This is a genomic window from Streptomyces sp. NPDC037290 (assembly GCF_055603245.1).
Genome location: NZ_JBVJVZ010000003.1, coordinates 368,729 through 425,238, shown reverse-complemented (window position 1 = coordinate 425,238; position 56,510 = coordinate 368,729). Strand labels below are relative to the sequence as shown.

The window sequence follows — 56,510 nt, the reverse complement described above, 5'->3', positions numbered from 1 at the left end:
GTCACCCGTGCGTGCGACCAGGTGGGAACTCCGTGCACCCCTGGGACGGGTGCGGACCACCCCGGGACGGGCGGCTCAACGACCGGTGGAGCAACACGGGACCGGCCGGGCGGGGCGGCGGAACAGCGCCGTCCAGAGGAACTCCTCGCCGAACAGCGGCGAGTCCGCCGGCTGCCGTCGCATGGCGCGCAGTTCGATCTCCTCCAGTCCGGAGAAGATCCGGCGCAGGGACTCGGGCGTGTAGGCGAGGCCGCCGCGCAGACCGGGCTCGCGGTAGAAGGCCGCGTCGGGAAGTTCGGATCCCATCCGCCCGGCGGCGAAACAGGTGAGCACGAAGTGGCCGCCCGGTGCCAGCACCCGCTCCAGCAGCGCGAGATGGCTGACGCGGCGGTGCGGTGGCAGGTGGTGGAAGCAGCCGGAGTCGTAGACCAGGTCGTACGGGCCACACAGCTCGGCCGTGGCCCCCGTGCTCAGGGAAAAGGCGTCACCGCGGAGGAAGCGCACGGCGCCCCCGGCCCGGGCGTCGCTTCCCACGGTGCCGAGCCCCGCCTCCCGGGCGCGCTCCTCGGCCCATGCGATCGCTGCGGGGGAGAGATCGACGGCGTCCACGCGGAAACCGTGCGCCGCCAGGTGCAGCGCGTTACGGCCGGGACCACAGCCCAGGTCGAGGGCCCGGCCCGGCACGAGCAGACCGCGGTCCAGGTAGGACACAAGGTTCTCGTCAGGCTTCGCCTCGAAGAACGGCACCGGTCTGTCCCGGTCCGCATAGAAGCCGTCCCACCAGGCCGCCGCGCCCTGCGTCCAGCGGTCGGCCTCCGGCGCGAACAGCCCGTCCAGCAGCCGCAGCACGTCCTCCACCGTACGGATGTCCCGGTCCACCCGGCCCCCTTTCCCGATGCGCAGAACCTAGGGGCGAGGACGGCGGAACACCAGGTCGCCGCGTGCGGCCCGAGGGCACCGCAGCGCGCGTGGGGGGACGGGGCAGGGAGGCCGGGCACCCGGTCCCGGAGGCCGGCCGCGAGGCCTTCAGGGCCACACCGCACAGCGACACGCGGCACTCCGCGGCCGAGCCGAGGCCACTTTTCCAACCCGCCTGTACAGGTGCCTCAGACACACGTGCCTCGGACAGGAGCCCGGGGCCGGCTCAGTCCCGCGACGCCGCGGCCGCTTCCTCGCGGCGTGCCTGGACGGGGGCCGGCTGGGCAGCGGGGCGGCGCCGTCGGCGCAGCAGCAGGCGTCTCGCCGGGCGCTCCACCCCCTCGTACAGGATCCACGACAACCCGAGCGACAGGGAGAACGCGACCGCGGTGACCGCCACCCCCGCGAGCAGCCCGAAGTGCGGCTTCGACCCGAGCAACTGGGTTCCGGCACGCAGCACCAGCAGATGGATCATGTAGAAGGCGAAGGACAGTTCACCGAGTCGTACGAGCCGGCGGCGGCGCCACAGCGAGGGCAGCCCCTGGACGTCCGCGACCGCCGCGGCCGGGATGAGCAGCGTGAACCCGGCGATCGTGCAGAGGGTGGCGGGGTAGCCGGGCGTGACCTGCGGGACGAGGAAGTAGCCGATGATCGCCAGGGCGAGCGACGCCTCGAGACCGGGCCCGCGCCACCGCCCGAGGAGTACCAGCCGCGCGGTGACCGCGCCGAGGACGAACTCCGGCAGCCGGGCCGCGGGGAACGAGTAGAGCTCGTACGACCACCAGTGGTGGGCGTCCGCCCAGGCCAGCAGCACGACCGCCGCCACCGACAGCGCGCCCAGCGCGGCCGAACCGCGCGCGCCGAGCCGGCGCAACAGCAGGATCAGCAGGGGGAAGGCGGCATAGAAGAACGCCTCGCAGGCAAGGGACCAGCTGACCGGGTTCAGCGTCTGCCACCAGGGGCGCCACCAGGAGTGGAGCAGCAGCAGGTTGGACAGGGCCTGTTTCGGTGTCGGTCTCGGCTGGTGCGCCAGCGAGTACGCCATGACCATGGCGACCGCCAGCGTGACGAGGTGCACGGGGTAGACACGCGCGATGCGCCGCCGCCAGAAGGCGAGCGCGCGGTCGCAGGGCCGCGCCGACCAGGTCAGGACGAAGCCGGAGAGCACGAAGAAGAACGACACCCCGGTGGCGCCGGCGCCGAATCCCCAGGTCACGAGGTGGCCGCCGGTGCCTCCGAAGTAACCGAAGTTGTTCACGTGCAGCCCGAACACCAGCAGCGCCGCCATCCACCGCAGCCCCGTGAGGGACGGCAGCGAGGGTGTGGCGGCGGCCGGGGAATCCCTGGCGGCCGCGTCGCCGGTACGGGTGGGCGGCGTCGTCCGGAGCTCCCGGGTCGTCGCCGTGGTCATCGAATCACCTGCCGCAGAGGGTTGGCTTGGGGCATGAAGGGGTACCTTGCCCGTTCACCCCTGGTCCATCACTTCACATGGCAAACATCACACTGCTGCCGAACGACGGACCCCGCCTGATGCCACGGACGGGCGGGCCTGGTGCACCCGTACGAGTGAGGCTACTTGCACGGCCTTGATCGCCTCGCCCCGGCCCCCGCGTGCGACCGGGTGACCGTTCCCGCCGGCACCGGGCAGAGCGTACATCGGCGGTGTTCGCTGTTGCGACGACTCGGCCAACTCGGCTCAGCCTCGGACTCGTTGGACCCCACATTCGTCGTGCGGGGCACGAGCGGGCCGCCGCCGGAGTGAATCCGGTGACGGGAAACCGAACCGCACCCAAGCGGCGTATCCGGCAACGGCCTTGACGAGTTGGCCCCGCGTCATCCTGGGCCTGCCGGGCCAGCCTTCATGAGTTCTCGCGGACTTGTCCCAGGTCTCATCCCCCTCGACGTCGCTGCCGCACCGCAACTGGATGTCGCGGGTCAGGACCTTGTTGACGGCATCGGCAGGCTGACAGGACGCGACCATGTCTGTCCATGCCTCAGACCGTCGGGTCCCAGAGTCCGCCCGCCTCGCCGCGGGCAAGGTGTTCGGCGTAGACGCCGACCTTCCAGGCGATGACTGAGCGACACTCCTCCAGCGCCTGGATCTGTGCCTCGACGCGCTGCTGATGTGCATCGAGGAGCTGCAGCCGTTCTGCCTCGTTGCCCGGGCCACGCCGTACCAGTTCGGCGAACCGTTTGAGGTCGGCCAGCGGCATGCCGGATTCGCGCAGTCTGACGCAGATCAGCAGCCAGTCGACATCGGCGGTGGTGTACCGCCGCCGCCCGCCCGCGGTGCGCTGGACCGGTCCGACCAGCAGGCCCTCGCGCTCGTAGAAGCGCAGTGCGTGCACGCTGAGTCCGGTCCGCTCGGCCACCTCGCCGATGCTCAGTGGTTCCGTACGCGTTTCGGCAGTCGCCATGCCGCCCAGCCTAGGACTTGATCTAGACCTCGCTCCAGTTTCTAGCGTCGTCGGCATGACCATCAGTGATCAGCAGCCGCTCGGCTCGCCCTTCTCCGACACCGGCACCGCCGAGGACGTCACCGCCGGCCTCGACCTCTCCGGCGCAACCGCCCTCGTGACCGGGGGCTACTCCGGACTCGGTCTGGAAACCACCCGAGGCCTGGCGGCCGCCGGGGTCCGGGTCGTCGTTCCGGCACGCCGTCCCGGCCTCGCCCGCGTCGCTCTCGCAGATGTGGACGGTTGCGACGTCATCCCCATGGATCTGGCGGACCTCGACAGCGTGCGCGCCGCCGCCGCACACATCAGTGAATCCCTCAGCAGGCTCGATCTCCTTATGGCCGTCGCCGGCGTCATGGCCACCCCTGAGCGACGCGTCGGGCCGGGCTGGGAAGGCCAGCTCGCCGTCAACCACTTCGGACACTTCACCCTCGCCTGCGAGCTCTACCCGCTCCTGGCCGCCACCGGCGGTGCGCGCGTCATCGTCAACAGCTCCGCCGGGCACACCTTGAGCGACATCCGCTGGCACGACCCGCACTTTCGCACCGGCTACGACAAGTGGCTGGCCTACGGCCAGGCCAAGACCGCCAACGCCCTGTTCGCCGTGCAGTTTGACGCCCTCGGGCGCAACGACGGCGTCCGGGCGTTCGCTCTCCACCCAGGCAAGATCATCACCGGCCTCCAGCGGGAGATGACCCTCCAGGAACAGGTCGAACGTGGATGGGTGGACGAGCACGGCAACGTGATCGGCGCCGACTTCAAGACACCCTCCCAAGGCGCTGCCACCGGCCTGTGGGCCGCCACCTCCCCGCTCCTCGACGGCCGCGGCGGGCTCTACCTCGAGAACTGCGACGTCGCGCGCGTCTCCGCCCCCGCCGCGCCCATGGACGACGACGGCGTCCGCGCCTACGCCATCGACCCCGACGCAGCAGCACGGCTGTGGGAGCTGTCCGTCGCGGCGACCGGCGCTGCCCCGGTCAGGCGATGAACCCGTGCTCTGCGTGCGCCGGGCCACGCACCTGTGCGGCACTCGGCGCGGGACGGAAGCCTGGCCTCATCGCGGCCGACCCGGGCCGGCTCACCCGGCGATCCGCTGTCGCCGGAGTCGGAGGGAAGGTACGAATCCAGTGCCGCGTCAGGCAACGTTCGCCATGCCTGCCAGACAGCTCCGGTGATCGTCAGACTTGCGCGGGAGCAGGACTTCCCCGGCCTCCTTGGCTTGGCAGCTCAGGTCGAGCACTGGTTCGGCCCGATGGTGGGGAATCCTGGTTTCGAAAGCGCCGTGGACAAGCACATTCGCCGGTCCACGGCGCTCGTCGCCGTCTCAGGATCGGATGTCCTCGGCGGCCTGCTGTTTGGCAGCAAGGCCCCGACCTACCACGTCCACTAACTCGCCGTCTCGGAGAAGGAACGCGGGAAGGGGGTCGGTCGTGCGTTGATTGCTGACGCGACACGCAGGTTCGTGCGCGGTCCGGGCAGCATTGAGGTGATCACCTTCGGGGCCGACCACCCCGGCGCAGTCGCCAGCGGTGCACGCGTCTTCTACGAGCGCCTCGGTTTCAGTCCGGCCGAGGCCGCCGATCCGGGCCCGGAAGGCGGTTCACGGCAGGTCTATCGCCGGTCCGTCCTCTGATGCAGGCAACGTTCACCCCGTTCGCGACCTCGCGAAGGCGTTCGTCGGCGGCGTGCTTGTTCCGCCGGATGATGTGGCGGCGGATCATCGGGCGGTGCGGGCCGGTGCCCCTCTCGCGCAGGGTGTCGCCGTGGCGGCGCTTGAGGCGGGGCTCCGCATACAGGGACGCGGCCATCGGAAAGGTCTGCTCATAGAAGAGCGCTGCTTCATGAGCGATGTCCTTTTGAACGAAGGCGTTCGAGCAGTGAACCGAGCTTCGGCTTCTGGTCCATGCGCGCTCCAACAGGCTTGACGCGGGAGTGAGTACTCACTCACCATAGGACAGGGGTGAGTGAGTACTCACCCACCTAACGTTCATCCGCCACTACGACGGGGTCCGGCCTCGGTGCCGTGGGACAACCGACAGTGAGAGGAAGTGCCGAAGATGGCCAAGCTGCAGAGCCTGGACCCGAATACGCAGATGTTCGCGCAGTTCAAGGAGAGGACCGGGCCCATCGTCCTGGCCAACACCTTCTTCGTCCCGAAGGAGACGAGTGAAGCTTTCCTGACCCTCTTTCGGAGGCAGGCGGAGTTCATGAAGGCTCAGCCGGGATTCGTCTCCCTGCAGATGCACAAGGGAACGGCGGACAGTCAACTCCTGATGAACGTCGCGGTATGGGAGTCGACGGAGGCGCTCGCCACGGCGTTCGCCAGTCCGGAGTTCCAGCGCATGGCGGCCGAGTTCCCCGACGACATCGTGTCGTACCCGCACATCTTCGAGCAGATCGACGTATGACATCGACGTATGACACGGCAGCCGCAGCGCGGTGAAGAGGAGCCACCATGACCGTGGAACTGAATCACACCATCGTCCCGGCCCGGGACCCGCAAGCCTCGGCGCAGTTCCTTGCAGACATTCTCGGCCTGAGAATCGATCCGCCGGTGGCACATTTCACGCCGGTCACGCTGGCCAACCAGGTCAGCCTGGACTACGACCAGTTGGACGACTTCGAGCCACACCACTACGCGTTCATGGTCGGCGAGCAGGAGTTCGACGCCGCCCTCGCCCGCATCCAGCAGGGCGGAATCACCCACTACGGCGATCCCGCATGCCAGGCAATCGGGCAGATCTACCACAGCAAGCACACCATAGGCCGCAGGGGCACCTACTTCCGTGACCCCGACGGACATCTCATGGAAATCCTCACCCCGGGCGGCGCCGGGTCGTGAGACCGATGGCGGCCCAGCGGGTCATGGCTTCGCTGGTGGAGGGGTCGCGTTCGTGGTCGCGACCGACGTGACGTCACCGGTCGACCTGACGCTGCTGCACGAACAGCTCTCCGGGCAGCCGGCCGGTCCTGGCCGTCGACGTGTCACCGTGGCTGCGCATCGGGCGCGCCAGAGCGGCTCTTCTGCCGCGTCCACGGGCATGACGTGCGCTCCAGCGTGCCCGTGATGCGGGGCCCCGCAGTCAGTCCGTCATGGTCTACCTGCTGACCAGCCGGCGCCCGCGGCCCGGCGGCGCGCGGTCCGTCCGGGCGGCGGCCAGCCGTTCCGCTTCGGCCGCAGTGGTCTCGGCGTGGCGCCGGGCCTGCCGTACGGTGCGGTCGGCCTCCCGGGCCCGGTCGCGTGCCGCCATTTCGTCGGCGCGCGCCCGCCGCTGCTCCTCCTCGGCGCCCCGCAGCTCCGCGCGCAGCTCCCGTACGCGCTGCCGCGCCGCGGTCGCCCGGTCGCCGGCCTCCTCCGCTTCCCGTTCGGCGGCCCGGGCCTCCGCCTCGCGGGCGCGCAGAACCCGTTCGGCGTCGCGGGCGGCTGAGCGGGCCTCGTCGAGACGCCGCCGGTGCGCCAACTCGTCCTCGCGCTCCTCGGTCCTGCCGCGCTTCCTCCCCGCACCGCGCCCGGCGGCCCCCTCCCCTTCGTCAGGCTGTTTCGCTCCGGTCACCGGCGGGACGGCGGGACGACGCGCGAGGACACCCTCGTCGGCCTCCGGAAAACCGAACGTGGAGCTGAGCGGCTTCACGAGCCGCCCCGCCGCCCACTCCCGCGCGGCCCGCGGATCGGCGAGCACGGCGTGCAGGGTCTCCTCGACCTCGCGCTGGACCTCCTCGCCCACCGGACGCCCGGCCTGCGCCGCCAGCCGCCTGGCCTGCCGCCCGAGTGCGCCGATCACCTCGCTCTGCCGACGGGCGAGCCGGCGCAGCTGCGCACCGTCCAGTGCACGGTGGGCCCGGCGCAGCTCCTCGCCGAGGGCCAGCAGCGGCTCCACCTCCTGCCGCTGCCGGTGTACGAGCAGATTGCTGGCCCAGGCGGCCAGGCTGGGCCGCCGCAACGCGCCGATCTTCTTGGCGAGGGCCTGGTCACCGGCCTTGCGGGCGTCCAGGGCACGGCGGTCTCGGGCGGCGACGAACTCGTCCGGCCGCAGCCCGTACAGCTCGTCGGCGACGGCGTCCAGGTCCACCGGCGTCCCTCTCGACGGTCACCTCGGGGTCGAAGTCCGAGTCTCTCATTCTGGGTGGGTCATGTGCCTTCTGTCGCGGTTCATCCGTGTGAAGCCGTGCGGACGACGAGGGGCAGGACCGTCGGCGCCGGAACTTTCGTCGCCGGAACCGCACCCTTCGGCGGATGACGGTCACCCTTGGGCACCGCGCCGTAGACCGTCGGCGGACGGCGCCGGTCCGGGTGGGCCCGGCAGGGTGGACCCTATGCAGAGGACCAAGGGGATCAAGCGTGCGCAGTTCCTGGCCGGCATGGCGTCCGCGGGCCTTGCCGCGACCGTGCTGCCGTCGGGCCGGGCCCGCGCCGCGCAGGGCGGACCGCGCCCGGCACCGGACAGCGGACTGCGTCACCACGGGGTCGTGTACACCGTGGGGGAGGGGGAGACACCGGGTACGGCCTTCAGCGCGGCCCGGATGCGGGAGGACATCCGGGTCATCCGCGACGAGTTGTACGCCGACACCGTCGATGTGACGGGCGACGGAGTCGAACGGCTCACGTCCACCGCCGCGGAGGCGGCCGAACGGGGGCTGCGGGTCTGGCTCCAGCCGACCCTCGGCGACGTCCCGGAGCGGGACATCCTGGAACACCTCGCAGAGACCGGCCGGTTCGCGGAGCGGCTGCGCCGGCACGGCGCGGTCGTGGACCTCAGTGTGGGCTGCGAGTTCTGGCTGTTCGTGCCCGGGATCGTGCCCGGCGACACTGTGTTCGAACGCATCCGGAACCTCCTCGACGGCACGGTGGACCCCGTGGCGATGCAGCGCCGACTGGACCGCTTCACGGCGAAGGCGGCCGCGGTCGGGCGGTCCGTCTTTGGCGGCCGGCTGAGCTACGCCGCCGCCCAGGACGACGAGGTCGACTGGCGCCTGTTCGACATCGTGGGCATCGACTACTACTCGTACTTCCCCCACCGGGCCGACTACGTAAGGGAGTTGAGCCGCTATCTGCGCTGGGGGAAACCGCTGGCCATCACCGAGTTCGGCACCTGCGCCTACGTCGGGGCGCCCAAGACGGCCGGCATGGGCTGGGACATCGTCGACCGCGACAAGAACCCCCCGGAGATCAAGGGCGACCTGGTCCGCAGCGAGCGCACCCAGGCGGCCTACCTGATGCACCTGCTCGACGCCTTCTCCTCGATGGACCTGTACGCGGCCATGGCCTTCGAGTTCGTGACCCCCGGCGCCCCGCACCGCCCGGGCGACCCACGCCACGACCTCGACCTGGCGAGCTACGCCATCACCAAGACCATCAAGGACCGTCCGGACGACCCCGCCTCGGGCTGGCACTGGGCACCGAAGGAGGCTTTCCACGCCCTGGCCCGCCGCTACCGATCCGCCCGGACCGCCGGCGGGCACACCGGCTGACGGCACCTCCGGGGAGTGTGAACCCGCCACCCTCGCACAGGGCGGCGCGGACAGGGGTGGTGGGGGCGCGGATCTCGTCGCCCGTGGACAGGGGCCCGAAGGGCTTGGCCGGTCATCGCCGCGAGGGCGGTTTTCGACACGAGGGCGAACTCCGCTTCCCCGGCCGCGCCGCCCCGACCGCCGCACCGCCCCCGACCGCTCGCCGCCGCCATGCCGTCCTCGACCGCTCGCCGCCGTGCCGCTCCTTGACCGCTCGCCACCGCCGCGCCGCCAAGCGCGGCCAGGGCTGCTCGGGCCGGATCGAGCCTGCGAGGCGGCCGGCCCGGCCCAGGACGCATGTTCTCGGTCGGGCGGGGCGGCGGGGACCGGGGCGCGGTCAGACGGGTGCGGGCGCTCGGGCTCACCCGTTCGGAGGATGGTCCGGCTTGCCGCGCGGTCGTCGTCGGTCCGGGGCCACATGATGCGGGCATGCCCCGGACCGTCCCGCCGAGCCGCGCCGCGACCGACCGCCGTACCCCCGCCCTCACGCCACCGGTCAGGGCGAGGCGGAGTCCGGCGCGACGGCGAACGCGAAGGCATACGCGTGGGCAAACCTCGGGGCGGGTGTCGCACAGGACCGGGGGATGGCCGGCGGGCGACGGCACGCGACCAGAATTGCACTGTTCGTTTTCTTGAACCCTTCGTGTTTATGGGGGTAGGTTCCCCCTCATGCCCGCCTCCCCGCCCCCGACCACCGCCGACGAACTCCGCGGTGCCGGCCTGCGCGTGACGGCGGCCCGTGTCGCGCTGCTGGAGACCGTCCGGGCGGGCGACCACCTCGGCGTCGAGGCGATCGCCTCCGGGGTGCGCGACCGCGTGGGCCACATCTCCCTGCAAGCCGTCTACGAGGCCCTTCACGCACTCACCGCGGCGGGTCTGGTCCGCCGTATCGAGCCGGCCGGTCACCCGGCCCGGTACGAGGGGCGCGTGGGGGACAACCACCACCACCTCGTCTGCCGTTCCTGCGGCGCCGTCGTCGACGTCGACTGCGCGATCGGCGACGCGCCGTGCCTGACCGCCTCCGACGACCGCGGCTTCACCATCGACGAGGCGGAGGTCGTCTATTGGGGCCTGTGCCCCGACTGTTCCACCGGCCGCAGTTCCTGAGCACCGAGTTCCGCACAGTTCGGAAGGATTGCCATGACTGAGAACCACGACGCGATCGTCACAGACGCGAAGGCGGAGGGGGCGAGCGGCGGTTGCCCCGTCGCGCACGACCGGGCCCTGCACCCGACCCAGGGCGGCGGCAACCGCCAGTGGTGGCCGGAGCGGCTCAACCTGAAGATCCTTGCCAAGAACCACCCCGCGACGAACCCCCTCGATGAGGAGTTCGACTACGCCGAGGCGTTCCGGAGCCTTGACCTTCCGGCCGTGAAACAGGACATCGCCGAGGTGCTCACCACCTCGCAGGACTGGTGGCCGGCGGACTTCGGCCACTACGGCCCGCTGATCATCCGTATGGCCTGGCACAGTGCGGGCACCTACCGCATCAGCGACGGCCGCGGCGGTGCCGGCGCCGGCCAGCAGCGCTTCGCGCCGCTGAACAGCTGGCCCGACAACGGCAACCTGGACAAGGCCCGCCGGCTGCTGTGGCCCGTGAAGAAGAAGTACGGCCAGAAGATCTCCTGGGCCGACCTGATGATCCTCGCCGGCAACGTGGCCCTGGAGTCCATGGGCTTCACGACCTTCGGCTTCGGCGGCGGCCGCGAGGACGTCTGGGAGGCGGAGGAGGACGTCTACTGGGGTCCCGAGACGACCTGGCTGGACGACAAGCGCTACACCGGCGACCGCGAGCTGGAGAACCCGCTCGGCGCCGTACAGATGGGCCTGATCTACGTCAACCCCGAGGGCCCGAACGGCAACCCGGACCCGCTGGCCGCGGCCCGCGACATCCGTGAGACCTTCCGCCGTATGGCGATGAACGACGAGGAGACCGTCGCGCTCATCGCCGGCGGCCACACCTTCGGCAAGACCCACGGCGCCGGTCCCGCCGACGCGGTCGGCGCCGACCCCGAGGCCGCCGGCCTGGAGGAGCAGGGCTTCGGCTGGCGGAGCACCTACGGCACGGGCAAGGGCGCTGACGCCATCACCTCCGGCCTCGAGGTGACCTGGACCGCCACCCCGACCCAGTGGGGCAACGGCTTCTTCGACAACCTCTTCGGCTACGAGTGGGAGCTGACCGAGTCCCCGGCCGGCGCCAAGCAGTGGGTCGCCAAGGACGCCGAGGCGATCATCCCCGACCCGCAGGACCCGTCGAAGAAGCGCCTCCCGACGATGCTCACCACGGACCTGTCGCTGCGCTTCGACCCGATCTACGAGCCGATCTCGCGCCGGTTCCACGAGAACCCGCAGGAGTTCGCGGACGCCTTCGCCCGCGCCTGGTACAAGCTCACGCACCGTGACATGGGCCCGAAGTCGCTGTACCTCGGCCCGGAGGTCCCGGCGGAGACGCTGGTCTGGCAGGACCCGCTGCCGGAGCGCGAGGGCGAGCTGATCGACGACGCCGACGTCGCGACCCTGAAGACCAAGCTGCTCGACTCGGGTCTCTCCGTCTCGCAGCTGGTCAGCACCGCCTGGGCGTCCGCCTCCACCTTCCGTGGCAGCGACAAGCGCGGCGGTGCCAACGGCGCCCGTATCCGTCTGGCCCCGCAGCGCGGCTGGGAGGTCAACGAGCCCGACGAGCTGGCCCAGGTGCTGCGCACCCTCGAGGGGATCCAGCAGGACTTCAACGCCTCCTCCGGCGCCAAGCGGGTCTCGCTGGCCGACCTGATCGTCCTCGGTGGTGTCGCCGCCGTGGAGAAGGCCGCCAAGGAGGGCGGCTTCGAGGTCCGGGTGCCCTTCACGGCGGGCCGGGTGGACGCGTCCGAGGAGCACACCGACGCCGAGTCCTTCGAGGCGCTGGAGCCGACCGCGGACGGCTTCCGCAACTACCTCGGCAAGGGCAACCGCCTGCCGGCCGAGTACCTGCTGGTGGACAGGGCGAACCTGCTGACCCTGAGCGCGCCCGAGCTGACGGTGCTCGTCGGCGGTCTGCGCGTCCTGGGAGCCAACTACCAGCAGTCCCAGCTCGGCGTCCTCACCAAGACGCCCGGCGTCCTCACCAACGACTTCTTCGTCAACCTGCTCGACATGGGCACGACCTGGAAGCCGACCTCCGAGGACCAGACCACGTTCGAGGGCCGTGACGCCGCCACGGGCGAGCTGAAGTGGGCCGGAAGCCGCGCCGACCTCGTGTTCGGCTCGAACTCCGAGCTGCGCGCGCTCGCCGAGGTCTACGCGAGCGACGACGCGAAGGAGAAGTTCGTCAACGACTTCGTCGCCGCGTGGGTCAAGGTCATGAACCTGGACCGGTTCGACCTGGTCTGAGCACCGCTTCACGGGCGTCCGGCCGACCCGCACGGGTCGGCTGGACGCCCTTTTCGTGCGCCGGGGCAGGCTCTTCTCCGCACAGAACTGTCACGGATGATCTACAACAGTCACAGATGATCCACAGCGGAAACCCAGGGTCTCCCGGCTCTGTCTCACTCGGTACGTACCGGCAAGGGAGCCGGTCGAACCACGTACACCGGAATCGGGGGACCTCATGCACCACCGCAACACCATCCGCCTCGCTGCGTCGGCGACGGCCGTGATCGCTGCCGCGCTGTCGCTCACGGCGTGCGGGCCGGGAGACGGCGACGGGCCGGCCAAGACGTCGTCCCCGGCCCCGGCCTCCGCCGCCCCCTCCCACGGCGCCCCCACCACCGCGGGCACCGGCTCCACTCCCCCGTCGGCCTCGGGAACCTCCGGCGGCGGCACCTCGACCGCCTCGGCCGCCCCGGTCTCTCCCGCGTCCCACACGTCGGCCGCTACGGTGCCGACGTGTTCGGTGTCGGCCCTGAACGCGACGGCCCTCCAGGGGCCCGACAACCGGGTCGGCACCGGCACCGGCTCGGCGATCATCGAGTTCACCAACGTCTCCGGTCACGCGTGCACCCTGCAGGGCCACCCGACGGTCGCCGGTGCGGGCAACGGTTCCCCCGAGCACAACAGCCCGCTGAAGGTGACCCCCACGGGCGCCGCCTCGGCCGTCCGCCTCGCACCGGGCGGCAGGGCATGGGCGAAGCTGACCTTCGTACAGGTCCAGGGCGAGGGTGACGGCTACTGCAAGTCCGGCGCGAAGCCCGCCGTCTACCCGACGCTCGTGGTCGGCCTGCCCGGCTCCGGGGCACACCAGGTCGCCCTGTCCGACGGTGAGTTCGCCGAGTGCGACAACACCGTGACCGTGACGGCGGTCTCCGCGGCGAAGCCCGCCTGACCCGCACCTGACCGGTGGCGGCCGCGACGGAGAGCCCGGCCCCGGCCGCCCACCGCGCCCGTGCGATTCCGCCAGGCGCCGACGGGCTGCCGGCGGGCCTCCTCCCCGTTGCGCAGGGGAGGAGGGGGCGGCGCGGGTACGTCGCCTGCCGCCGGCCTCGGCGGTCAGCGGCCCGGAGTCGCCGCCCCCGCCCGCGCGTACCTCTCGTCCAGGCCGCCGGACGGGGCGCCCGCGACACCGATGCCCGCCACCGGGGCACCCCGGGCGGTCACCGGCGTGCCGCCCGCCAGGCGTGAGCGGCCTCACCTCCGCAGCGCTTCGAACGCCTCACGCCCCGCACCCCCGATCGCCAGGTCGACATCCGCCGCAAGGCCCGCGCAGCGCCCCGCACGGGACAGCGCGGCCATGGCCACCCGGTCCCCCGACTCCGCCTCGACCACACCGATCTCGTGCCGCAGGTGCAGGAACGTCCCCGTCTTGCCGCTCCACCGCAGCGTGTCCGCCCGCAGCTCGCCGGCCAGCCGGTGTGTGAAGACCTGCAGTCCCATCAGCCGCCGCAGCTGCGCCGTCGCCGCGGGAACCGAGACCTCATCGCACCACACCCGCCGCAACAGCCTCACCAGCGCCGCGGCCGACCCCACGTTCGCGGACGCCGGGTCCAGTGTCCCGATGGTGTGCCGACCCGTCCGCTCGTCCCGTACGGCCAGTTCCAGCGCGAGGGAGAAGTCGTTGCCCGCGGCACCGGCGGCGCACTCGTACATGTGGTTCATCCGGTGCCGCATCCGGATGTCCCCGCACCCCCAGTCACGCAGCCGCGCGTCCACGTCCGCCACCGGAACCAGGTCGAGCAGGGCGTCCGCGGCGGCGTTGTCGCTCACCGACAGCATCTGCAGGAGCAGGTCGCCGACGGCCACGGTCGCCGGGTACCGGAACGCCCCGAGCCCGGTGGGACCGACGCTGCTCCCGGCCGGGTCGATGGTCACGGGGTGCGCGGGGTCGAGGTTCCCGGCCGCGATCCGGTCCAGTACGACGAGGGCGAGCGGAACCTTCACCACCGACGCGAGCGGCAACAACTCCCCGACGTCGAAGCCGAGTTGTTCGCCCGTGTCGAGGTTCAGGGCGAGGAAGGAACCGCGCACCCCGAGGGCCGCCCAGTCCGCGGCGATCGCCTCGGCGACGTCCAGGAGGGCGCCGTCGTCGCCGAGGTACACCGGATGGTGCACCGGGGCCGCGCTCATCCGCGTGCCGCCAGCCGCGCCGGGGCGTCCTCGACGCCGGTCCCGCCGGACGGCGCGCCGGGATCGACGGGAGCGGCGCCCACGGCCGACACCAACAGCGGCGCCAGCCAGTCCGGTACGACCGCCGCACCGGCCCGGTCCGGGGCGGCGCCCACGTCGTACCCCCGGTGCAGCGACCGGTCGCCCAGCGGCGCCCACCGTGCCCCGTGCTGCCGGGCGAACGGCTCGGCGCACAGCAGCAGCGCCCGGCCGGCCAGCGTCTCGGCGAGTGCGGTGGCCGCAGATCCGGCCGGCCGGAACCGGCCCGGGGGCAGCCCGGCCCGGGCGACGGCACGCTCCAGACGGTCCTCGCACGCGGGCATGTGATCCTCCGGCAGGGTCAACACCGGAAGCGGCGCGGCGGGTTCGGCGCCACGCGGACGGCGTGGCCGCAGGTCGTCCAGGTGGACCGCGCGCCGCGCGCCGCCGTACGCCGGAAGCCGCTTCCCGCCCGTCGCTTCGGGAGCCGACGCGAGGCCCAGCGGCACCCGGAACGCACCCCGTTCGGGGAGAACCCGCACGAGCGCGTAGGAGAGCGAGCCGTCGGCCAGCCCGGAAGCCCGTTCCCGCGGCGGCAGTTCACACATGGCGAGGGTGACGTCGCGATCGGCGCCGGCACGGATCACGCGCGCCAGTGCCGCCGGAGCGCAGTGCGCGGGCACCCCGACGGCCCGTATCCGCGCCCGCCCCGCCGCACCGGCGGCCTGCCGCAGCCGCTGGGCCCGGTCCAGTACGTCCCGCGCGTACGGCAGGAGCAGTACCCCCAGCTCCGTGGTCGTGATCCGGCGCCGGGAACGGTCGAAGAGCAGGCCGCCGAAGTGCTCCTCCAGCGTCTTGATGCGGCGGCTGAGCAGCGGTTGGGCGATACCGAGCCGGTCGGCCGCCCGGGAGAAGCTCGCTTCGTCGGCCGTCGCGACGTACGCGTCGAGGTGCGCGAGGAGATCCATCCCGCACTTATATCAATAAGTAATCCGGTGCGTCCGAGGATCCAGGCGAGGGGGTCTCGTGGCCACGGTTTGCCGCTGGTCGTTTGACCGGTGCAAGCGCCCGCCGCCTGGCTGGCATCCCTTCAGGAGAGATGGTCGAGTGCGGTGAGGATGTCGGCCGGCTCGGCGCGGCTGGTGTAGTCGGTGTTGACGAAGGCCCAGCGGATCAGGCCGTCCCGGTCGATGACGTAGGTGGCGGGGATGGGCAGGGTGCGGGCGTGGCCGGCGTTGGACCGGTGGAGGTCGATGCCAAGGCCCTCGTAGACGGCCGCGAGGTCCTGCGGCAGGTCGAAGGCGAGGCCATATCGCCGGGCGGTGTCGCAGCCGACGTCGCTCAGCACGTCGAAGGCCAGCTCGTTCTTGTCGGCGAAGGACAGCGACTCGTCGGGCACCTGCGGGGAGACGGCGACCAGGCGGGCGCCGTGGGCGGTGATGGCGTCGTGGTGTTGCTGCAGGGAGCGCAGGGCGATGTTGCAGTACGGGCACCAGGATCCGCGGTAGAAGGTCAGCACCACCGGACCGTCGGCGAGGAGTTCGTCGAGGCCGACGGAGCGTCCGGTGGCCGAGGGCAGGGTGAAGGAGGGGGCCTTGGCTCCCTCGGCCAGGGCACTGCGCGCCTGCCCGGACACGGCCAACTCCCGGGCCGCGCGCTGCATGACGGCGCGGACGTCCGCGGGGATCTGCTCCTGTCGGCTGTCGAAGAATGCTCGCAGCTCGGCGTTGACGCTCATCGGGTCTTCCTTCCCTAGATCCTGGAACGGCCATTCCAAGATAGGGGGTGGAGCCCGCACCGCGTCAACGCCTCGGGGGATATCCTGGAACTCTCATTCCAAGATGACGGGAGTGGTCATGCCGGACGTCAAGCACTTCGACCCGGACGCAGCCTTGGACACCGTGGTCCGGCTGTTCTGGCGCCAGGGCGTCGCCACGACGGGTATCCAGGACGTCGTGAACGCGACCGGGCTCAACCGCTCCAGCCTGTACGCGACGTTCGGCGGCAAGCAGGAGCTGTACCGCGCCGCCCTCGAACGCTACGTCGACAGTCGTTCGCGACCCGCTCTCGGCAAGCTCGAAGGGGACGGCCGGGGACTGCCGGCCATCGCGGAGTTCTTCACCGGGCTGATCGAAACCCGCTGTACCGGCGAGTACGCCCAGTGGGGCTGCATGGTCTCCAACGCCCACGCGGGCACCGAGAACCGCGACCCCGAAGTCCAAGCCATCCTCGACCGACAGCACGAGCGACTGCGCGACGCCCTCCACACCGCTCTCGTCTCGGCCCAGCGGCAGCAGCAACTCGCCTACGGCACCGACCCGGACACCGCGGCCGACGTCCTCGCCCTCCTGGCACACGGCGTGAACCTGCGCTCCCGTGCCGGAGCCGACGCGCAGCAGCTGCACACAACGGTCGCGGCCGCCATCGCCGCGGTGACCGGCACGACACGGGCCTGACGCCGACCGGCGGGTTGATGCCGAAGTAGCGGGCCGACGATCGCCTCGGCTCCGTGGAGAGGCTGCACCGCGTCTTCCGGCGGCGGCTGGGCATCACCCCGGCCGAGTACCGCCGCCGCTTCCCACTCACCTACCCCCACCTGCACCCCCTGCCGCCGGCGTGGCCGATGCGGCCGTGGGTGTACGTCTGCTCCACTGGTCGGAGAGGCGGCTGTGCATATCAATAAGGCATAGCACCTTCAAAGTTCACTCTTGGACATGAGTGGAGTCCGGCTGCTTGTCTGGTCCCGCCGAAGATCCACGGACCCGATCACGGACGACCAGGAGGACTGTGCTCATGACCAGCCCCGACCGCCCCGGCCCCGAGCCCATGGCCCGCCGTGGCCTGTTCAGGGCGGGCCTCGCCCTCACCACCGCGGCCGTGGCCGCCACGGCCGTCTCCGGGTCCGCCGCGGCGGCTCCCGGCACGGAACCGGCCGGGGCGGTGGACGAGTTGACCGAGCTGGAGCAGCGGCACGGTGCCCGGCTCGGCGTGTACGCGCGCAACCTCCGCACCGGCCGGACCGTGGCGCACCGGGCGGGGGAGCGGTTCGCGATGTGTTCGACGTTCAAGGCGTTCGCCGCGGCGGCGGTGCTGCGCGACCACGGTGACTGCGCGCCGCTGGACAAGGTCGTCCACTACCCGCCGCACGACATCATCTCCAACTCGCAGCGCACCGCGGAGCACGTGGACACCGGTATGACGGTGGCGGAGCTGTGCGCGGCGGCGATCCAGTACAGCGACAACGCGGCGGGCAACCTGCTGCTGCGCGAAATCGGCGGTCCCTCCGGGCTCACCCGCTTCTTCCGGTCGCTGGGGGACCGGGTGAGCCGGCTCGACCGGTGGGAGACGGACCTGGGCAGCGCGATCCCCGGGGACCCGCGGGACACCACGACCCCGCAGGCACTCGGCCGCAGTTTCGAGCGGCTCACCCTGGGCCGGGCGCTCGCCCGCGCCGACCGGGAGCGGCTCGTCGGGTGGCTGAAGGGCAACACGACCAGCGCGGCACGATTCCGCGCCGGACTGCAGCGCGACTGGGTTCTGGCGGACAAGACCGGTACCGGTGACCACGGGACGGCCAACGACATCGGCGTGGCCTGGACGACCCGGAGGACACCGGTCCTGCTGACCGTGCTGTCGGCCAAGAACGCCCGGGACGCACCGGCGGACGACGACCTCGTCGCGCAGGCCGCGCGGATCGTGGCCGGCGTCCTCGCGCCGGGCGTATAGAGGAGCGAGGGTATTCACGCCTCGCGGCGGCCTTCGCGGGGAGGGCCGTGACGCCGTAACCGCCGCACGACGGCCGCCGGGCGGGACGCCGCCTGTGAACGGCGTCCCGCGCCGAGCGGGCCCGGACGGTTACGCCGGCAGGCCGCCGTACGGGACGGTGATCAGCTCCATCGCGTGGCCCACCGGGTCCAGGAAGTACACGCCGCGGCCGCCGTCGTTGTGGTTGATCATGCCGGGCTGCTTCTGGTACGGATCGGCCCAGTGCGCGATGCCGCGCTCGACTATCTTCGCGTACGCGGCGCCGAACTCCTCCTCGGAGACCAGGAATGCGTAGTGCTGGGGTGTGATGTGCTCCTCGGGGGCCGTGGCGAAGTCCAGGGTGACTCCGTTGCTCAGGGCGACCGCGACGAACGGGCCCCATTCCCCGGCGATTTCAAGACCGAGCAGCTCGGTGAGGAACTCCGCGGACTCCCGGTTGTCCCGGGCGTGGACGATGGTGTGGTTCAACTCGACGGACAAAGGAATGCCTCCAGGGCATGTCCTGGCACCTCCATGCCTCACCCGGCCGGTGACCGGCACGCGATGCCTCTTCGATCGTAACCACGGAGCCGACGGCGCGTCGACGGCGTTTCCCGGCCGGTCAGCCGACCGGATCGCCCGGGGCCACGCGGTGCGCCTCCACGTCCGCGGCGCCGAGCAGGTCGGCCACCAGCTCGGCCGAACCTCCCACGTAGGTGCTGGTCAGGTCGGTGTCACCGCCCAGACATCAGGCCGGGTGCAGGATCCGGGCGTAGGCCTCGAAGCCCGGCCCGCGCACGCCCGCCACCGTCCCGAAGGCCCCGCGGCCCGGCGCGGACACCGTCAGTCACTGGGCGGCCGAGAGGTCGTGGGTACGGACGTGCAGGCGTCCGTACCCCTCCGGAGCAGGGGCGCGGTGAACCAGATGGAAGTCGTACAGCCGCCCGGTGTGCCGCGCGGTGCGGGCCGGCACCGACCCGGCCCGCACCGCGGACGGCCGCCGTCAGTCGCCCCGGTGTGCCACATGTCCGCCGGTGACCGTCAACACCACCGGGGATTCGGCGAGTTCGTCCTCGGGCGCGTGGACGGGATCCACCGTCAGCGCGGTGAGGTCGGCCCGGCAGCCGGGCGTGACACGGCCGGCGAAGCGGGACTCGCCGGCGGCGGCCGCCGCGTGACTGGTGCAGCCCTCCAGCGCCTGCAACGGCGTCAGGCCCGGCCGGTGGGCCGCGGCGCCCTTGGGCCGGCGGGCCGTCGCCAGCACGGCCCGGACGTCGTAGTGCGCGATGGGCCAGTCCGAGCCGAGGGCGAGCGTGGCACCCGCCTCCCGCAGATCGCGCAGCCGCCAGGCACGCCCGGCCCGGTCGCCGCCCAGCCGGCGGGACCACTCGTCGGTGCCGTCGGTGCGCGTGTACCCCGTGTGCGGCGGCTGCAGTGAGGCCGCGACACCCAACTCGGCGAAACGGGGCAGGAGTTCGTCGGGAGCGGTTTCGATGTGCTCGATCCGGTGCGCCCCGTGCCCGCTCGGCCCGAGGGAGGCGACGGTGTCCAGGACGTGCCGTACGGCCGCGTCCCCGATGGCGTGCGTGGCGGTGCGCACGCCGGCCGTGTGCAGCGCACGGACGGCCTCGGCGTAGGCGCCTGGGTCCGGCCAGAACGCGGCGGTGCCCCGACCGTGGCAGTCGGGACGCTCCAGCCAGGCCGTGCCGCCCTCGACGGTGCCGTCCATGAAGAACTTGACCCCGCCGACCAGCCAGTGCCGCCCGCCCCTGCCCTGCACTTCGACCAGCTCGCGCAGCTCGTCCGCGTCGGCGCCCGGCATGCACCAGGGCGCGAACCGCAGCCGCACCGGCAGGACCGTCTCCCGCGCCACCGCCTCCACCAGGTCGAGGTCGCCGCCGTCCATCACATGGGCCCCGGTGAGGCCGGTGGCGGCCATCGCGGACAGCAGCCGAAGCAGCCGCGCCCGCCGCTCGGCGTACGACGGCCGGGGCGCGACGTCCGCGACCAGGTCCATCGCGGCGTGCTCGACCAGATGGCCGGTGGGGCGGCCCGAGGAGTCGCACACCACCTCCGCACGCTGGGCGAAGACGAGTGGACCGGTCACTCCGGCGGCGGCCAGCGCGGCGCCGTTGGCGAGGGCGGAGTGGCCGTCGTACAGGCGCAGGAAGGCCGGGGCGCCGTCGAGTACGTCCGCGACCAGCTCGTGGTGGACGGGGCGGCCCTCGAACGCGTTGTGGTCCAGGCCGTAGCCGATCACCCAGCCCTCGATCCGCTCGGCCCGGGCGAGTGCCGCGCGCAGTGCGGCCAGACCGGTCACGCCTGACAGGTCCGTGCCCGTCGCCATGTCCAGCCCCCACACCGGATGGCTGTGCGCGTCGACCAGGCCGGGCACGAGGTGCGCGCCGTGCAGGTCGACGACCTCGGTGCCGGGGCCGCACCAGCCCCGTACGTCGTCCGCCCCGCCGACCGCGGTGATCATCCCGTCGTGCACGGCTACGGCGGAGGCGGTGGGGCGGGCGGGCTCGAGGGTACGGACCCGGGCGCCGACGAGGACGAGGTCGGCAGCGGTCATCGAGTCGACTCCTTTGTGTGTAGGGGACGTTCAGGTCACTCGGCGAGCACGGCCGGGGCGGTGTCCCGGCCGGCGTCGGTCTCCTCGTCGGGGTCGGTGGCGAACCGCGCGTAGACGTCCGGGCGGGAGCGGCGCAGCCACCACGCCAGGGGCAGGCCCAGCAGGAAGACGGCCGGTGCCACCGTGACGAGGAGGACGTTCACGGCCCAGGACGCGCCGGTGAACAGGTCGATGTGGGTCACGACCAGCCCGATCGCGGTCGTCAGCAGGACGGCGGCCAGGACCGGCGCGACCACCGTGCGCACCGGGCCCTCCGTGTGACGCACCCGGCAAAACCAGCACGGCACGGCGATCGCGGCGAGCAGCTGCAGCAGCAACAGGCCGATCATTCCCGGGGTGTTCACCCACAGCAGCAGCTGCTGGTAGGGATCGGCACGAGCGGCCCAGAACGCCAGGACGACCACGGCACCGAGGACGGTCTGGGCGACGCCGGCGACGTACGGGGAGCGGTGTCGCGGGTGGACCCGGCCGAGCCGGCGGGGCAGCACGCCCTCCTCGGCCAGGGCGAGGACATAGCGGTTGATGGCGTTGTGGAAGGCGAGAAGGGAGGCGATGACGCTGGTGACGATGAAGATGTGCATCAGATCGGCGGCCCAGCCGCCCACGTAGCGGGAGATCGCCGTGAAGAACAGGCCGGCCGGGTCCTTGCCGGCCGCGCGCACGACCTGGTCGTCGCCGAAGGCCTGCACGGCGATCCAGACGACGAACGCGTAGAACACACCGAGGAATCCGACCGCCGCATAGGTGGCGCGCGGGACGGTGCGTCCGGGGTCGCGGGCCTCGCGGCGGTAGATGACGGTCGACTCGAAGCCGGTGAACGCCGCGAAGGCGAAGGACAGGACGGCCGCCATGCCGGGCACGAGCACGTGGACCGGAGCCAGTGAGGCCAGGGACAGCCCGTGCGCGCCACCCTTCACCAGTACTCCGCCGGCGAGCAGCACAAGTATGCCGGTCTCGGCGACGAGCAGGACACCGAGGACCTTGGCGCCGAAGTCGATCGAGCGGTAGCCGCCGTAGCCGATCAGCAGCAGGCCGGCCAGCGAGACGGGCAGCCAGGGGACGTCCACGCCGGCGAGGGTGTGCAGGGTGTCGCGGGTGGTGGTGGCGATCAGGCCGTAGACGCCGATCTCCATGCCGTTGTAACCGATCAGGGCCAGCAGTGCGGCCCCGATGCCGACGGGCCGCCCGAGGCCGCGGGTGATGTAGGCGTAGAAGGCGCCGCCGCTGGTCACATGGCGGCTCATGGTGGTGAAGCCGACGGCGAAGACCGCGAGGGTCAGGCCGGCGAGGAGGTAGCCGACGGGTGCGCCGATGCCGCCCAGCAGGATCGCGAGCGGAGCGACCCCCGCCATGACGGTCAGGGGCGCGGCGGCGGAGACGACGAAGAAGGCGATGTCGGCGGTGCCGAGCGAGCCGGAGCGGAGGCCGGCCGCGCCGGACGGCGCTCTCTCCTCCGGGGGTTCGGCGGGGGACACGGACATACGGGGAAGCCCTTCTGGCGGCGGAGGGGAGGGGGTCCCGGTGTGTGGGGCAGCCGGGTTCGCGGCGCCGGCGGACCCGGCTCGGGGTGGGCCGTCCATGCCGGCGTCTCCGGGCGCACGGAAGGGATGGCAGGCACCCGGAGACGTAAACCTAAAGGCTTTCGGTTTTCGCAATGTAACCTGCCGTTGGGCATCCGGGAAGACCTCAGGGAGAACGCTGACCATGGGACGGCCGCGCACACCGCTCCTCGACCGCGAGCGCATCACCACCACCGCGCTGCAACTGGTCGACGAGACCGGTGACTTCAGCGTCCCGCAGATCGCCCGGCGGCTCGGCGCGCAGACCGGCTCGGTGTACCACCACGTGGAAGGCCGCGACGGCATAGTGGAACTGCTGCGGGAGCGCGTCTGCGCGGCGATCGACCCGGGCACCCTGGAGCTGACCCCGTGGGACACGGCCCTGGAAGCCTGGGCCCGCTCCTACCGCGCCGCGTTCGCCGCCCACCCCCGGACCATCCCGCTGCTCATGACCTCGCCGGTCCGTGCGCCCCGGGTCCTCGAGCAGTACGAGCGCGCGGTGAGGCTCCTGCTCGACGCGGGCTTCGGCGCCGCCGGGATCATGCCGCTGGTCATCGCGCTGGAGAACCTGGTTCTGGGCTCCGCCCTCGACCTCGCCGCACCGGAGACCATGTGGGAGCTGACGGAGCACACGCGCACCCCGCATCTGGCGGAGGCGCTCGCCGCCGTGGGTGAGGGCCGCGCCGACCGCGCCTTCGAGGTGGGCCTCGCCGCCTTCATGAACCACGCGCGCGCTCTGGTGAAGGACGCCGACCGCTAGCCCTCCGGCGGGCGGTCCGGGGCGGGTTGCGGCCGGTTTCCCAGTACCGCAAGTAACATGATCACCTTGGTTCCGGGTATACCAGTCAGTCAACTTTGGCGCCGTCCCAGGACGCGCCCTGCCCGGAGATGTCGATGTCTTCTGTCAACGACGCGTTGGAGAACGCGCGCCTCACCTACGAGCAGCACATGCGGACCTGCCGTCAGTGCCACGCCGACGGCGCGGCCTGTGCCGTGGCCAAGCACCTCCTGCGGATCTACAACCTCGCCCGCCGGGACCGCATGCGCCAGGGAGGGCAGCACGCGGTGACCGACTGACGGCAGCACGGCGCGCGCGGCCGCGCGCCTTCCACCCAGGCTACCCGCTGCCGTGAGCTCAGGCCCCGGCGTACAGCGCCGCCGCGTTGGGGCGGGGTGGCGGGGTGTGCCGGGCCGCGGGGCCCTTCGCGAACGTGCGCAGGACGTTCTCCGTGGTGCGGGTGACGAACGCGCGGGTACGGGCGTCCATGCCGTGGTCGCGCCCGAACATGCCCGTGCCGGCCACCAGGCCCTCCACCCAGCGCATCGTCCCGGTCGCGAACACGCCCGCGCCGCCGGCGGCCGTGTAGTACGCCGAGTCGCTGTGGCTCGGCCTGCCCCCGCAGACCAGCGCCGAGTGCGCGGTGATCTCCAGCGGGCCGGGGGTGGGCGCTCCGGGGGTGACCCGGTCGTACTCGACACCGACGAGATGTGCGAAGGCGTCGCCGGAACGTACGCCGGTGCCGTCGTACAGCCAGTGGCCGGCGGTGTGGACGACATAGGGGGCGTCGACCGGATAACCCTCGTAGAGCACCCCGGTCAGCGACGACTCGGGATCGGCGGCGGGCGGGAGCCGGTAGTCGGTGGTGACCAGGGCCGGCTGTGAGCCGTAGCAGGGGTCGGCACGGTAGGCGGTCTTGTAGCAGACCACTGTACGGTCGTCCGCTCCTTCTCCCGCCTCCAGCCGGATCCGGCGGAAGCACGTGTTCGCGCCGAGAAAGGCGATGTTCGTACCGGCGTCGCGGGCCGCGGTCACATGGGCCCGCTGCTGGGGCGTCCAGTACTCGTCGTGGCCCAGGCAGACCACGGCGTGCGCGCCCCGCAGCACTCCGGGGTCCCGGTGGACGTCGACGCCCGTGCTGTAGGCGAGCGGGATGCCCAGACGCTCGGCCAGCACCACCAGTGCCCACTCGTAGACCAGGAACTTCTCGGCGCCGTCGCCGTCGTAGGGGCGGTCGAAGCTCACCGCGAGGGAGCGGGTGTCGTACGCCCCCGAGGCGCCGGCGTAGAGGCTGCTGCCGCCCCAGCGGTTGTACGCCTGCCAGGTGGCCGGGGCGTGCAGCAGGACGGTGCGGCCCGCGCCATCGGCGGAGCGGACGATCAGCGGCACGTACCGCTGGTGGCCGGTGTCCGCCTCCAGCCGCAGCAGATAGGCGCCCTCCGGCCAGCCGGAGGTGTCCACGGGCAGCGTCCTCGGCCAGTCGGCGCGCACGGTCCGGGTCGCGGGCAGCACGCGCGGGGACGGCCGGGCCCGGCCGGATACGCGCTCCGACGCCCAGACCCGGCGGGCCTGCCGGCCGCCGTACCAGCCGACCCGGAACGCGGACACGCGGAAGGAGGCGGCGGTCGTCGACACGTGCAGCCCGAACGTCTCGCCCGGACTCACGCTCACCCGGTCCGAGTAGCCGGCCACGGCGTCCGGCGGCCCGGTCGCTCCCAGACGCCAGCCGGCGGTGCCGGGCGCGTCCTGCTCCGCCTCGGGCCGCAGCCGCCCGTCATGGCCGGGCTCGACGTGCCGCCGCGACGGCGCAGCCGTGCACGCGGCGGCCGTGCCGAGGCCCAGTCCGGCACACAGGGAGAGGAAGCGCCGACGGCGAAGGCGGCCCGGGGGCGAGGTGTTCTCCAGGAGCGGGACGGCTTGTGAGGACGTGGTGCCGTCGTGGGGGACGGCGCCGGACGATGGTGGGGTGCCGTTCGTCGGGGCGGTGCCCTCGGGCGGGGCGGGGCCGGGTGCCGGAGTCACTTCACCTCCCGGGTGCCTGTGCGCTCCAGCGTCCCGGCGTCCGGCCGCCCGCCGCAACCCCGGCCACGGCCCGAAAGGCCGGCTCCGATGCGGCGGCTCCCGGCCGGCGAGGACCCCGCGTCGCACGGCCGTCCGGGTGACGGGGTCAGGTGCGGAACCCGATGTGCACGTGGTCGTGGTGGGTGGCGTCGCTGAAGAACTGACCGGCCGTGCCGCCCGGCAGCAGCAGGGGACCGCCCACGTTGTACGCCCCCGCGGCCGCCGCGTCCCGCATGAACCGCTCGATCAGGCCGCGCGGCGTCACCGGGTCGACGACCGCGTGGCCGTCGATCCGCCACACGTCGAAGGCCCGGCCGCGCGGATGGTCGCTGGGCCGGCTGGTGCCGAACACGTCCAGCGGGTGCCCGGAGCGGACGACGCTCACCTCCAGCCGGTACGTCCGTGCCAGCGCGAGCATCGCGTTCGCCACGCTGCTGTGCACCTGGCCGCTGCGCAGGTCCGCCGCGGCGGCGGGCGGCAGCACGATCCGGTCCTCGGCCAGCACCCTCCGGACGTCCGGCGCGAGCGACCGGGCGGCCGCTCCGGGGTGCGCCGGATGCAGGGCGTCGACCGTCCAGCCGCGCCCCGACCGGGACAGGCGTACGTCGACGGTCGTCCCGCCGGCGCTCACCGTGCCACCGTGCCGGGTCCACTGCCGGCACACCACCAGCACGCTGGCGGAACGGGACAGGATCCCGCCGTACTGCGCGTCGACGACCTGCAGCGCCGCCCGGTCGGCCGTCGGCAGCAGCGGTCCGGCCTGCCCGACGAGGGCCGTCGGCAGGCCGAGCGCCACGACCCTGGCCCGTGCCGCCGCCACTCCACCGTGCCCGTCGGCCCAGGCGCCGATCGCCTCCACCAGCTCCACGGCACGCAGCTTGGCCGCCGGCTGGACCTCCGCGGATGTCGGCCGCCAGGGCGTGGTGCGCGGCAGAGCGGAGGAGGCGGGCGTCGGGGGCGGCGCCGACGTGCGGGCCGCGGAGCCCGGGAACGTGCGGGGGAGCGGAGCCGTACGGCCGGAGCACCCCGCCATGCCGAGCGCGGCACCGGCCAGGGCGCCCAGCACGGCACGGCGGCCCGGCGGGACAGTGGCGGGCGCACGGGTGCGGGTCATACGGCCCAGTGTCCGCCCAGCGGCAGAGCGCGGGCGTCTCCTGGTCAGAACGGCGGTTCCTCGAGGATGCCGAGCAGGGACTCGGAGCTGCGTTCGGTGCCCGCGGTCCGGCCCGACGGACCGGGGAACGTGCGGCCCCAGGACGCGGCCCGGCTCAGGGCGCTCAGACGCCAGGCGAGACGTGCGGCGCGGCGCAGGTCCGCCGTCGTGCGGCCGGTGCCCGTCCAGGGCTCCAGATAGGCGTCGAGCAGCCGGGCCCGCACCTGCGGCCCGTACCGCGCGCGAGCCTTCTCGACGGGGATCCGCAGGCTGCAGAAGGGGTGCGACACGACGGCGTCGCCCCAGTCGAAGAAGACGAACCGGCCCGGTGCCGGACGGAAGAGCTGGCCGTCGTGGAGGTCCGCGTGGTCGAGGGTGTCCTCGACGCCGGCGGACGCGAGTTCGGCGCTCCAGTCGGCGAGTCGGGGCCGTAGCCCCTCCAGCCGGGCGCGCGCCTGTGGGTGCAGTGCGGTGGCCCGGGTGAGCAGTCTGTCGAACTCCCCGGGCAGGTCGGGGGTCCGGGCGGAGGGCACGCCCAGGTGCTCGATCTCGCGGGCGTGGGACGTCACGGCCCGCTGCAGGCTCGCGTACTGGCGCAGCAGGTCCTCCCAGGTCCGAGGCTCGACCGGCTCCCTGGCGAGCACGTCACGGAAGAGTTCTCCTCCGTCGGGCAGCAGTACCCAGGCGTGCTCGGTGTCCACGGCCAGCGGCTCGAGCACCTGCTCCGGCACCCAGCCGGCCAGCGCGGCGGTCAGCGGGCCCTCGAAGGCGCTGGCCGGCGGATTCGCCTTGAACCAGACGGCCTCCCGTCCCTCCACGGGCACCCGCACCAGCACGGACCACGGCCGCAGCCGCACTCCGAGGTCACCGTCCGCGCGCAGGCCGCGTGCGGCCAGTTGTTCCGCCACCCAGTCGAGGGCCGCGGCCCGCCAGGAGTCCTGCTCCCAGGGAGTCGGCGCGTACTGGTGGGTGCTCCGGTCCACGACGATGGAAAACTCACCTCGCATCGCGCCATCCCATCACCGCGGCCGCGGACCGACCAGCCGTTTTCCCGCGCGGCCGCCGCCGGCGGGCCGGGCCGGTGACACGACTGCGCCCCCGGGGGTCGTCCGGGGGCGCGGTCCTCTGGGGTGGCTCGGGATCAGGCCGTGCCGTGCTGCTTGCGGCGCAGTGTCAGGTACGTGCCGGTCGCACCCGCGGCCAGCAGGGCGCCCACGCCGAGGCCGACCGGCAGGGCCGGGGAGCCGGAGGCGTCGGCCGAGGCGGCCGTGTTCTGCATCGCCGGACCCGGGGTGATGCTCGTGGCCACCGGGGCGACGTGCCGGATCGGGCCGACGTGCCGGACGGAGCCGTCGGAGTTCAGCAGCACCTGCTTGTTGTTCGGGTGCCGGAAGTCGAACATGCCCGTCAGCGAGCCGGCCGTGGCGTCGAAGGAGTGGTCACCGATCCGGGCGGTGTGCCAGTTGTCCTCGATGAACCGGGTGATGGACGCCTGGTTCGTCAGGGTGTGGTCGACCTTGTTCACCTTGCTGTACGGCGAGATGACCAGCAGCGGCTGACGGGTGCCGGGGCCGCAGCGGTCCGCGTAACCGCCGGTCGCCTTCGGGCCCTTCTGGCAGGCCGGGCTGTCGGTGGCCTTGCCGTTGGAGCCGAGCGAGGTGTCCGTCGAGCCGTTCCGCGGAACGACGTAGGCGTGGTCGTACCAGCCGTCGGAGTCGTCGTAGGCGACCACGACCGCGGTGGACTTCCACTGCGGCGAGCTCTGGATCGCGTTGATCTGCTGGACCAGGAAGTGCTGCTCGTCGACCGGGTCGGAGTAGCCGGCGTGGCCGTCCTGGTACGAACCGGCCTTGACGAAGCTGACGGCCGGCAGCTTGCCCGCCTTCAGCGCGGCGGAGAAGTCGGTCAGGTCGTAGTTGTGGTTGGCCCGGCCGTTGTGGCCGATCTCCGAGACGGACTTCGGGGCCAGGTGGTGCGGGTTCGCCGTCGACTTGTAGTACGCGAACGGGTTGTGGTGCGGGCTGTAGTCGGTCACGGACGCGCCGCCCAGGTTCGTGTGCGCGGTGTCGCACTTGGCGTACGAGCCGGACTGGCCGTTCCACGCGGTCGACGGGCGGAAGCCGCCCTGGAACCAGCCCCAGCTCACCTTCCTGGCGTTGAGCAGGTCACCGATGTTCCTGCCCTGCATCGACGCGAGCGCGTTGCTGCTCGTGTGGTCCTTGCCGGAGCAGTCGTCGAAGGCGGGGTCGGGGTCGTTGATGACGGTGCCCACGCCCTTGCCGTCCGGCGACTTCACCGTGTACGGGTCGGGCGTCGAGGTCTGCTTGCCGGTGACCGGGTCGACGGAGACGACCCCGTGCGTGTTGCCCGAGACCAGGTTCAGGGCGCCGGGTGTGGAGGGACCGTAGTTCGAGCTGTAGGACCGGTCGCCCAGGGAGTAGTGCTGGGCGTAGTTCCACAGCCCGGTGACGGTGTTGCCGTCGTAGTAGTCCATCGCCAGGCCGGGCTCGCCGAACAGGCCGCCGCTGCACTTGTCGACCTCGGTGTTCTGCACGAACTGGTCGGCCTTGCCGCCGTTGTAGGCGTATTGCTCCGGCCCGTAGGAATGGTTCTGGTCGCACGTCATCGCCTGCGACGGGGACAGCCGCTTCGGCGCGTACTGGTTCGGGTTGTTCTTCAGCAGCCCGGCGTGCGCGAGGGTGTCGATGTCCTTCGGGGTGTTCTTCGACGCGGTGAACTTCGTGCCGTCGGTGTTGGCGGCCTTCGGGTACGTGGCGAAGTAGTGGTCGAAGGAGATGTTCTCGTCGAAGAGCACGACGACGTGCTTGACGGGCGTGGCCGTCGAGGCCTGGCCCGCGGACACGGCCGCCCAGCCGGGCGCGTTGCTGCCGAGCGCGGTGAGCGCGGCGGCGCCCGCGAGCGCGCCGAGAGTCCGCAGCGCGGCTCGTCTTCCTCTGCTGGCCATGGTGGTCCACCCCTCCGGGACTGAACGTTTGTGCGTCGTACGAGCAGGCATGCTGCGACCGTCGCCGGTCGCGACTGCGGAGCCATGATGACCTGCGGGTGAACACCGGGTCAGGGATGCTGGGGTAAAACTTGACGGTGTGTTGACCCGGCCGGCCGCCGAGTTGTCCGGACAGGTTCAGACGAACAGGGCACGCCCGTACCAGTCCGACGCGTTCCGTACGCCGGGCAGCGCGAAGAAGTAGCCACCGCCGAACGGACTGACGTAGTCCGTCAGCGGCTCGCCCGCCAGCCGGTGCTGCACGGTCTCGAACTGCCGTGTGGGGTCCTGCTGGTAGCAGGAGAACAACAGGCCCATGTCGAGGTTGCCGTTGGCGTCCATGCCCCGGTCGTAGTTGTAGGCGCGGCGCAGCAGGCGCTGGTCGGCGGTGCCGGGCGTGCGCGGGTTGGCGAGCCGTATGTGCGCGTCCAGCGGGATGACATCGCCCTTGGGGTCGTCGGCGTACTTCGGCACGTCGTCCTCGTGGTCGCCGTCCAGCGGGGCGCCGGAGACACGGGCGCGGCCGAACATCCGCTCCTGCTCGCTGAGCGAGACCCGGTCCCAGAACTCCACCAGCATCCGGATCAGCCGCACGACCTGGTAACTGCCGCCGACCGCCCACTCCGGTTCGCCCATGCCCTTGCCCACCCACACCAGCCGGTCCATCTCCTGGGCGCTCGACGCATCCGGGTTGGCGGTGCCGTCCTTGAAGCCCATCAGATTGCGGGGCGTGCCCGAGGGCCGGGGCGGGCTGGAGAAGCCGTCCAGTCGCCAACGGACCTGCAGGGCGCCCCGGGTGTGCCGGGCGATGTCGCGCAGCGCGTGCAGGGTGGTGTCCGGCTCGTCGGCGTGCAACTGGAGACTGAGGTCGCCGTGGCACCAGTCGGCCCTGAGGTCGTCGTCGGGGAAGGCGGGCATGGCCGTCAGCCGCCGGGGCTTGAGCGCGGCCAGCCCGAAGCGGTCGTCGAAGAGCGAGGCGCCGATGCCCACGGTGACGGCCAGTTGACCCGGGGGCAGCGGGTCACCGAGCACGCCCGAGTCGGCGGGCGGACCGGTGATGCCGGCCGGGGCGGGCGTCCCGCCCGAGGTGAGGAAGCGGGCCCGGTCGGTGAGTGTGCGCAGCACGTCGGTGAGTTCCGCGCGGCTTGCGGCGGTCACGTCGAGGGAGGCGAACACGCAGGCCCGTCGGGGGGACGCGATGGCCGACGCCTGGTGGACGCCGTGGAAGGGAGCGATCGTGGGGGCGGTACCGGACGTGCCGGCCGGAGCGGCGGCGCTGGTGGCGAGGCCCGCCCCGGCGAGGGCGGCACCGCGCAGGAAGCGGCGCCGGCCCAGGCCCTCGGATCGTTCGGCGGCGCTCACACCGTCCTCCGCGGGTCGCACAGGGTGGCCACCGACGCCAGCCGCTCCACCAGGTCGCCGAGCACCGCGTTGATCTGTTCCCGCCGGGCGCGGCTCAGACCGTCGAGCGCGGTCCAGCGACCGCCGTGCCGGAAGCCGTCGAGGGTGTGCTGGGCTCGGTCCAACTCCTTGTCGAGGACCGGTAGTTCGGCGTACCGGCTGGTGAGCAGCGGGCGCAGCCGGGACAGCACCTCGCGGGTGCCGTCCAGGTTGGCGCGGGCGGTGGCCAGGTTGCTGCCGCTGCCGTAGTCGGTGCGGCCGGTCAGCTCGAACTGCACGGTGTTCTCCAGGATCTCGTGCGCGCGCAGACCCAGCTGGGCCGGGTCCATACGGGTCTGCGACCAGCTGTCCCGCAGCCCGGTCACCGCCTTCGCCAACGCCGCCGCCGGGGCGCGCAGTCCGCCGGCCGGCTCACCGTGCCACAGCCCGTACTCGACGCGGTGGAACCCGGCGAAGCCCTTGTCGTGCACCCCGCCGGGCAGGCCGGCGTCGGTGCCGTTGATCTCGCCGTCGGCGTCCCCGAAGGCGTCGTACGCCGCCCCCAGCCGCTCGTACGCGAGATGTGCCGGCAGCCAGGCCGACCGGGCGGCCGCGAGGTCACCCCGGTCGATGGCGTCCTTGAGCCTGCCCGTGAACCGGACGGTGTCGTCGAGGCCGGCGCCGACCCACTTCTGGTAGGCGAGTGCGGCCGGGATCAGGTCGTGCTGGGTCACGGGTGCGGCGCCCGGACCCCGCACGCCGCCGGGGATGTGCACGCTGGGCCCGGTGACGGCGTCGGCGTCGTCGGGCACGCACTTGAAGGCGTACGTCCCCCGGCCCAGCCGGACGGTCAACTGCCGTGTCGTACCCGGCCCGATGCCCTCCACCTCGCCGAACACCACCTGGCTTCCCGGGTCCTCAAGGAAGACCTCCGCGGCGCCGTCGGAGGAGTTGTGCAGGTCGAAGGTCCGCACCCCGGGCTCGGGCCGGGTCCAGCCACGGCCGCAGCGGCTCTCCGACACGTCGATGACGGTGTGCCCCGACGGGGCGCCGGCGGCCCGGCCGTTGCGCGGGCCGCCGGACGGGACGGCCGGCAGTGCGCCCGCGAGGGCGACGGCGAGGACCACGAACACGGCGGGGGCCGTCCGGAGCCGGACGGACCGCGAGCCGAGGCGAGGCAACGGCATGGCGAGCCTTTCCGGGACGACGTGAGCAGCGGCCTCATGGTAGGCACCACTCCGGATCCGAACAGCCGTCCCAGGACTTCGATGACCAAGATTTCTCCCGGGGTTCACCAGCAGGTGACCGGGCGCCCTCGAGGTCCGGCGCGCCGCACAGAGGGGGCCGGTTTCAGCGCACCGGGAAACCGAACGTGTAGCCCTGCTGCTTCAGCCACGGCAGCAGGGTGCGCAGCGCGGCCACGGTCTGCGAGCGGTCGCCGCCCGCGTCGTGGAACAGGATCGTCGGCCCGTTGGCCAGCTCGCGCTGCACCGTGGAGACGATGGCGGCGGTACCCGGCCGCTCGAAGTCCTTGGAGTCCACGTTCCAGCCCAGCGGCCGCATCCCGTGCGAGGCCGCGAGATGCCGGCTGTACGGGGTGAAGGCGCCGCCCGGAGCCCGGTAGTACAGGGGCCGGACACCACCGGACGCCTGGGTGATCTGCCGCTCGGCCTCCAGGATCTGCTGCGACTGGTAGGCCTCGGGCTTCTTGTCCATCGTGGTGTCGTGCGACACCGTGTGGTCGCACAGCCGGTGCCCGGCCGCCACCACCTGCCGGACCAGTTCGGGATGCGCCTGGGCCTGCGGGCCGATCATGCAGAACGTCGCCTTCACGCCGTTGGCGCGCAGCAGTTGCAGCACCTGCGGGGTCCAGACCGGGTCCGGGCCGTCGTCGATGGTGATGTTGACCGCGTGCGCGCCCCCGTCCGAGGCGTGGGCGATGTCGGCGGACACGGGCGCCGCCTTCGGCGCGGCGTGCCGGGGCGCGACGGCCGCCCCCGACGAACCGCCGCCGGGCTGGCCCGCCTGCGCGGTCCACACTGACGTGGCAGCCGCCAACGCCGTGACCCCCACCGCGGCCGCGATCACCCGACCGTGCCATCCCCGCCCGCCATGCCGCGCCATGCCCCGCCCCGTTCCGTGCGTGTCCCTGTGTTCTTGTGCACCTGCTCCCTGTGCACCTGTCAGGACGGCCGGGGTTGATCACAGGCTCCGGCTGTTACAGATCACGGACAATTCCGGGGCGCTTCCGCGACAGAACGCTCCGTTCCGTGGCCCGAGGGGGCCGGAGCGGAGGACAGCGCGCGCATCGGGGTACCCCGTGTCGTACGACCGACGCAGTACAACGGCTCAGGTCCTCAGGACGGGGTGATCCGGATGCCGTCACCAGGAGCGCGCACGTACGACACGACCGGCGGGCCGCCACGGCCCGAGTCCCTCACGAGGATCGTGCTCAGGCCGTTGGCCAGCAGCCTGCCCCTCGGCTTCTTCGCCTTCGGCACCGGAAGCATCCTGCTCAGCGCCGTGCAGTTGCAGTGGGTGCCCCTGGCCCAGAGCCGCCCGCTGATGCTGCTGGTCCTGGTGTTCGTCGTGCCCCTGGAACTGCTCTCCGGGATCTTCGCCTTCCTCGCCCGTGACGGCGGTGCCGCCTGCGGCCTGTGCGTGCTGGGCTGCGCCTGGGCGGGCAGTGCGCTGGTCACCCTGTCCGGGCCGCCGGGACGGCCCAGCCCCGGACTGGGCGTGTTCCTGCTGAGCGTCGCCCCGCTGATGCTCGTCCTGAGCGCCGCCGCGGTCGCCGGCAAGCCGTTGTTCTCCGCGCTGCTGCTGGTCGGAGCCTGCCGTTTCGTCCTGACCGGCATCCACGAGGCCGGCGGAGCGGCCGCCCTGCGCACGGCGGCCGGCTGGACCGGCGTGGGCCTGGCGGCCTTCGCCCTGTACGGCGGCTTCGCCCTGCTGCTGGAGGACACCGCCCAGCGCACGATCCTTCCGCTGGGCCGCCGGGGCCGCGCCCTCACATCCCTGCAGGGCGACCTCGGCCACCAGCTGGAGCGGGCGGAGCGGGAGGCGGGCGTACGACGGCAACTCTGAGCGCCGGTGCCGCCGGTCAGCCGCCGGGGGCGTCCCGCGACGCGCTACGGTGCCCGGATGGCCCTCTACCCCGAGATCGAACCGTACGCGCACGGCATGCTCGACGTGGGCGACGGCAACCACGTCTACTGGGAGACCTGCGGCAACCCCGACGGCAAGCCCGCCGTCGTCCTCCACGGCGGACCGGGATCGGGGTGCACCCCGTACCCGCGGCGGCTGTTCGACCCGGCCGCCTACCGGATCGTCCTGCTCGACCAGCGAGGCTGCGGCCGGTCCACCCCGCACGCGAGCCGCCACGACACGGACATGAGTGTCAACACCACGGCCCACCTCATGGCCGACCTGGAACTGCTGCGCCGCCATCTGGGCATCGCACGGTGGCTGGTGTGGGGCGTGTCCTGGGGGTCGGTGCTGGCGCTGCGGTACGCGCAGACGCACCCGGGCATCGTCTCCGAGCTGGTGCTCACGGGCGTCGCCACGGGGTCGAACGCCGAGGTCGAGCTGCTGACCCGGGGGCTGGGGCGGATCTTCCCGGACGCCTTCGAGCGGTTCCTGTCCGTGCTGCCGGCGAACGCACGGGACGGCAACCTCGCCGCCGCCTACCACCGGCTGCTCGAATCCCCCGACCCCGAGGTGCGGGAACGGGCCGCGCGGGGCTGGACCGACTGGGAGACGGCCACGATCCCCGCGCCGCCGCGCTCCGTCGCCCGCTACGAGGACCCCGCCTTCCGCCTGGGTTTCGCCCGCACCGTCACCCACTACTGGGGCAACGACCACTTCCTCGGCGATGGCAACGACGAAGGGGTGGTCCTGCGCGACGCACCCCTGCTCAAGGGCGTCCCCGGCACCCTCGTCCAGGGAAGCCTCGACTTCGGGAACCTCCTCGGCATCGTGTGGCGCCTCCAACAGGCCTGGCCGGACAGTCAGTTGGTGATCGTGGGCGACGCCGGGCACAGCGGCGGGGCACCTGGCACGGCGGAGGCGCTGGTGGCGGCGACCGATCGGTACGCGGCCCGCGCCTAGCGCCGTCCGGCGGATCAGGCCGGCTCCGGGCAGCGGCGTCGTGTCGGCGCAGGCGGGCGTGCCATGCCCCGCGACTCCGGCATGATCCGCCGGACAGGCCCAGGTCACGTCCTGCGGTGCGGGGCGCGCGCTGGAAAAAGGGGGGGCGAGGGCGCGGCGGCTGTGGCAGCGTGACCGGCCGGAAGGACCCCGCCGCGTTCGGGACGCCGGCCGGCCCGGCGGTGACCGGCGCCTGCCCACAGGAGCGTGCGATGACGACACCACCGCCCCGACTCGTGCCGCTGCTGGCCCAGTTCGACCTCGGCTGTGAGCGCCTGGTGCACCGCCTGGCCGGCCCCGTGGTGGACAGCGGCGACGGCGCGGACACCGAGGTCGAGCCGATGACCGACGACGAGTACTTCTGGGAGCCCGTCCCCGGCTGCTGGTCGGTCAGACGACGCGTGGACGGGCCGGGACCGCGGGCGGTCTCGCTGGACGGCGCCGGCCCCTGGGGGCGGGACGCCGCGCCGTTTCCGCACCCCTGGCCGCCGCCCGTCACGACCCTCGCCTGGCGCCTGAGCCACCTCACCGAGATGCTGTCGCTGCGCGCCGACCACACGGCCGGCAGTCGCTCGGCGACCCGGGAGGCCCATCCCGTGAGCGGGGACGCGGCCGGTGCCGTGGCTGCCTTCGCGACCGGCGCCGCCGCCTGGCGGCGGGCACTGCTGAGCGCCGACGACGCGGCACTGGACACGGTCGGGTACTGCACCTACCCGTACGGCAGCGACGCCGAGGAACCCTTCCTCGACATCGTGTGGTGGGTCAACCAGGAAGTGCTGCACCACGGAGCCGAGATCGCCCTGCTCCGCGACCTCCACCGGGCCGGGCGGCGGTCCTGACGGCCCTGGCCGGCTCACCCCCGGGCCAGGGCCGCCCGTACGATCGCCGCGGCCGCCGTGCCCGCCGCTCGCACCGGCGCGGTGCTGCGCGCGGCCCGGCCCAGCATGAAGGCGCCCTCCAGCAGGGCGATGACCGAGCCGGCCGTCTCCCGGGCGGCCGGCTCGGGCATTCCGCCCTGGGCGTAGTACGCGGCCAGGTGCTCGATCCAGCTGTCGAACACCTCCGAAGTGGCTTGCCGCAGGGCCTCGTTGGTGCTCGCGACCTCCAGTGCGACCGTCGCGATGGGACACGGGTCGGCGAAGTCCAGCTCGGCGAGCGTGCCGGCCGCGGCGTCGAAGGCGTCGGCGGTGGCCGCGGCCCGGTCCTCGTACGGCGTCATCAGTGCCGTGATGAGCCCCAGATAGACGCCGCCGGAGGTGCGGATCACCTCCTCGCCCAACTGGGCCTTGCCGCCGGGAAAGAAGTGGTAGATCGAGCCGAAGGGCGCACCGGCGGCCTCGGCGATCTGCTTCATCCCGGTGCCGGTGTACCCCGAGCGCCGGAACAGTTCGGTGCCGGCGTCCAGGATCCGCTGCCGGGTCTCGTGGGTGCTGGTGGCCTTGCCGTCGCTCATGGGGGGCACCTCCGGGGCGGCCGCTGTTGCCAAAGGGTGTTCGGCGCCTATTCTGTCACTAGAACGATCTATCTAGAGGTCCCCGAGCGACTCGCCCGGTGGCCGGACGGGGCGGAGGCGGGCATGCCGGAGGTCGAGCTGAGCGCGGGCACCATCGACTACCAGGACACGGGAGGCGACGGCCCCGCCGTCCTCCTCGCCCACGGCCTCGGCTTCGACGGGTCGGTCTGGGACGAGGTCGTGTCCGCCCTGCGCCCCGACTTCCGCGTCCTGGTCCCCGTGCTGCCCCTCGGCAGTCACCGGCGCCCCATGCGGCCGGACGCGGACCTGTCCGCGCACGGCATCGCCGGCCTGCTGGCGGAGTTCATGGACCGCTTGGACCTGCGGGACGTCACCCTCGTCCAGAACGACACCGGAACGGCCCAGCTCCTCGTCGGCGTGCGCGACGAACGCATCGCCCGGCTCGTGCTGACCTCCTGCGAGGCCCTGGAGAACTACCCGCCCGGCATCCAGGGCCGGATCCTGTACGCGGCGAGCAGGGTTCCCGGCGGTCTCTTCCTCCTCCTGCAGTCCTTCCGCTTCCCCGCGCTGGCCCGCATGCAGACCTCGCTCGGCGGCATGGCGAAGACGCGGCTGCCGAAGGAGCTCATCGCACGGTGGTACGGTCCGCTGCTGACGAACCGTCATATCCGGCGTGACTTCGCGAAGTTCTGCCGTACTACCCGGAAGGACTGCTACCTGGAGGCGGCCCGGAACCTCCCGGGGTTCACCCGCCCGGCTCTGGTCGCCTGGGGCGCCGAGGACCGTATGATGCCGCCCGCGACGGGCCGCCGCCTGGCCGGACTGCTGCCGAACGCCCGCTATGCGGAGATCCCCGACGCCCGCACCCTGGTCCAGTTGGACAACCCGGCCGCTCTCACGGAGGAGATCCGCCGTTTCGTCAAGGACCACCCTCTGCCCGGGGAGGCGTGACGGGCCCGCCTGCGGGGGCTCGTCACGTCCCCGCCGGCGCAGCCGCCGTCGGGCGTGCGGACGAGCCGGACGGCTCCGCCGCTCCGTGCGGCTCGCCTCCGAGCGCGAGCGTGCCCTGCCGGGCAGTCCCGGCAGGGGCGGCGCTGATCCTCAGCGGCTCGCTCGCTGCGCGGCCACGATCGCCTTCACGGTCGGCTCCGCCCCCGCCAGCCGCTGCACCCGCTCGGCGAAACCCGGGAACTGCGACGCGACCTTCGTGAGGAACCGCAGCTCGGGCGGCGCCACGTTGATCTCGGCGACATCGCGTTCGATCGCCCGCGTCACGCCCCTGCAGACCCGCTGCGGGGAGACGGTGCGGACGCCGCCGGGTGTGGACGAGCCCGTCTTCGCGAACATGCCCAGATCGCGTACGAAACCCGGCTGGACGATCGAGACGCCGACGCCCGTGCCGTGCAGGTCCTGGCGGAAGGCCAGTGAGAAGCCGCGCAGCCCGAACTTCGTCGCGGTGTAGAGGGACGAGGACTTGGTGGCCGCCATCCCGGACAGTGACCCGACGAAGCAGATGTGACCGCGCCCGGCGGCCACCATGCCGGGAGCGAGCAGCCGGGCGAGCATCGCGGGGGCGCGAAGGTTCACCGCGAGGGCCCGGTCGATCTGCTCGGGGGTGTAGTCGAGGACGTCGCCGCTGGAGGGCAGGGCCGCGTTGGCGATCAGGATGTCGGTGTCGGCGGCCTCCTCGGCCAGGCGGCGCACGTCCTCGGGGTCGGCCAGATCGGCCGGGACCGTCCGGGCGCCGTAGCGGCCTGCGAGGGGTTCCAGCGCCTCGGGCCGCCGGCCGGTGAGGACGAGACGGGCGCCGCGAGCGGACAACTCGGCGGCGAGCGCGCCCCCGATGCCGCCGGTGACGCCGGTGAGCAGAACGGTTGACCCGGCAATGTCCACGACTACCACCCTCCAGTCCTGTTCGTTCGAACGAACAATAGGGAGCATGGACCGCCCTGTCCACCCGGAGGGGAAACAGGGATGGAAGAATGCACGCCATGCCGCATGCCGCCCACTCCGCGCCGACGCGCCAGCGCATCATCACCGCCGTCCTGCGGATCATCGGCGAGGACGGAGTCGCGGCGGTCACGAACCGGCGGATCGCCAAGGAAGCGGGCGTCTCCCTCGGTTCGGTCACCTACCACTTCGAGACCCAGCACGAGCTGCTGCGCGAGAGCCTGCTGCACTTCGTCCGCGAGGAGGCACGGCACTTCACCGAGCTGGCCGAGCAGTGCCAGGAGGGCCTGGGTGTCGAGGACGCGGCGTCCCTGGCCGGCCAGGTCGCCTGCGGCTCGGCCCTGGACAGCGCCCACCTCGCACCCTTCGAGCTGTACCTCCACGCCGGACGTGACGAGCGCCTGCGGGAGGCGGCGGCCGAGGCGTTCCGGGCCTACGACCTGCTCGCCGCCCGGATCCTGACCGCGCTGGGCGTGCCGGACGCGGAACGGCTGGCCGCCACCACGGTCGCCCTCGTGATGGGCCTGCAACTGCGGCGCCTGGCCACAGGCAGCCCCGCCGACGACCTGGTCGACGCCCTGCTGCTGCTCGTGCGCGGGGGCGCCGACCGCTCGGTCACGGCCGGCTCAGGGGAGCCGGCGGCACAGTAGGGCGTCGGGCCCCGGGCGGCTGCCCACCCGGGTGGTGAAGGCGATTCCGGCCGCGTACTCGCCGTCGGCGCACTGGCCCTTGTAGTCGCCGTACGCGAAGTCGCCGCCGGAAGCTGCGGCGGGACGGTTGTCGGACCGGTCGAACCACACCGTGCGGCCCGCTCCCGCGAGCGGGCTCCTCGCGGGTACGCACAGGGCCGCCGACACCCGCTCCCCGCGGGCGCTGTACCCGATCAGGAAACCGCCCTCGGGACACTGCAGCTTCGTGTACCCGGACGCCCAGTCGCCGCCCGCCGGGACGTACCGCTCGTCCGTGACGACCGTCTGGCCGCCCGAGGCCGCCTGCAGATCCCCCGGCCCGCCGGCCGTGCCGTCGGTGCACAGGCCCCGGCCGCCGGTGTGGCCGAGACCGATGAGCCGCAGCCCGTCGGGGCACGCGGCCTTGTACGCCCCGGGATCCCAGTCGCCCGCGGCCCGCACGCGCAGCGACTCCACCGCGTCGCCGTGGTCGAGGGAGAGCATCCGCCAGACGGGAGCGGCGGCCACCGGACCGGTCCGGCCCGGCGCGCTCATCAGGTGCCGCCACGCCGTGGCGCGCCAGTCGCCCGCGTCGAGGACGCCGGAGCGGTGGCCCGTCTCGTCGTACTGCAGCAGCGCCCAGTCGTCGTGGCCGGTGAAGCCGACGAGCGGCCAGAAGGCGAAGTCGGTGTCGTGGTCCGCGAAGTAGTCGGTGATGTTCCCGAACCAGGTGCGCGCGACCGGCTTCGTCTCGCCCGCGCCGATGCCGAACTCGCTGACCCAGACGGGTGCCGTGTGATGCCGGCCCGTCTCCTCGACGAAGAACGCCTCGTCCTGGAGCGCCGCGTACAGGTCGTCGCGGGACAGGTCCTGGTAGCGGGCGTCGTGCGTCTCGCCGGTGCCCGTCGCGCCGCTGTGGTGCGGGCCGGTGTAGCCGTAGAAGTGCGCGGAGTACACGAGTTTGCGGGCGTCGACGAGGGTGTGGGAAAGGGTGCGGGCGGGGGTGAGCACGGGCCGGCCGTGCGGGAGCCCGTCCACCGGGATGCCGGTCCAGTTGATGCCCTCGATGACGATGAGCAGACGCGGGTCGGCCTCCGTCAGGATGCGGTCGGCGGCGAGCTGGGCCGCGGCGTACCAGTCGTGGCCGTCGCCCATGCCCCAGTTGGGGTCGTCCAGCACATCGCGCCGCACCTCGTTGTACAGATCGGCGCCCACCACGCCGGGGACACCGGCGTAGCGGCGGGCCATGAGGACCCAGTCGTCGGCCCACTGCTGCGTCGTCTGCGAGCTGTTCCAGCGCTCGTTGCCGTCGATACCGCAGCACCAGCGTGAGGTGTTGGTGTGGTTGTTGAGGATCACGGCGAAACCGCTCGCGCTGAGCGCGTCGACCACGGTGTCGTAGACCTCCAGCGGTGTCCTGCCGCGCAGTTGGGGATTGGCGGCGACAGCGTCGTCGGGGACCGGGGTCGTGCTGTGGATCATTTCGTTCGAGAACGGCAGCCGGATGGTGTTGATCCCCAACTGGTGGAAGTCGGCGAGCAGTTGGGGCAGGGGGACGCGGTCCAGGCCCAGCGGGATGCCGTGGGAGTCCTGGCCGGCGTGGTGGTTCGCGGGATCGGTGATGCTGCCGCTGCCCGTCCAGGAGCCCTGTGCACCGTCCCAGTTGGCGCCCTTGAGCCGGAACCGCCGGCCCTGGCTGTCGACGATGTAGCGGCCCTGGGTCGACAGCGGGGCGGACCAGGAGGCCGGGGCGGTGGCGCCAACCACCGCCGGTGCCGGGGAGGTTGGTGCGGCGGCTGCGGTGGAGGTGGTGGCGACGAGCAGGAAGCCCGCCACTGCGACGGTCAGGCGCAGGGCGGCAGGGGCGATCGGCATCGGGAGCCCTTGACTGTAGGGGGTGGGGGAGTGGGGCTACCAGGGTGACGACGTCGGTCTGGTGGGCGGAGTGTCCACCACGGGACACGGTTCGGGGAAGAGGCCCGGCCTACAGGGCCCGGGCGACGAGCAGGGCCACGTCGTCGTGGTCGTCGGGGTGGCGCAGCCCGTTCAGCAGGACGTCGCAGGTCTCCTCCAACGGCCGGCGCGGCTCGTCCAGGAGATCCAGCAGGGCGTTCAGCCGGTCGTCGATCGGATGCTGCCGGGTCTCCACGAGTCCGTCGGTGTAGAGGACCAGCACATCGCCGGGGCGCAGCGAGACGCCGGTCGTCTCGAACCGTACGCCGCCGACGCCGAGCGGTGCCGCGGCCGGCAGGTCCAGCAGCCGCGGCGCGGCGCCGGGACGCGCGAGGGCGGGCGGCATGTGTCCGGCGTTGGCGATGCTGCACCGCCCGGTGCGGGGTTCGTACGCCGCGTACAGGCATGTGACGATGTAGTGCTCCAGATCGCAGGTGATCTTGTCCAGGTGCTGGAGGACCGCGCCCGGGTCGAGGTCGAGATCGGCGTAGGCGCAGGTCGCGGTGCGCAGCCGGCCCATGGTGGCGGCCGCGTCGATGCCGTTGCCCATGACGTCACCCACCACCAGGGCGGTCTTGTCGTCGGCCAGCGGGATGACGTCGTACCAGTCGCCGCCGACCTCGCTGGTGGCCTGCGCCGGCTGGTAACGGGAGGCCAGTTCCAGGCCCGTGTGGTGCGCCGAGTGCTCGGGCAGCAGACTGCGCTGCAGGGTGAGGGCGGTGTTGCGGACGCTCTCGAACCAGCGGGCGTTGTCGATGGCGACGGCGGCCCGGCCGGCGAGTTCGGTGGCCAGGACCACGTCGTCCTCGTCGAAGGGCGCCGGATTGCGGGTCCGCTTGAGATCGAGGGCGCCGAGCACCTCGCCATGGGCGATCAGCGGCACGGCGAGATACGAGTGGACGCCGGCCTGGCCCAGCAGGGCGCCGGCCGCGGCGTCCCGGGCGATGCGCGGCAGGTCGTGCGGCCCCACGTGGCGGACCAGGACCGGCCGCCCGGTGTGGACGCACAGGGTGACCAGCCGGTCACTCTCGTAGGCGGCGAGATCGCCGGGAGGATCGGCGGCGCGCACCGCGACCGTGGGATGGGCCGCTTTCAGGGCCAGGGCGCGGAAGAGCTCCGGGCCGCTGTCCCGTCTGCGCAGACGACCGCAGGCCAGGGCGGAGTCGAGGACGTCCACGGCGACCACGTCGGCCAGCGCCGGCGCGGCGATCTCGGCCAGTTCACGGGCCGTCTGTTCCACGTCGAGCGTGGTGCCGACCCGCGCGGAGGCGTCCGCGATCAGCGCCAGGCGCCGCCGTGCCCGGTCGGCCTCGGCCGCCGCGCGGTGCCGCTCGGTGACGTCGACGACCGAGGCGGCCGCGCCCAGGACCCGCCCGCCGGGGTCCTCCAGCCGGTAGAAGGAGAGCGACCAGGCGTGCTCGCGGCCGGGATCGGCCGAGGGGCGCCCGACGTGGTACTGGTCCAGCAGCGGCGTACCGGTGGTGAGCACCTGGCGCAGGGCGGACTCCACGGTGTCGACGTCCGGGAAGGGCAGGGTCTCCCGCAGACGGCGGCCGATGTGGTCCTCGGCGGGAATGCCGTCGATCCGCTCCAGCGCCGGATTGGCCAGGAGATACCGCAGGTCGGGGTCGAGCAGGGCCAGACCGATCGGGGACTGGTTGATCAGCTGCTCGCACAGCGCCAGATCCGTCTCGACGCGCTGGAGGAGGGTGTGGTCGGCGGCGATCCCCAGGGCGTAGACGTCCCCGAGGTCGTCCAGCAGCCGCATGGTCCGGAACTCCGTCAGCCGGCTGCTGCCGTCCTTGTGCCGGATGGGAAAGGTGCCGGCCCAGCCCCGGCCGGTCTCCAGCACGTCCGTGAACAGACTCACCACGGCCTGCAGATGTTCCGGATGGATGAGCAGACGCGCGGCGTGCTTGCCGAGGGCCTCCTCCGAGGAGTAACCGAAGAGCTCCTCGGCCTGCGGCGTCCAGAAGACGATCCGGCCGCGGGTGTCCAGGGCCACGGCGGCCACGCTCAGCACGTCCAGCAGGCCGGTCGGCCGCGGGAGCTGCGAACGGTGCTCCTCGCTGCCGGCTTCGAAGGATTCCACTGCCATACCTGCTTCACCTCCACCGGCCGGGCACGTGCAGGCGCTGACGACCGGTACCCCCATGGTCCCTCCGGCCTCGGCCCGGCCCAACCGCACGACGGGGTGTGGACTGTCCGGCCCTGCACATCATCAGACAAACGGGCCCATAGTGGTGTATGGGTGGAACTGATGGAACCAGCGCGAAAGGGCTTCCCGGCGGCCACACCCGGTGAAGCGGGTGATCTCTTCGACGCGTCCACCGACGCTGCCGCGGTGATTTCGGTACACGGCGTGGTGGTCGGCTGGACCCACAGCGCCGAGGAACTTCTCGGTCACGCGGCCGCGGACGTCGTCGGCGCCCGCGCCACGCGCCTGCTGGCCATGCCCGAGGACCCGACACGGCTCGCGGGCGTCGTGGAGCGGTGCCGCGCCGGAAACGGCTGGAGCGGGCAGATCGCCGTACGGCACCGTGACGGCCGCTGTCTCGATCTGCAGCTGCGGGTCTCGGCGTCGTTCCGCATGGGCGACACCGAGTGCTTCCTGGTGTCGGCCCGCGATCAGCGGCAGCGGTGGACCATGGGCCAGTCCGTCCTGGACGGGTTCCTGACCCGCTCGCCGGTCGGGATGGCCGTCGTGGACACCGAGCTGCGGTACGTCTGGCTGAACGAGACCCTGGAACGGTTCGGCGGGGTCCCCCGTGCCGATCGGCTCGGGCGGCGGCTCAGCGAGCTGCTGCCCGGACTGCAGGCCGAGGCCCTGGAGAGCCTCATGCGCAAGGTGCTCGCGACGGGCCTTCCGGTGAACGACTACGAGTACGTGGGCTGGAGCTGGGCCGATCCGCACCGCCAGCACGCCTACTCGACCTCGTTCTTCCCTCTCGTGGACGCCGACGACACCATCACCGGCGTCTGCTACATGGTCCAGGACGTCACCGAGCGGTGGAACGCCCGCCAGGTGCTGACCATGGTCAACGAAGCCGGCACCAGCATCGGCACGACACTCGACGTGACGCGGACCGCCCAGGAACTCGCCGACTTCGCGGTACCCCGCTTCGCGGACTTCGTCATCGTCGACCTGCTGGAACCCGTGCTCAGCACCGAGGGCCACGGAGCATGGCTGACCGACGCGGGACCCGCGCACGCCCGGCCGGTGATGCGCCGCGCCGCGATGCGGTCGGTGCGCGAGGGCTGCCCCGAGGCCGTCGTCCAGGTCGGCGACCGGGTCGACTTCCTTCCGCCGCCCCACGACGGCAACCTGCTCATCGAGGGCGAGCCGCTGCTCATCCCGGTCCTCGACCCGGCCGACGAGCTGTGGGTCACCCGGGAGCCGGTGCGCGCGGCACGCATCCGCGAGTTCGGCCTGCACTCGCTCATCGCCGTACCGATGCGGGCGCGGAACACCGCCCTCGGCCTCACCACGTTCGCCCGGTCCCTCAACCCGGTCTCGTTCGGGACCGACGACGTCCTGCTGGCCCGGGAGCTGGTGGCACGCGCGGCGGTGTGCGTCGACAACGCCCGCCGCTATACCAGGGAGCACACGGCGGCGGTCACCCTGCAGCACAGCCTGCTGCCCCCGGCCCTGACGGGCGGCACCGCGCTGGAGGTGGCCTCCTCCTATCTGCCCGCCGACCCCTCGGGCGGTGTCGGCGGCGACTGGTTCGACGTGATCCCGCTGTCCGGCGGCCGGGTGGGCCTCGTCATCGGCGACGTGGTGGGCCACGGCATCACCGCGGCGGCGAGCATGGGCCGGCTGCGCACGGCGGTGCAGGCCCTCGCCGCCATGGACATGCCCCCCGACGAACTGCTCGCCCACCTCGACGACCTCGTGCTCCGGCTGAGCGACGAGGAGACCGCCGCCGGCGCCGCCGCCCGGAGCACCGTCATCGGCGCGACCTGCGTCTACGCCGTGTACGACCCGGTCAGCAGACGGTGCGCGATGGCCCGGGCCGGACACCCGCCGCCCGTCGTCGTGGCGCCCGACGGGCACGTCTACTTCCCGGAGATCCCCGCCGGGCCGCCGCTCGGACTGGGCGGAATGGCCTTCGAGGCCACCGAGATCGAACTGGCCGAGAACAGCCTCTTCGGCCTCTACACCAACGGTCTCATCGAGGGAGGCGACCGCGACCTGGAGCGCGGCATGTCCCGGCTCGGGGAGGTGCTCGCCCACGTCGGCGGGGACCTGGAGGCGCTGTGCACGTCCACCGTGCGGCAGCTCGTGCCCGTGCCGCAGCCCGACGACATCGCGCTGCTCCTGACGCGCACCCACGCCCTCGGCACCGACCGGGTCGCCTCCTGGGACGTGCCCCCCGACCCGGCCGCCGTCGGCGTCCTGCGCGCCCAGGCAACCCGCCAGGTCGAGCAGTGGGGCCTGGGCGAACTGGCCATCACCACCGAACTCGTCGTGAGCGAACTCGTCACCAACGCCATCCGCTACGCCACACCGCCCATCCGGCTACGGCTCCTCCGCGACACCCGCCTCACCTGCGAGGTCTCCGACGCCAGCAGCACGGCCCCCCGGCTCAGGCACGCCCGGATCACCGACGAAGGCGGGCGGGGGCTCTTCCTGGTGGCCCAGCTCACCCAGCGCTGGGGCGCCCGGTACAGCGGCGACGGCAAGGTCATCTGGGCCGAACAGGAGGTTCCGTGAGCCCGGATTTGCCTTCGAGTGGACTCCAGCATCCAGACTGTCGGTGACGGAATCCGTACCGAGCACAGGACAGGACGGCGGCAGCCGATGGCAACCACCAGCAGGGCGGAGCATCCTCTGCCGTACGACACCTACCGTGAGGCCATAGCGCGCGAGACCCTGCGCTTCGCCGAGACGGTCAGGGGCGCCGATCCGGCGGTCGCCGTGCCCTCGTGCCCCGACTGGACCCTGGCCGACCTCGCCCGCCACGTGGGTTCGCTGCAGCGCTGGTTCGGCACCCTGCTGACCAGACAGGTGCAGGAGCCTCCCCGCAGCCGCGACGTCGAGCTGGGGCTGCCCGAGAACCCACGGGACTATCCGGACTGGGTGGCCGCGGGGGTGCCCGGTGTGGCGGCCGTCCTGCGGGACACCGATCCCGAGGCGCCGATGTGGGTCTGGGGCGAGGACCGGCATGCGCGGTTCTGGGCCCGCCGGATGCTCTTCGAGACACTGGTGCACCGGGTGGACGCGGAGCGTGCCGTCGGCCTGCACTCCGAACTCGACCCCGAGCTCGCGGCGGACGGCGTGGACGAGTTCCTCGTCAACCTGCCCTACGCGGGCCTCTTCGCCCCCGGCGTGACGAAACTGCGCGGCGACGGCGAGACCCTCGCGTTCCGGTGCACGGACGCCGACGGCGTACCGGGCGAGGAGTGGCGGGTGCGGCTGGACGCGGACGGTTTCCGCCCGGTGCCGCGGTCGGACCTCGCGGCAGGGGAGGCCGAACCCGCAACGGCGGCCGTGCGCGGGCAGGCAGCCGATCTCCTGCTCCTTCTCTACGGACGGCGCTCGTACCAGGACGCCGCCTTCGACGTCTCGGGGCAGACCGCGGTGCTGGACAACTGGTTCACCCACACCGCCTTCTGACACGGGCCGCGCTCAGTCGGCCGGCGGCGGGGCCGGCGGCTGCTCGGGCAGCAGGCAGACCGCGAGGGCCGCGGTGTCGTCCTGCAGTCCGTTGCGGCTGTAGGCCAGCAGATCGTCGTGGAGCCGTGCGAGCAGCTCCTTCGGCGGCAGAGGACCCCAGGAGCGCAGGCGCTGCAGCAGCGGATAGAAGGTGCCGGCCGCGTCCCGCGTCTCCGTGACGCCGTCCGTGTACAGCAGCAGCTGCTCGCCGGGCCGGAACGGATACACCTCGAGGCGGAACGGGTCCTCGACCAGCATGCCGAGGTTCAGGGGCGGCGCCGGCCGTTCGCTCTCCAGTTCGCGCACCTCACCGGCCCGCAGCGAGATGGGCGGAGGGTGGCCGCAGTTGACGATGCGGACGAGCCGGCCGTCGGCGGGGATCTCGGCGAAGACGGCGGTGACGAACCGTTCGCTCGTCTCCGTTCCACCGAGCTGCGTCGCCCTGCGGCTCATGCTCGTGTCCACCCGGCCGGCCAGAGCGGGCAGCTCGGGTTCGTCGTACGCCGCCTCGCGGAACGCCCCGAGCAGCGCGGCGGCGGTCTCGACCGCCAGCAGTCCCTTGCCCCGGACGTCGCCGATGACCAGGCGGACCCCGAACCGGGTGGGGACCGCCTCGTACAGGTCGCCGCCGATGCGCGCCTCCGCGGCGGCGGAGAGGTAGAGGCTCTCCAGGCGGAGGTGGCCGATCCGGTGCGGTACGGGGCGCAGCAGGACGCGCTGCGCGATCTCCGCCACGAACCGCACGTCGGCGAGGGTGCGTTCGCGCCGGGTCCGGTGGGCGGCCAGGATCGTGCCGAGGCCGCCCACCAGGGCCGTACAGATGTAGGACGCGACGTAGTGACGGTCCCACAGGTAGCCCACGGACCGGCCCGCGCAGCACGGGGTGCCGGCCAGCACCCCTTCGAGGCCCACGGCGAACAGAGCGGCGATGCCGGTGACCAGCGGGCCGTGCGCGAAGGCGGCCACCAACGGCACGGCGATCAGCACGAAGCTCACCGGCCAGTCGACGGGCGTGGCCGGCTCCAGCAGCAGCACGGCCGCGACGTACAGGACCGGGAGCCAGCGCAGCCACGCCGGGGGAGCCGGCAGCCGGGGCCGGGGCACCGAGCCGTCCTCCGGCTCCCGGCCGGTCCGTTCGTGCGTCACCCGACCAGCCTGGTGCGCCGTGCCCCCGTACCCCGGTCATTGCTCCACTCAACGGCATGTTCCGGAGCCGGCCCACGGGGTCAGCCGCGGCCGAAGCCGATCGCGAAGACGTGCAGGCCGCCGGCGGCCACGTCGGACGGCAGGCGCACGCCGCTCACCGTCCTGCCCGGACTGAGGGCGACGGGCGTGGTGGCGAACACGTACGTCCTGGTGCTGTCGGCCGCGGTGCCCGCGTGGTTGCGGTACGGCGTGGTCACCGCGACGGTGTTGTCGGCCAGCGGTGAGGCGGCGCCCGCGCTCAGCGTCCAGTCGGAGAGACCGAGGGGGACGGACTGGGTCGTGCCGTCCGTGTAGAGGACGGTCGCGGTACCGGAGACCGGGCCGTTGTTGGCGGCGCCCAGGAAGGAGATGCTGCCGGAGCCGGATGCCCGTACCGTCTGCCCGTTCGCCTCGTAGTTGTCCGCCGCGCCGGCCGGCACCGCGGGCCAGGTGAACGTCACGCCGTTGGCGGTGACCTTCGAGCCGGGGGTGACGCCCGCGCCGGCCAGGGCGTGCGCGGAGTAGCTGTAGCCCGCGCCGTCGAAGTTCGCCGAGGCCGCGGCGGTGTCGCCGGACGTCCCGACGTCGCTGTAGCCGGGCGCGCCCGGGTAGGAGCGCGGGGCGGCGGAGGGGGCCGAGGCCCAGGAGGTGTTGGCGGCGGTGCCGAGCACGTAGCCGAGGGTGCCGCCACCGGTCAGGGCGCCGTCGGGCGCGTGTGCCGCGTCCCAGGCCTTGCCGTTCCACGTGGCCGACTGGACGTACGGGGCGTCGTCCGCCGCGCCCGTGCCGTTCACCGTGAGGGTGCGGCCGGACGGGAGCGTGATCACCGCCTGGGGGAAGAGCGGGCTGCCCAGGGCCAGATCGGCGGTGCCGGGGGTCTCGGGATACATGCCGAGGGCGGACCACACGTACCACGAGCTCATCTCGCCCAGGTCGTCGTTGCCCGCCAGCCCGGCCGGGCCGGCGCTCCAGATCTGGTCCTGGACCTGCCGGACGACCTGCTGCGTCCGGTACGGGCGGCCGATGTAGTCGTACTCCCAGGGAATGTCCAGGCTCGGTTCGTTGCCCAGATCGGTGTGGCCGCCGGCGCCCGTCAGGGAGGACAGGTCCGTGTCGAGGTACGTGGCCATGGCGGCGTCACCGCCCAGGTCGGTCGCCAGCCCGTGCAGGTTGAACGGCACCATCGGCGTGTACTGCCAGGAGTCGCCCTCGACGAAGTTCTTGCCCGAGGTCGGTGAGAAGCCCGCGGTCCACGTGCCCGAGGCGTCGCGCGGCCGGACGAAGCCGCTGCCGTGGTGGAACAGGTTCTGCCAGTCCTGCGCCCGGTTCGCGAACCGCTGCTGGTCAGCGGTGTGGCCGAGCGCACCGGCGAGGGCCGAGACGGCGAAGTCCGCCGAAGCGTACTCGAGCGTGGTGGACGCCGGGCCGTAGAAGTTGCAGCAGCCGTACTTGCCGTTGCTGGGCAGCCACCCCAGCTGCTCCAGGTAGGAGAGCCCGGGCCGGTTGTCGTTGGGGACGGTGGCCTCCGCGGTCAGGCCCTTGAGCGCGGTGGCGGTGTCGAAGTTCCTGGCGCCGAAGGCGTAGTAGTCGGCGATGATCTCGTCCGCCGGATCACCGACCATGACGTAGGTCTCTCCGTTGTTCTCCGACCACTTGGGGAACAGCCCCGTCTGACGGTAGTCGTCGACCATCGACTGGGCGGTGTCGGAGGCGGTCTGAGGGGCCACGAGGGCCTCGAGCTGGGCCTGCGAGCGGTAGACGTCCCAGCCCGAATAGTTGGCGTAGGCGGCTGTGTGGCCCTGGTCGACGGTGTGGGTCCTGCCGTCGAAGCCGGGACAGCGGCGGTTGGTGTCGCTGATCACGTTCGGATGCAGCAGCGCGTGGTAGAGCGCCGTGTAGAAGACGGTCTGCTGGGCGGGCGTCCCGCCGGCGATCCGCACCCGGCCGAGGAGGGACTTCCAGGCGCTGTGCGCCGCGGCGCGGACGGTGGACAGGTTCCAGCCCGGGTTCTCCGCCCGGCGGTTGGCCGCCGCGTCGGCGGCCGACACATAGGAGATGCCGACCTTGGCCTGAACGGCCCGGTGGCTGGTGGTGTCGAACGTGACATAGCCGTCGGAGCCGCTCGCCCGGGGAGCGAAGCCGCGGGGTGCGCGGGGAACCGTGCCGTGCAGCACCGGCTTGTTCGGGGCCTCGGGGGCGTTGGGGGAGGCGGAGGTCCGGGGGGTGGTGGGCGTGGCGGCGGCCGGCGCGGTACCGCTGTGGCGGAACGGCTGGTCGAAGACCATGTCGTAGTAGACGGTGTAGGAGTTGCCCTCACCGCAGAAGTTGCCGCTGGTGACCTTGCCGCGCACTTCCGCGTCGTTGACCACGTCGAACTGCGCGGCGCTGTCTCCGTTCTGGCTGCCCGTCAGTTTGAACAGGAGGTTCGCCCGGGTGCTGGACGGGAAGGTGAAACGGGCCATTCCGCTGCGCGTGGTGGCGGTGAGTTCCGTCTTCACGCCGTTGTCCAGGGAGACGGTGTACGAGCCGGGAGAAGCGGACTCGTTCGCGTGCGAGAAGCCGACCGTGGCGCCCGTGTCGAGCGTGCCGACGGTCGGCAGGACCGGGATGTCCCCGGCGGCCCGGCAGCCCGGTCCCGCGATGTGGGTCAGGCCGAATCCGGTGATGGCGGAGTCGCCGTACTCGTAGCCGCCGCCGTCCGGCCGGTGCGGGCTGGTGTCGGGGCTCCACTGGACCATCCCGAACGGGGTGTCGGCGCCCGGGAAGTCGTCGGCGGCGTGCGTGGTCCCGATGAAGGGGTTCACGAGAGAGGCCGGGTCGGAGACCGGCGCGAGGACTCCGGGACCGGCTTGGGCGGGAGCGTAGGCGGCGCCCACGACCAGGGCGCCGGCGGCGAGCACGGACAGAAGGCGGAACGGCACCATCGTGACCATGTCCCTTCGACAACGTTGTCCCGAAAACTGGTCCCTCCGGCCCCTGTTGTCAAGGACGCGCGGTACAGAACCAGCCGTCCGTCTGACGTGACGTCATATCCCCAAGTTCTCAGCAACATGGCGCAAGGTCAAAACTTTTCATAAGCCAAAAGCGACAAATCTTGACGGCTGCCACCACTCTGCGTACGTTCCGCAACGGCCGCCCGCTGCTCCAACTCGCCTGTCCCGAGCCGCACTCACCCCCTGAGGAGCCCAGCATGCGTGCAAGCCCCAGACCACTCGCGTCGCTCCTGGCCGTCATCGGCCTCGTCCTGGGCGCGCTGCTCGGTCTGCCCGGACCCTCACAGGCCGCCGGTGCCCTGCCGTGTGACATCTACGGCGGCGCCGGGACCCCGTGCGTCGCCGCGCACAGCACGGTGCGCGCCCTCTTCGCCTCCTACGACGGCCCGTTGTACCGGGTCACCCGCGCCTCGGACGGAGCCGGCGCCGACATCGGGCTGCTGTCCCCGGGCGGCTACGCCGACGCGGTCCGGCAGGACAGGTTCTGCGCCGGCACCACCTGCGCCATCACGAAGATCTACGACCAGACATCCCGGCACAACGACCTCACCCCGGGTCCGGCGGGCACCTCCGGGATGGGCGCGGACCGCGGCGCGGACGCCTCCGAGATCGCCGTCACGGCCGGCGGGCACAAGGTGTACGGCGTGTGGATCTCGCCCGGAGTCGGCTACCGGTACACGGGGGCCGCCTCCGGTGCCGCCGTGAACGGACAACCGGAGGGCGCCTACATGGTGGCCAGCGGCACCCATGTGGGATCCGCCTGCTGCTTCGACTACGGCAACGCCGAGAGCACACCGGCCGACACCGGCAACGGCCACATGGACGCGGTCAGCCTCGCGACCACCTGCTACTTCGCCCCGTGCACCGGCGACGGGCCCTGGGTCGAGGCCGACCTGGAGAACGGCATGTTCCAGGGCGACAACGGCACCAACACCGCCAACCGGGGCAACGGCAGCACCTTCGTCACGGCGGTGCTGAAGAACAACGGGCGGACGCGGTACGCGCTCAAGGGCGGTGACGCACAGTCCGGAGCGCTCACGACCTGGTGGGACGGCGCGCTGCCGACACGGGGCGGCTATCAGCCCATGCAGCAGGAGGGCGGCATCATCCTCGGCACGGGCGGTGACAACAGCAACTGGAACATGGGCACGTTCTTCGAGGGCGTGATGGTCTCCGGCTATCCGACCTACGCCGGCGAGACGAACGTCCCCAACGGCCCGCAGGGCACCGTCACCGGCCCGGGCGGCACGTGCGTCGACGTGGCGGCCGACGACACCGGCACCGACGGCACGGCCGTACAACTGTGGACCTGCCAGTCGTACGCGGAGGACCAGCACTGGACGCACTACGCCGACGGGAGTCTGCGCACGCTGGGCCGGTGTCTGGACGTGGAGGGCAACGGGACGGTGAACGGTGCGAAGGTGGAGTTGTGGGACTGCAATGGTGTGGGTGGGCAGAAGTGGGTGCAGCAGGGTGATGGTTCGCTGCTGAATCCGCAGTCGGGGCGCTGTCTGGACTCTCCCAGTGGGGCGACCGCCAACGGGACGCGGTTGCAGATCTGGGACTGCAACGGCTCGCCGGCCCAGAAGTTCTCGGTGGACGGGGGCGCCCCCGTCGCGGGCCCGGGCGGCACGTGCGTGGACGTGGCGGCCGACGACACCGGCACCGACGGCGCGGCCGTACAACTGTGGGACTGCCAGTCCTGGGCGGTCGACCAGCACTGGTACCACCGCGCCGACGGGAGTCTGCGCACGCTGGGCCGGTGTCTGGACGTGGAGGGCAACGGGACGGTGAACGGTGCGAAGGTGGAGTTGTGGGACTGCAATGGTGTGGGTGGGCAGAAGTGGGTGCAGCAGGGTGATGGTTCGCTGCTGAATCCGCAGTCGGGGCGCTGTCTGGACTCTCCCGGTGGGGCGACCGCCAACGGGACGCGGTTGCAGATCTGGGACTGCAACGGCTCGCCGGCCCAGAAGTTCCGGCTGAGCTGACCGCTCAGTGGGCCGAGTGCCCGTCCACGGGCAACCGCAGCCGGAACAGGGCCCCGCCGCCCGGGGCCTGGTGGGCGGTGAGTTCGGCGTGGTGGGTGTGGGCGATCTGGCGGGCCATGGCCAGGCCGAGGCCCGAGCCGGGAAGGGCACGCGCGGCTCGGGCCCGGTAGAAGCGGTCGAACACATGAGGAAGGTCGGCCGTGTCGATGCCCGGGCCGTGGTCGCGGACGGTGAGCTCCAGACCGTTGCCGGCCGCAGACCGGTGCGCCGCGACCTCGACCGGACTGCCGGGCGGGGAGAACTTCGCCGCGTTGTCGAGCAGGTTGGAGAACAGCCGCGTCAGCCGGCTCGGCACCGCCGCGGCCAGGGCGGACGCCGCCGAGGGGCCGGTGTCGAGGACGAAGGGCACGTGGGGCCAGTGATCGCGGGCCGCCGCCACCGCGTGCTCCAACAGGGCGGCCGGCCGCACGGACTCCAGTGCCTGCTGCGGCTCTTCTTCGCGGGCCAGGTCGATCAGGTCGTTGACCAGGGTGGTCACCTCCCGCAGCTGACGGGTGAGCGCACCGGTCGCCCGCTCGCGCTGACGCGCTGTCAGCTGTTCGGCACGCAGCAGGATCTCGGCATTGGCACGCAACGCCGTGAGCGGGGTGCGCAGTTCGTGCGAGGCGTCGGCGACCAGGCGCCGTTGCGCGGCGAGCGACTCCTCCAGGGCGTCGAGCATGGTGTTGAAGCTGACGGCGAGCCGGGTGATCTCGTCCTCGCTGCCCCGGGGCTCGGGCGGCACCTCGATCCGGAGCCCGGCGTCCCGCGTGGCGGTGATCCTCTCCGCGGTCGACGTCAGCCGGGTCACGGGGGCCAGCCCCGAACGGGACACCCAGTAGCCCAGCAGCGCCGCGACCGGAACACCGGCCCCGCCGATCACGGCGAGCAGCCCCGCGGCCTGTAGCTCGGCGTGCCGCACCCCGTCGGAGCGGAGCGCCACCTGCATCGCCAGCCCCCGACGGGCCGGCGTGGTCAGCACCCGCACCGGATGACCGTCCACCGACGCCGTGCTGTAGTACGGCGCCCGACGGCGGCCGGCGACCTCACGCACCGCGGCCGTGACGGGCAGCAGATAGGGCTGGCGCGGGTCGTCGGCCGAAGCCTCCGGCACCAGTTGGGCGCAGGCCGGCGCGGCCAGGTACTGGCACTCGCCGGCCTGCACCCCGGGACCGTTCTGCTGGTGCTGCTGGATGGCCAGCGTCGCCGCCTGCGTCAGCCGCAGGTCGAACTGCCGGTGCAGGGTGTAGACCGTGACGGCGTACGCGCCCGCGCACACCGCCAGCGCCACGCCGGCCACCGCGGCCGACGCGGTCAGGGCGAGGCGGCGGCGCAGCGGGGGGCGGGCGTGCCGGCGTGGCCGTGTCACCGCTCGTCCAGGCGGTAGCCGACACCATGCACGGTGTGCACGAGCCGCGAGGCGCCGTCGGCCTCCAGTTTGCGGCGCAGATACCCGATGTAGACGGCGAGCGAATTGGAGTCGGGCCCGAGGTCCCGGCCCCACACCCAGCGCATGATCGTCTCCCGCTCCAGTACCTGCCCGGGGTGGCGCAGCAGCAGATCGAGCAGGCTCCACTCGGTGCGGGTGAACTCCAGCCGCCGCCCGCCCCTCTGCCCCGTGCGGGTCTGCGGGTCCATGACCAGATCGGCGAAGCGCACATGCGCGGACGGGGCCGGCTCGGCGGGACCGGCGCGGCGCAGCAGGGCGCGCAGCCGGGCCGCCAGCTCGTCCAGTGAGAACGGCTTGACGAGGTAGTCGTCCGCTCCCGCGTCCAGTCCGTCGACCCGGTCGCTGACCGCGTCGAGCGCGGTCAGTACCAGGATCGGCGTACGGTCGCCCAGGGCCCGCAGCTGCCGGCACACCGCGAGCCCGTCCACCACCGGCATCATCACGTCCAGCACCAGGGCGTCCGGCTCCCAGTCCGCCACGGCCGCCAGGGCCGCGTGTCCGTCGGCCGCACCGCGGACGGTGAAGCCCTCCAGGGCCAGCCCGTCCTCCACGGCGGCGCGTACCTCGGGATCGTCGTCCACGACCAGCACGCGCAAGGCTCCGCCGGGGGACACGTCCTGAGCTGCGTCGTTCATGGGGTCCAGCCTGCCAAAAGGTGCTCTTAACAGCCTCTTAGAACAGGCCGGGACCCTGCCACGCGGGGGCCGCCTGCGGCCGCTGCGCCCCCTGGCGTGGCATCAGAGGATGTCCTCCTCCTCCGGTACGACGACCTGGTCGATCAGCCGCTGGATCCGTTCGCCGGGCAGGGCGACCGCCATGGCCCAGTAGTAGATGACGAGGCTGAACACGGCCACGACGCCGATGTCCCACCACAGCGGGAACCAGGGGTGCTTGAGCGGCCCGAAGTCGCTGAGGTAGACGATCAGCCCCATGCCCACCAGGTAGACCGGCAGCCACTGCGCGGCACGCATGTCGAGCTGGGGAGTGATGGGGTTCATCTTGAACAGCCGGTTGGCGACCAGGATGACGTAGCCGAGCAGAATGGCGACGCCGAGCTTCCAGTCGGTGGTCCAACCCGACCACAGGATCAGCAGGTTGGCGACGATGAAGGCCAGCGGTGACATCCAGCCGCCGCCGGGCAGCCGGTAGGGCCGGTGGGCGTCGGGCAGCCGGTTGCGGAACACCCCGAAGGAGAGCGGGGCACCGGCGTACATCAAGACGCTGGCGCTGGTGATCAGGCCGACGAGGGACCGCCAGCTGGGGAAGGGCAGGAAGCAGATGCAGCCGATCACGAAGGCGGTGATCAGGCCCACCCAGGGAACACCGCGCCGGTTGGTGGTCTCGAAGACGGAGGGCACGTAGCCGTTGCGGCTGAGGCCGTAGGAGACCCGGGAGGAGCCGGTGATGTAGATCAGACCGGTGCCGGCGGGCGACACCACGGCGTCGAGATAGAGGACCGTTGCCAGCCAGCCCAGGCTGATGAGCGTGGCCACCTGGGCGAAGGGACCGCTCAGCGTGGTGAACGCGGAGTTGGCCCAGTGGCTGCCGATCTGGGAGGCGGGCAGCGCGGCGAGGAAGGTCACCTGCAGGAGGATGTAGATCAGGATGCCCAGGATGATCGACCCGATGACCGCGCGCGGGATGTCCCGCTTGGGGTTGGCGCTCTCGCCGGCGAGCTGGTCGGCCTGTTCGAAGCCCAGCAGGGCGAAGATGATGCCGCTCGTGGAGACGGCGGACAGGATGCCCTTGGCCCCGTACGGGTCGAAACCGTCGGCCGCGGTGAAGTTGCCGGTGTGGAACTGGGCGATGGCGAACACGAAGATCGTCAGCAGCGGGATGCCGACCTTCCACCAGGTCGCGGCGCTGTTGGTGCGGGCCAGCAGCCGGATGCTGAGGAAGTTGATGGCCGTGATGACCGCCATCAGGCCGACGGCGACGGCGATGCCGGGCGGGGTCAGGACGTGTTCGCCGCCCTTGACCTTCTCCCAGCCGCTCGCCCACGAGTAGTGCTGGCCGTAGGTGATCATCGCCAGCACCTCGATCGGTGCCACCGTGGCCGCCTGCAGCCAGGAGAACCAGCCGAACGACGCGCCGGCGGCGCCGCCGAAGGCGTAGTGCGGGAAGCGGGCGGTGCCGCCCGAGACCGGATACATACCGCCGAGTTCCGCGTGGACCAGCGCCAGGATCAGGATCGCCAGGCCGCCGATGGCCCAGGAGATGATCGCCGCCGGACCGGCGGCAGCCAACGCGCCC

The 56,510-nt window shown here is 72.4% G+C and carries 45 protein-coding genes and 3 pseudogenes (1 of these 48 cut by a window edge); 20 read left to right on the top strand and 28 right to left on the bottom strand.

The window, feature by feature from the left end; genetic code table 11:
- Positions 1-75: 75 nt before the first annotated feature.
- The 3 genes from ACZ7HQ_RS12675 to ACZ7HQ_RS12665 form a co-directional block, all read right to left on the bottom strand.
- Positions 76-879 carry a class I SAM-dependent methyltransferase gene (locus ACZ7HQ_RS12675; RefSeq protein WP_470987821.1) on the bottom strand — a complete coding sequence of 268 codons (804 nt, stop codon included), beginning with the start codon at positions 877-879 and terminating at the stop codon, positions 76-78.
- 265 nt (positions 880-1,144) lie between these two features.
- Entirely contained in the window at positions 1,145-2,329 is a 1,185-nt protein-coding gene (locus tag ACZ7HQ_RS12670; RefSeq protein ID WP_470987818.1) for an acyltransferase family protein, read from the bottom strand.
- Positions 2,330-2,912: 583 nt separating this feature from the next.
- The gene (locus tag ACZ7HQ_RS12665) at positions 2,913-3,335 is read right to left on the bottom strand and encodes a MerR family transcriptional regulator (protein WP_470987816.1); all 423 of its coding nucleotides are present in this window, start codon (positions 3,333-3,335) and stop codon (positions 2,913-2,915) included.
- Between the two features lie 55 nt (positions 3,336-3,390).
- On the opposite strand from ACZ7HQ_RS12665, the gene ACZ7HQ_RS12660 reads away from it, so the two are divergent.
- Entirely contained in the window at positions 3,391-4,362 is a 972-nt protein-coding gene (locus ACZ7HQ_RS12660; protein WP_470987814.1) for an SDR family NAD(P)-dependent oxidoreductase, read from the top strand.
- 183 nt (positions 4,363-4,545) lie between these two features.
- A pseudogene (locus tag ACZ7HQ_RS12655) lies at positions 4,546-5,007 on the top strand (GNAT family N-acetyltransferase).
- 85 nt (positions 5,008-5,092) lie between these two features.
- Here ACZ7HQ_RS12655 and ACZ7HQ_RS12650 read toward each other — a convergent pair.
- Positions 5,093-5,227, bottom strand: a pseudogene (locus ACZ7HQ_RS12650) (TetR/AcrR family transcriptional regulator); the annotation flags it as partial.
- Positions 5,228-5,431: 204 nt separating this feature from the next.
- Here ACZ7HQ_RS12650 and ACZ7HQ_RS12645 point away from each other — a divergent pair.
- Together ACZ7HQ_RS12645 and ACZ7HQ_RS12640 are read left to right on the top strand one after the other, a co-directional pair.
- Positions 5,432-5,782, top strand: a complete 351-nt coding sequence (locus tag ACZ7HQ_RS12645; protein WP_470987812.1) for an antibiotic biosynthesis monooxygenase family protein — start codon at positions 5,432-5,434, stop codon at positions 5,780-5,782.
- A 47-nt stretch (positions 5,783-5,829) separates the two neighbouring features.
- On the top strand, positions 5,830-6,216 hold the full coding sequence (locus tag ACZ7HQ_RS12640) for a VOC family protein (RefSeq protein WP_470987809.1): 387 nt from the start codon (positions 5,830-5,832) through the stop codon (positions 6,214-6,216).
- A gap of 256 nt (positions 6,217-6,472) precedes the next feature.
- On the opposite strand, the gene ACZ7HQ_RS12635 is transcribed toward ACZ7HQ_RS12640, so the two are convergent.
- Positions 6,473-7,444, bottom strand: coding sequence for a hypothetical protein (locus tag ACZ7HQ_RS12635; RefSeq protein ID WP_470987807.1), 972 nt, complete (start codon positions 7,442-7,444; stop codon positions 6,473-6,475).
- A gap of 244 nt (positions 7,445-7,688) precedes the next feature.
- Here ACZ7HQ_RS12635 and ACZ7HQ_RS12630 point away from each other — a divergent pair, with 244 nt between their 5' ends.
- The 4 genes from ACZ7HQ_RS12630 (at position 7,689) to ACZ7HQ_RS12615 (ending at position 13,179) form a co-directional block, all read left to right on the top strand.
- Entirely contained in the window at positions 7,689-8,843 is a 1,155-nt protein-coding gene (locus tag ACZ7HQ_RS12630; protein WP_470987804.1) for an abortive phage infection protein, read from the top strand.
- Positions 8,844-9,551: 708 nt separating this feature from the next.
- Entirely contained in the window at positions 9,552-9,989 is a 438-nt protein-coding gene (locus tag ACZ7HQ_RS12625; RefSeq protein ID WP_470987801.1) for a Fur family transcriptional regulator, read from the top strand.
- 33 nt (positions 9,990-10,022) lie between these two features.
- Complete coding sequence (gene katG, locus ACZ7HQ_RS12620) at positions 10,023-12,248, top strand: catalase/peroxidase HPI (protein WP_470987799.1); 2,226 nt, start codon at positions 10,023-10,025, stop codon at positions 12,246-12,248.
- Between the two features lie 217 nt (positions 12,249-12,465).
- Positions 12,466-13,179, top strand: coding sequence for a DUF4232 domain-containing protein (locus ACZ7HQ_RS12615; RefSeq protein WP_470987796.1), 714 nt, complete (start codon positions 12,466-12,468; stop codon positions 13,177-13,179).
- 164 nt (positions 13,180-13,343) lie between these two features.
- Here the strand turns inward: ACZ7HQ_RS12615 and ACZ7HQ_RS12610 are convergent.
- The 4 genes and pseudogenes from ACZ7HQ_RS12610 to ACZ7HQ_RS12595 all read right to left on the bottom strand — a co-directional run.
- Positions 13,344-13,469 (bottom strand): annotated as a pseudogene (locus tag ACZ7HQ_RS12610) (heme-binding protein); the annotation flags it as partial.
- Positions 13,470-13,481: 12 nt separating this feature from the next.
- Complete coding sequence (locus ACZ7HQ_RS12605) at positions 13,482-14,417, bottom strand: serine hydrolase (protein ID WP_470987794.1); 936 nt, start codon at positions 14,415-14,417, stop codon at positions 13,482-13,484.
- Entirely contained in the window at positions 14,414-15,403 is a 990-nt protein-coding gene (locus ACZ7HQ_RS12600) for a LysR family transcriptional regulator (RefSeq protein ID WP_470987792.1), read from the bottom strand. The genes ACZ7HQ_RS12605 and ACZ7HQ_RS12600 overlap by 4 nt, the downstream gene beginning before the upstream one ends.
- A 122-nt stretch (positions 15,404-15,525) precedes the next feature.
- On the bottom strand, positions 15,526-16,173 hold the full coding sequence (locus ACZ7HQ_RS12595; RefSeq protein WP_470987789.1) for a peroxiredoxin-like family protein: 648 nt from the start codon (positions 16,171-16,173) through the stop codon (positions 15,526-15,528).
- 118 nt (positions 16,174-16,291) lie between these two features.
- Between ACZ7HQ_RS12595 and ACZ7HQ_RS12590 the strand changes: the two genes are divergently transcribed.
- The gene (locus tag ACZ7HQ_RS12590) at positions 16,292-16,891 is read left to right on the top strand and encodes a TetR/AcrR family transcriptional regulator (RefSeq protein WP_470988912.1); all 600 of its coding nucleotides are present in this window, start codon (positions 16,292-16,294) and stop codon (positions 16,889-16,891) included.
- A 337-nt stretch (positions 16,892-17,228) separates the two neighbouring features.
- Positions 17,229-18,161: a class A beta-lactamase gene (gene bla, locus ACZ7HQ_RS12585; protein WP_470987786.1), complete on the top strand. Its 933-nt coding sequence runs from the start codon at positions 17,229-17,231 to the stop codon at positions 18,159-18,161.
- 129 nt (positions 18,162-18,290) lie between these two features.
- Here bla and ACZ7HQ_RS12580 read toward each other — a convergent pair whose 3' ends face one another.
- The 3 genes from ACZ7HQ_RS12580 to ACZ7HQ_RS12570 all read right to left on the bottom strand — a co-directional run bounded on the left by ACZ7HQ_RS12580 (position 18,291) and on the right by ACZ7HQ_RS12570 (position 22,295).
- On the bottom strand, positions 18,291-18,680 hold the full coding sequence (locus tag ACZ7HQ_RS12580) for a VOC family protein (protein ID WP_470987784.1): 390 nt from the start codon (positions 18,678-18,680) through the stop codon (positions 18,291-18,293).
- A 502-nt stretch (positions 18,681-19,182) separates the two neighbouring features.
- Complete coding sequence (locus ACZ7HQ_RS12575; protein WP_470987782.1) at positions 19,183-20,754, bottom strand: amidohydrolase; 1,572 nt, start codon at positions 20,752-20,754, stop codon at positions 19,183-19,185.
- A 35-nt stretch (positions 20,755-20,789) separates the two neighbouring features.
- A complete protein-coding gene (locus ACZ7HQ_RS12570) occupies positions 20,790-22,295 on the bottom strand; it encodes an APC family permease (protein ID WP_470987779.1) in 1,506 nt (501 codons plus the stop codon).
- Between the two features lie 223 nt (positions 22,296-22,518).
- On the opposite strand from ACZ7HQ_RS12570, the gene ACZ7HQ_RS12565 reads away from it, so the two are divergent.
- On the top strand, positions 22,519-23,133 hold the full coding sequence (locus ACZ7HQ_RS12565; protein ID WP_470987777.1) for a TetR/AcrR family transcriptional regulator: 615 nt from the start codon (positions 22,519-22,521) through the stop codon (positions 23,131-23,133).
- Positions 23,134-23,267: 134 nt separating this feature from the next.
- Positions 23,268-23,450: a hypothetical protein gene (locus ACZ7HQ_RS12560; protein WP_470987774.1), complete on the top strand. Its 183-nt coding sequence runs from the start codon at positions 23,268-23,270 to the stop codon at positions 23,448-23,450.
- A gap of 58 nt (positions 23,451-23,508) precedes the next feature.
- Here ACZ7HQ_RS12560 and ACZ7HQ_RS12555 read toward each other — a convergent pair whose 3' ends face one another.
- The 7 genes from ACZ7HQ_RS12555 to ACZ7HQ_RS12525 all read right to left on the bottom strand — a co-directional run bounded on the left by ACZ7HQ_RS12555 (position 23,509) and on the right by ACZ7HQ_RS12525 (position 32,873).
- Positions 23,509-25,173 (bottom strand): N,N-dimethylformamidase beta subunit family domain-containing protein, encoded by a 1,665-nt coding sequence (locus ACZ7HQ_RS12555; protein ID WP_470987771.1) that lies wholly within the window; start codon positions 25,171-25,173, stop codon positions 23,509-23,511.
- 145 nt (positions 25,174-25,318) lie between these two features.
- A complete protein-coding gene (locus ACZ7HQ_RS12550) occupies positions 25,319-26,326 on the bottom strand; it encodes a hypothetical protein (protein ID WP_470987769.1) in 1,008 nt (335 codons plus the stop codon).
- A gap of 44 nt (positions 26,327-26,370) precedes the next feature.
- Positions 26,371-27,372, bottom strand: a complete 1,002-nt coding sequence (locus tag ACZ7HQ_RS12545) for a phosphotransferase (protein ID WP_470987766.1) — start codon at positions 27,370-27,372, stop codon at positions 26,371-26,373.
- Between the two features lie 134 nt (positions 27,373-27,506).
- Complete coding sequence (locus ACZ7HQ_RS12540; protein ID WP_470987763.1) at positions 27,507-29,330, bottom strand: phospholipase C; 1,824 nt, start codon at positions 29,328-29,330, stop codon at positions 27,507-27,509.
- 177 nt (positions 29,331-29,507) lie between these two features.
- Positions 29,508-30,731 carry an iron uptake transporter deferrochelatase/peroxidase subunit gene (gene efeB / locus ACZ7HQ_RS12535; protein WP_470987760.1) on the bottom strand — a complete coding sequence of 408 codons (1,224 nt, stop codon included), beginning with the start codon at positions 30,729-30,731 and terminating at the stop codon, positions 29,508-29,510.
- Positions 30,728-31,936 (bottom strand): EfeM/EfeO family lipoprotein, encoded by a 1,209-nt coding sequence (locus ACZ7HQ_RS12530; RefSeq protein WP_470987757.1) that lies wholly within the window; start codon positions 31,934-31,936, stop codon positions 30,728-30,730. The genes efeB and ACZ7HQ_RS12530 overlap by 4 nt, the downstream gene beginning before the upstream one ends.
- 163 nt (positions 31,937-32,099) lie before the next feature.
- Positions 32,100-32,873, bottom strand: a complete 774-nt coding sequence (locus tag ACZ7HQ_RS12525) for a polysaccharide deacetylase family protein (RefSeq protein WP_470987753.1) — start codon at positions 32,871-32,873, stop codon at positions 32,100-32,102.
- 252 nt (positions 32,874-33,125) lie between these two features.
- Here ACZ7HQ_RS12525 and ACZ7HQ_RS12520 point away from each other — a divergent pair, with 252 nt between their 5' ends.
- The 3 genes from ACZ7HQ_RS12520 to ACZ7HQ_RS12510 all read left to right on the top strand — a co-directional run bounded on the left by ACZ7HQ_RS12520 (position 33,126) and on the right by ACZ7HQ_RS12510 (position 35,737).
- The gene (locus ACZ7HQ_RS12520; protein WP_470987750.1) at positions 33,126-33,836 is read left to right on the top strand and encodes a GPR1/FUN34/YaaH family transporter; all 711 of its coding nucleotides are present in this window, start codon (positions 33,126-33,128) and stop codon (positions 33,834-33,836) included.
- 57 nt (positions 33,837-33,893) lie between these two features.
- Positions 33,894-34,859, top strand: a complete 966-nt coding sequence (gene pip, locus ACZ7HQ_RS12515; RefSeq protein ID WP_470987747.1) for a prolyl aminopeptidase — start codon at positions 33,894-33,896, stop codon at positions 34,857-34,859.
- 251 nt (positions 34,860-35,110) lie between these two features.
- A complete protein-coding gene (locus ACZ7HQ_RS12510) occupies positions 35,111-35,737 on the top strand; it encodes a DinB family protein (protein ID WP_470987744.1) in 627 nt (208 codons plus the stop codon).
- A 14-nt stretch (positions 35,738-35,751) separates the two neighbouring features.
- Here ACZ7HQ_RS12510 and ACZ7HQ_RS12505 read toward each other — a convergent pair whose 3' ends face one another.
- Positions 35,752-36,351 (bottom strand): TetR/AcrR family transcriptional regulator, encoded by a 600-nt coding sequence (locus tag ACZ7HQ_RS12505; RefSeq protein ID WP_470987742.1) that lies wholly within the window; start codon positions 36,349-36,351, stop codon positions 35,752-35,754.
- A gap of 123 nt (positions 36,352-36,474) precedes the next feature.
- Between ACZ7HQ_RS12505 and ACZ7HQ_RS12500 the strand changes: the two genes are divergently transcribed.
- The gene (locus ACZ7HQ_RS12500; protein ID WP_470987740.1) at positions 36,475-37,323 is read left to right on the top strand and encodes an alpha/beta fold hydrolase; all 849 of its coding nucleotides are present in this window, start codon (positions 36,475-36,477) and stop codon (positions 37,321-37,323) included.
- Between the two features lie 150 nt (positions 37,324-37,473).
- On the opposite strand, the gene ACZ7HQ_RS12495 is transcribed toward ACZ7HQ_RS12500, so the two are convergent.
- Entirely contained in the window at positions 37,474-38,265 is a 792-nt protein-coding gene (locus ACZ7HQ_RS12495; protein ID WP_470987737.1) for an SDR family NAD(P)-dependent oxidoreductase, read from the bottom strand.
- Positions 38,266-38,363: 98 nt separating this feature from the next.
- On the opposite strand from ACZ7HQ_RS12495, the gene ACZ7HQ_RS12490 reads away from it, so the two are divergent.
- Entirely contained in the window at positions 38,364-38,972 is a 609-nt protein-coding gene (locus tag ACZ7HQ_RS12490; protein WP_470987735.1) for a TetR/AcrR family transcriptional regulator, read from the top strand.
- Here ACZ7HQ_RS12490 and ACZ7HQ_RS12485 read toward each other — a convergent pair.
- Positions 38,949-40,865 (bottom strand): glycoside hydrolase family 5 protein, encoded by a 1,917-nt coding sequence (locus ACZ7HQ_RS12485; RefSeq protein WP_470987732.1) that lies wholly within the window; start codon positions 40,863-40,865, stop codon positions 38,949-38,951. The two genes, ACZ7HQ_RS12490 and ACZ7HQ_RS12485, sit on opposite strands and share 24 nt — an antisense overlap.
- Before the next feature lie 109 nt (positions 40,866-40,974).
- Positions 40,975-43,041, bottom strand: coding sequence for a SpoIIE family protein phosphatase (locus ACZ7HQ_RS12480; RefSeq protein ID WP_470987730.1), 2,067 nt, complete (start codon positions 43,039-43,041; stop codon positions 40,975-40,977).
- A gap of 162 nt (positions 43,042-43,203) precedes the next feature.
- On the opposite strand from ACZ7HQ_RS12480, the gene ACZ7HQ_RS12475 reads away from it, so the two are divergent.
- Complete coding sequence (locus ACZ7HQ_RS12475; protein ID WP_470987727.1) at positions 43,204-45,660, top strand: SpoIIE family protein phosphatase; 2,457 nt, start codon at positions 43,204-43,206, stop codon at positions 45,658-45,660.
- A gap of 87 nt (positions 45,661-45,747) precedes the next feature.
- A complete protein-coding gene (locus ACZ7HQ_RS12470) occupies positions 45,748-46,563 on the top strand; it encodes a maleylpyruvate isomerase family mycothiol-dependent enzyme (RefSeq protein WP_470987724.1) in 816 nt (271 codons plus the stop codon).
- A gap of 12 nt (positions 46,564-46,575) precedes the next feature.
- Here the strand turns inward: ACZ7HQ_RS12470 and ACZ7HQ_RS12465 are convergent, their stop codons facing one another.
- Together ACZ7HQ_RS12465 and ACZ7HQ_RS12460 are read right to left on the bottom strand one after the other, a co-directional pair.
- The gene (locus tag ACZ7HQ_RS12465; RefSeq protein ID WP_470987721.1) at positions 46,576-47,748 is read right to left on the bottom strand and encodes a PP2C family protein-serine/threonine phosphatase; all 1,173 of its coding nucleotides are present in this window, start codon (positions 47,746-47,748) and stop codon (positions 46,576-46,578) included.
- An 80-nt stretch (positions 47,749-47,828) separates the two neighbouring features.
- Entirely contained in the window at positions 47,829-50,711 is a 2,883-nt protein-coding gene (locus ACZ7HQ_RS12460) for a lectin (protein WP_470987718.1), read from the bottom strand.
- A 266-nt stretch (positions 50,712-50,977) separates the two neighbouring features.
- On the opposite strand from ACZ7HQ_RS12460, the gene ACZ7HQ_RS12455 reads away from it, so the two are divergent.
- A complete protein-coding gene (locus tag ACZ7HQ_RS12455) occupies positions 50,978-52,768 on the top strand; it encodes an arabinofuranosidase catalytic domain-containing protein (protein ID WP_470987715.1) in 1,791 nt (596 codons plus the stop codon).
- Between the two features lie 4 nt (positions 52,769-52,772).
- Here the strand turns inward: ACZ7HQ_RS12455 and ACZ7HQ_RS12450 are convergent, their stop codons facing one another.
- The 3 genes from ACZ7HQ_RS12450 to ACZ7HQ_RS12440 all read right to left on the bottom strand — a co-directional run.
- On the bottom strand, positions 52,773-54,176 hold the full coding sequence (locus ACZ7HQ_RS12450) for a sensor histidine kinase (RefSeq protein ID WP_470987712.1): 1,404 nt from the start codon (positions 54,174-54,176) through the stop codon (positions 52,773-52,775).
- A complete protein-coding gene (locus tag ACZ7HQ_RS12445; protein ID WP_470987709.1) occupies positions 54,173-54,892 on the bottom strand; it encodes a response regulator transcription factor in 720 nt (239 codons plus the stop codon). Before ACZ7HQ_RS12445 ends, ACZ7HQ_RS12450 begins: the two co-directional genes overlap by 4 nt.
- Before the next feature lie 102 nt (positions 54,893-54,994).
- Positions 54,995-56,510, bottom strand: partial view of an APC family permease gene (locus tag ACZ7HQ_RS12440; RefSeq protein ID WP_470987707.1) — the 3' portion only. The gene runs 125 nt beyond the window's last position; the window shows 1,516 of its 1,641 coding nt (coding positions 126-1,641); the start codon falls outside the window, past its right edge; it ends in the stop codon at positions 54,995-54,997.

Excerpts from the sequence above, each read along its gene's own strand:
- ACZ7HQ_RS12470 (WP_470987724.1), top strand. The coding sequence starts at position 45,748 with ATGGCAACCACCAGCAGGGCGGAGCATCCTCTGCCGTACGACACCTAC.
- ACZ7HQ_RS12565 (WP_470987777.1), top strand. The coding sequence starts at position 22,519 with ATGGGACGGCCGCGCACACCGCTCCTCGACCGCGAGCGCATCACCACC.
- ACZ7HQ_RS12525 (WP_470987753.1), bottom strand. The coding sequence starts at position 32,873 with ATGGCGCGGCATGGCGGGCGGGGATGGCACGGTCGGGTGATCGCGGCC.
- ACZ7HQ_RS12510 (WP_470987744.1), top strand. The coding sequence starts at position 35,111 with ATGACGACACCACCGCCCCGACTCGTGCCGCTGCTGGCCCAGTTCGAC.
- ACZ7HQ_RS12520 (WP_470987750.1), top strand. The coding sequence starts at position 33,126 with ATGCCGTCACCAGGAGCGCGCACGTACGACACGACCGGCGGGCCGCCA.
- ACZ7HQ_RS12625 (WP_470987801.1), top strand. The coding sequence starts at position 9,552 with ATGCCCGCCTCCCCGCCCCCGACCACCGCCGACGAACTCCGCGGTGCC.
- pip (WP_470987747.1), top strand. The coding sequence starts at position 33,894 with ATGGCCCTCTACCCCGAGATCGAACCGTACGCGCACGGCATGCTCGAC.
- ACZ7HQ_RS12665 (WP_470987816.1), bottom strand. The coding sequence starts at position 3,335 with ATGGCGACTGCCGAAACGCGTACGGAACCACTGAGCATCGGCGAGGTG.
- ACZ7HQ_RS12485 (WP_470987732.1), bottom strand. The coding sequence starts at position 40,865 with ATGCCGATCGCCCCTGCCGCCCTGCGCCTGACCGTCGCAGTGGCGGGC.
- ACZ7HQ_RS12530 (WP_470987757.1), bottom strand. The coding sequence starts at position 31,936 with ATGCCGTTGCCTCGCCTCGGCTCGCGGTCCGTCCGGCTCCGGACGGCC.
- ACZ7HQ_RS12605 (WP_470987794.1), bottom strand. The coding sequence starts at position 14,417 with ATGAGCGCGGCCCCGGTGCACCATCCGGTGTACCTCGGCGACGACGGC.
- katG (WP_470987799.1), top strand. The coding sequence starts at position 10,023 with ATGACTGAGAACCACGACGCGATCGTCACAGACGCGAAGGCGGAGGGG.
- ACZ7HQ_RS12630 (WP_470987804.1), top strand. The coding sequence starts at position 7,689 with ATGCAGAGGACCAAGGGGATCAAGCGTGCGCAGTTCCTGGCCGGCATG.
- ACZ7HQ_RS12500 (WP_470987740.1), top strand. The coding sequence starts at position 36,475 with ATGCCGGAGGTCGAGCTGAGCGCGGGCACCATCGACTACCAGGACACG.
- ACZ7HQ_RS12490 (WP_470987735.1), top strand. The coding sequence starts at position 38,364 with ATGCCGCATGCCGCCCACTCCGCGCCGACGCGCCAGCGCATCATCACC.
- ACZ7HQ_RS12445 (WP_470987709.1), bottom strand. The coding sequence starts at position 54,892 with ATGAACGACGCAGCTCAGGACGTGTCCCCCGGCGGAGCCTTGCGCGTG.
- ACZ7HQ_RS12660 (WP_470987814.1), top strand. The coding sequence starts at position 3,391 with ATGACCATCAGTGATCAGCAGCCGCTCGGCTCGCCCTTCTCCGACACC.
- ACZ7HQ_RS12615 (WP_470987796.1), top strand. The coding sequence starts at position 12,466 with ATGCACCACCGCAACACCATCCGCCTCGCTGCGTCGGCGACGGCCGTG.
- ACZ7HQ_RS12550 (WP_470987769.1), bottom strand. The coding sequence starts at position 26,326 with ATGACCCGCACCCGTGCGCCCGCCACTGTCCCGCCGGGCCGCCGTGCC.
- ACZ7HQ_RS12540 (WP_470987763.1), bottom strand. The coding sequence starts at position 29,330 with ATGGCCAGCAGAGGAAGACGAGCCGCGCTGCGGACTCTCGGCGCGCTC.
- ACZ7HQ_RS12475 (WP_470987727.1), top strand. The coding sequence starts at position 43,204 with ATGGAACCAGCGCGAAAGGGCTTCCCGGCGGCCACACCCGGTGAAGCG.
- bla (WP_470987786.1), top strand. The coding sequence starts at position 17,229 with ATGACCAGCCCCGACCGCCCCGGCCCCGAGCCCATGGCCCGCCGTGGC.
- ACZ7HQ_RS12590 (WP_470988912.1), top strand. The coding sequence starts at position 16,292 with ATGCCGGACGTCAAGCACTTCGACCCGGACGCAGCCTTGGACACCGTG.
- ACZ7HQ_RS12570 (WP_470987779.1), bottom strand. The coding sequence starts at position 22,295 with ATGTCCGTGTCCCCCGCCGAACCCCCGGAGGAGAGAGCGCCGTCCGGC.
- ACZ7HQ_RS12455 (WP_470987715.1), top strand. The coding sequence starts at position 50,978 with ATGCGTGCAAGCCCCAGACCACTCGCGTCGCTCCTGGCCGTCATCGGC.
- ACZ7HQ_RS12645 (WP_470987812.1), top strand. The coding sequence starts at position 5,432 with ATGGCCAAGCTGCAGAGCCTGGACCCGAATACGCAGATGTTCGCGCAG.
- ACZ7HQ_RS12670 (WP_470987818.1), bottom strand. The coding sequence starts at position 2,329 with ATGACCACGGCGACGACCCGGGAGCTCCGGACGACGCCGCCCACCCGT.
- ACZ7HQ_RS12595 (WP_470987789.1), bottom strand. The coding sequence starts at position 16,173 with ATGAGCGTCAACGCCGAGCTGCGAGCATTCTTCGACAGCCGACAGGAG.
- ACZ7HQ_RS12575 (WP_470987782.1), bottom strand. The coding sequence starts at position 20,754 with ATGACCGCTGCCGACCTCGTCCTCGTCGGCGCCCGGGTCCGTACCCTC.
- ACZ7HQ_RS12460 (WP_470987718.1), bottom strand. The coding sequence starts at position 50,711 with ATGGTGCCGTTCCGCCTTCTGTCCGTGCTCGCCGCCGGCGCCCTGGTC.
- ACZ7HQ_RS12600 (WP_470987792.1), bottom strand. The coding sequence starts at position 15,403 with ATGGATCTCCTCGCGCACCTCGACGCGTACGTCGCGACGGCCGACGAA.
- ACZ7HQ_RS12545 (WP_470987766.1), bottom strand. The coding sequence starts at position 27,372 with ATGCGAGGTGAGTTTTCCATCGTCGTGGACCGGAGCACCCACCAGTAC.
- ACZ7HQ_RS12505 (WP_470987742.1), bottom strand. The coding sequence starts at position 36,351 with ATGAGCGACGGCAAGGCCACCAGCACCCACGAGACCCGGCAGCGGATC.
- ACZ7HQ_RS12480 (WP_470987730.1), bottom strand. The coding sequence starts at position 43,041 with ATGGCAGTGGAATCCTTCGAAGCCGGCAGCGAGGAGCACCGTTCGCAG.
- ACZ7HQ_RS12560 (WP_470987774.1), top strand. The coding sequence starts at position 23,268 with ATGTCTTCTGTCAACGACGCGTTGGAGAACGCGCGCCTCACCTACGAG.
- ACZ7HQ_RS12640 (WP_470987809.1), top strand. The coding sequence starts at position 5,830 with ATGACCGTGGAACTGAATCACACCATCGTCCCGGCCCGGGACCCGCAA.